The organism is Vibrio sp. HI00D65 (assembly GCF_001635455.1).
GTDB lineage: Bacteria > Pseudomonadota > Gammaproteobacteria > Enterobacterales > Vibrionaceae > Vibrio.
Genome location: NZ_LWEH01000214.1, coordinates 57,672 through 115,342, shown reverse-complemented (window position 1 = coordinate 115,342; position 57,671 = coordinate 57,672). Strand labels below are relative to the sequence as shown.

Genomic DNA, 57,671 nt, shown 5'->3' with positions numbered 1-57,671 from the left:
AGTCGCAATACCGAGCCCAAGTGCGTTGGTTACCGTTGAAGATACAGCCAATAGCGGACATAACCCAAGCAGTTGTACTAGGGCAGGGTTGTTGGCCCACATGCCATTTTTGATTAATGTTTTATGATCACTCATTATTCACCACCACAATTTAGAGGTTGAGCAAGCAATGCTTGGTTGTTTTGGTTGACGTATTGGACCGCTTGTTTGACAGATTTTACTACCGCTCTAGGGGTAATGGTCGCGCCAGTAAATTGGTCGAAGTCACCACCGTCTTTACGAACCTTCCAACGGTCAAGATTAGAGTCCGTTACTTGTTTACCGGCAAAAGAAAGAATCCAGTCACTCACACGTAGATCAATCTTATCACCCAAGCCCGGAGTTTCTTGATGAGAAAGTACACGAGTGCCTAAAATGGTACCGTCGATTTTCATACCGACGATCACCTTAATCGCACCGTTATAACCATCTGGTGCAATTGCCTCGATAGCAATCGCGCTTGGCTCACCATTGATTTTGGCGATGTAAGCGGGCATCGCTTTCTCTGTACCAAGCTCTTCTGCTTGAACCAATGTACAAGACGAAAACAGTTCGTTGTCGTGAAGATCGTGTGGGATCACTTGGTTAAGTACAGATAGCAGTTGAGCTTGTTCTTGCTGTTTGATCTGATCTTTTGTTAGGTAGTGGGTTACTGCCACTAAACCTGTCGATGCACAGGCAAAAATTGCGAGCACAAGGCCATTTTTCTTAATTGCATTTAGCATGATGTCCGCTCCTTTAGTGGCCGTATGTACGAGGCTTGGTGTAGTAGTCAATCAGTGGAACACACATGTTGGCTAACAATACAGCAAACGCAACGCCATCAGGGAAGCCACCCCAACTGCGGATAATAAACACTAACGCACCAATTAGGGCACCAAATACCAAGCGACCTTTAACTGTCGTTGAAGCCGAAACTGGGTCGGTTGCAATAAAGAACGCACCAAGCATAGTCGCGCCAGACAGAAGGTGAATGGTTGGAGAAGCCGTTTCACCAGGAGTGAGCACTAAGAACACTAAGCTAAACAGAGTCAGACTGCCGATGAAAGCCACTGGGATATACCATTGGATAACACGTTGCTTAATCAGCACTAAACCGCCGATTAAGTAAGCAAGGTTTACCCATTCCCAGCCTACGCCAGCTAACCAGCTGAATTGCGGTTGAGATAGTGCTTCTGAAGCAGTATTGCCTGCCGTTAATGCCGTTTTGAATGCATCAAGTGGCGTCGCCATTGTGGTGCCATCAATGCCAAGGCGTGCTTGTTGCAGAGACAAACCTTCGTTATTGAAGCCTGTGAATATCATCAAGAATGAGTCAATAAAACTTGTCGCTTCTGCTGTTAAGCTCGCGGGTGCATTCCAACTGGTCATTTGAACTGGGAATGAAATCAGCAAAACAACGTAAGCGACCATCGCAGGGTTAAATGGGTTCTGCCCTAGGCCGCCGTACAAGTGTTTCGCGATAATAATAGCGAAGAACATACCAATGACGAGGATCCACCACGGAGAGTGCGGGGGAATGGCGACACTCAGTAGCCAAGCGGTTACAACAGCACTGTAATCACGCAGCGCCATCACTGGCGGACGTTTTCTTAACAGCATTACCGCGGCTTCAAAGATAACAGCAAGTGCAATAGCAAGTACTAACTGGATGAGGGTACCCCATCCAAAGAAGTAGGTTTGAGCTAGTAGACCAGGCAATGCACAAATAGCGACCCATTTCATGAGATCTGGGGTGCTTCTACGACTGTGCGCGTGCGGTGAGCTGGCGATAAAGAAGGCCACTACTCTTTCTCCTCATTGTTCTTTTTATCTAGCTCTTGCTGTGCTTTTCTTGCTTTCGCACGAGCAATAGCGGCAGCAACGGCTGCTTTTTTAGGATCGACTGGCTGTGATTGAGTCTCAGATTCAATCACAGTCTCTTTTTCAATTAATGGTTCAGCCACGGCTTCAGGAGCGACTTCTTGCACTTCAACCTGTTTAGCTTGCTGTGCTTTCTTCGCTTTAGCGCGCGCAATAGCGGCAGCAACAGCGGCTTTTTTAGGATTAACCGGCTGTGATTGAGCCTTAGCTACCATTTCAGTCTCTTTTTCGGCTACAGGCTCAGGAGCGATTTCTGGTGCCTCAACTTGTTTAGCTTGTTGAGCTTTTTTCGCCTTAGCTCGCGCAATAGCGGCAGCTACAGCCGCTTTTTTAGGGTCGGCTGACTCCTGTTGAGCTTCAGCTTCAATTCCAATTACGGGTTCAGGCATTTCTTCTGTTTCAGCCTGTTTAGCTTGCTGTGCTTTTTTCGCTTTAGCGCGAGCAATAGCGGCAGCTACAGCGGCTTTTTTAGAGTCGACCTGCTCAGATTTAATTCCAGCTTCAACTTCTATCGCGGATTCATGCGTTTCTTCTGTCTCAGCCTGTTTCGTTTGCTGTGCTTTCTTCGCTTTAGCACGAGCGATAGCGGCAGCTACAGCATCTTTCTTAGCGTCACCTGAGCTTTCAATTGGAGCTTCAGCAGCGGATTCCGCTTGCTGAGCTTTCTTCGCTTTAGCGCGAGCAATAGCGGCAGCAACGGCGTCTTTCTTAGCGTCACCAGAGCTTTCAACTGGAGCGTCAGAAGCGGATTCCGCTTGTTGAGCTTTCTTCGCTTTAGCACGCGCAATAGCGGCAGCAACAGCGTCTTTCTTAGCGTCACTAGAGCTTTCAGCAGGGGCTTCAGAAGTTGGTTCCGCTTGCTGTGCCTTCTTCGCTTTAGCACGAGCGATAGCGGCAGCAACAGTATCTTTCTTAGCGTCACCAGAGCTTTCAGCAGGAGCACCAGAGCTTTCAGCAGGAGCACCAGAAGCTGATGCTGCTTGTTGTGCTTTCTTCGCTTTGGCGCGAGCAATTGCAGCTGCAACAGCGTCTTTCTTGCCTTCACCAGAGTTATCGGCTTGAGTTTCTGCAGAAGCTTGTTGAGCTTTGCGCTCTCTAGCTTGTCGTTTACGCTCTTCGCGTAGTTTCGACATTTCAGAGTTGTCAGGTTCAGCGCCGTTTTCCTTCAGAGCTGCAGCTTGTTTCGCTTTTGCCTTTGCGATAGCGGCAGCAACCGCAGGTTTCACTGCTGGCTCTTCATTCGGAGCCTGATCCGCAGCAGCTTTTTGTGCTTTAACACGAGCAATAGCAGCAGCAATAGCATCATCACCGCCAGATGTTTTCATATCTTTACGGCGGTTATCTGCGGCTTTTTTAAAGCGGTTTTCACGCTCTGCTTTATCACGCTCCATACGAGCGTTTTTCTCTTCAAAGCGAATCTTGGCACGCTCTGCAGCAGCGGCTTCATCTTTTCGGGTTTTGATTTCAGCTTTCGCTTGGCGATAGTACTGAACAAGAGGGATTTCGCTTGGGCAAACAAATGCACAAGCACCGCATTCAATACAGTCTTTAATATTTAGCTCTTCACACTTGTCCAGTTCATTGGCTTTCGCGTGCCATTGCAGTTGTTGAGGCAGTAGAGAGGCAGGACAAGCTTCGGCGCAAGCACTGCATCGAATGCACTCCATCTCGTAAGTGCTTGGTGCAATCTCACGACGTGTTGGCGCTAAAATACAGTTCGATGTTTTAGTGATCGGCACATTGGCATGTGGCAAGGTAAAGCCCATCATCGGGCCACCCAGAATCAAACGCGGTAGCTTTTTATCGGCTTTGTAGCCAAACTCTTCGAGCAACTCGTGTACAGGTGTGCCTAATAGTGCCCAAACGTTACGAGGTTGCTTAAAAGTCTTACCGGTTAAAGTCACGACGCGGTTAACTACGGGTTCACCGTTGATTACTGCTCTCTTAATAGAGTAGAGAGAGCCAACGTTCTGAACTAATACACCAATGTCAGCAGGGATGCCGCCAGCAGGAACCTCTTTATTAGTGAGGATCTTAATCAGCTGTTTCTCACCACCTGAAGGGTATTTAGTTGGGATCACGCGAATGACGATATCTTTGTCTTTCGCGGCAACCTCAAGTGCTTTTATTGCCGCTGGCTTGTTGTCTTCAATACCGATAACGGTCAGCTTTGGTTGAAGGATATGTTCAACTATCTCAATGCCTTTTAACACTTCTTCGGCGTGCTCTTGAAGCAACTTGTCATCTGATGTGATGTAAGGTTCACATTCAGCTGCATTGACGATCAGAATATCAGTGCGACCTAAGCCTGACTGGAGCTTTTTCGCAGTAGGGAATCCCGCACCACCCATACCTGAAATACCGGCTTGGCGAACAATATCAAGCAGCTCGTCTGAAGTTTTCTTTGAAAAGTCTTCAACGGGATTTCTTTCAATCCAAGCGTCTAAGCCATCAGGTTTAATGACCACACTGAGTTCACTCAAGCCTGACGGATGCGCGGTAGTTCTTGGTTCGATAGCAGTAATCACACCGGATGTAGGCGCATGTACCGGCAATGTAAAACCGGTATCTAGAGCCGTTAGTTGCTGGCCTTTCAGTACGGTGTCACCCGCGGCAACTAATAAGTTACCAGGTTTTCCAATGTGCTGTTTTACCGGAAGGACTATTTCTTCTGGCAGCCTTGCATGAACGATAGCAGTAGTATTGGACTGTTTCTTGTTTTCAGCAGGGTGCACGCCACCCGGGAAGCTCCAAATAGAGCCCGTGCGAATTTGTTCAATTAAAGAGAGCATACTAACCCTATGCCTTAGGCTCTGACGCGGTTGCATCAGTTGCTTGGTTAGTGATATCCGTAACAGGAATGATGTTCATCTGCCATTTCCAATTTTCAGTCGTTGTTGCCACTGGAATCATTTCAATACAGTCAGTAGGGCACGGCGCGACACAAAGATCACAACCAGTACATTCGTCTTTAATTACTGTGTGTAGTGCCTTAGTACCACCAACTATGGCGTCGACAGGGCAGGCTTGAATACATTTAGTACAGCCGATACACATATCTTCATGAATGAAGGCAACAGTTTTTACTTTGTTATCTAAGTCGTGAGCGGAGTCTTCAACTTCTACGCCCATTAAGTCTGCTAGTTTCTCAATGGTTGCTTGGCCGCCAGGAGGACATTTATTGATTTTGTCTCCGTTAGCAATCGCTTCTGCGTATGGGCGACAACCTGGGTAGCCACACTGACCACATTGAGTTTGCGGTAAAATTGTATCGATTTGATCGACGATAGGATCGGCTTCTACTTTGAAGCGAATAGAGGCGAAGCCCAAAATAGCGCCAAAAACAGCGGCTAAAACAGCTAACGCAATGATCGCAATTAAAATAGTACTCATGCTTATTTCACCAACCCAGTAAAGCCCATGAATGCCAGAGACATTAGGCCTGCTGTGATCATCGCTATCGATGCGCCTTTAAATGGCATTGGAACATCAGCAACCGCAATACGTTCACGCATTGCAGCAAATAGGATCAGAACAAGAGAGAAACCTACCGCCGCGCCAAAACCATAAACGATCGACTGGATGAAGTTATGGTTTTCATTGATGTTTAAGAGTGCCACACCTAATACCGCACAGTTGGTGGTGATAAGAGGCAGAAAGATACCCAATAGGCGATATAGCGTTGGGCTGGTTTTGTGAACGACCATTTCCGTGAATTGAACAACCACCGCGATAACCAAGATGAAACTCATGGTACGCAGGTATTCAATACCCAGAGGGGTAAGGATGTAGGTTTCTACTAGGTATGCAGAGACCGACGCTAACGTTAGAACGAAAGTCGTCGCGAGGCCCATGCCAATCGCAGTCTCCAGTTTCTTGGAGACTCCCATAAATGGACATAGTCCTAAAAACTTCACTAGCACAAAGTTATTGACCAGCACTGTGCCAACCAACAACAAAAGGTATTCGGTCATAATGGATTAATTCTTGAGATTCCGATCCAGATATTATCCTGCTTTGCTCACTTAATAACAACCAGTGAACGGTGTGGTTTTGTATGTCTGATGGAAATTTATACGCTTAATAGGAGGGTCGCAGATCTCATCGCAACAAATTAGTTGTTCTGGCGCGTAAAAGTGACACGCATGCCAAGGGTGGGGAGCAGGTCATTTTGGTGAGTGGAGAATTGACAATTTTAACGAGTTCACTGTCCAATCTTACTAGTGGCAGGCCTAAGAGGCTACCTCTTGTTGAACCAATTTGCCTATCAGTCTTAGAAAACTATTTCATCATTGAGGACTGTGGGGCAAAGTCACATCATTGGCCTCAAATGAGTCTCACGTAAGCAAAAACTTAATCTGCGGAAATTATTTTGTTGCAATTGAAATTTTAGCAAGCGTCTAGGCAAAGTTTTATCCAGTAAAGAAAAAACAAAAAAAGACATTTACTGTCATAATTGATAGTTTAATGATTTAAATTTCAATATCTATTAATAACAAAGTAAAATTCAGTCTATTTTTTATAAATAAGTTGTGAAAAGGTTGAATTTTTGTATTTTAGTTTTTTTTGTTTCATGGTACTGAGTTTTTTATATATAGTGATTTTTACTTAAAAGTTACTTATTTTTTCTTTTTAAATAATCATTTAATTAATCGTGTTAACGTTCGGTTAGTGATCAATGGTTGAATGAATCAAGTGACATATAAGAAATTGTTTCAAATGAATCCAGCATTTATCCACATGGATTATATTTGTATAAATATTATGGTTATTCGGTTTTCAAGGCTGATTTATGTACAAAGTAAATAAATGGTTAATACATTTAGACCACCCGTTGGTGACTGATTTACTCAAAAATGAAGAAAAACGCATCGGCTATCACGATCACCTTGTGATTCTAATGTTATGTGAAAACGCTGGAAAAATTATTACTAAAGAAGATTTGTTGAGCAGAGCTTGGCCAGGAAAACACGTTTCGGAAGGCTCACTGACACAATCGATCAGCGCGATACGTACTTTGATCCAAGATGATGGGAAGCAACAAAAGTATCTGAAAACGGTCGCTAAGGTTGGTTATAAACTAGAAAGTGAGACGGTGTCATGGCGGGAAGATGATGATAAATCAGATAACCAAGACAACTTATTCGCTGGGGAACCAAGCGGTAAGAGTGAGAGCTTTGAAGAGAGTTCTGAAAAAAAAACACGATTCACATTCGGACGTAATCGAATCTTTATTGTTCTAGGCTTTATATTCATAGCGATTGCAGCATTGTTTCCATTGGTGTTTACAGCAAAAGAGCCCAAATTAACGAGTTGGCTTCCACTGACTAAAATGTTTTCTAACGAGGCTTTAACTGTCTATTGTGATAATGAAGAAGAGGCCAAATTGGTTGCAAAAGGCGTTAACCCTTTGGTTTCTCGAGGAGTTAAACAAGGTAGGTTAAGCCGATTGATCTTAGCCCACTCTCAAGAAAGCTTATCTATTGTAATACTCAAGCCATTGGCACCGCCTGTCAATCTAGTGGTTTTGTTTGAATCTCCTCAATCAACGGATGATCTCGTAGGTGTAGTTAAAGCGGAGCTTAGTCACTATGTTTACTAAAAATAAAAGCGTTTACTTTCTTCTGTTTTGTCTTTGCTTAATGCTGGTTTCCATTGCATATAGTCTACGTTCGAAAAATAGTGCTTTGGTCAACTCTACAACCCTCTACATGACAATAGATGGTGACTATAAGGCCACAGAGCACATGGACGTCGTGATCAGTGATGGAAATTTTGAGGCGGTTACGGCTATAAAAGAAGCTGGACTCAATTACAGCTGGAATATTCACACAAAAGGAAAATTCATTCGCAAGAGTGATGGCCTATTTAATGTAAGCTTACGTGAAGAACGCGTTGATCATAGAGGTATTGATTTTGAACATGGTGACAACATGCTCGTTTATGATAAATATATTGAATCGCGAAAAAAGCTATCGTTTTTTAAATCGGTTCAAGTGGTTGAAGAGTTGCCGAATCAATATAAGCTGATCATTTCAAATAGTCCTGTAAAGAAAATGTTTGCTGTAAAAATGGAGCCTTTACCAATCGGAAGATTTTATTATGACTATTAACATTTTAACTATGTTTTAATTTTTTTTGACTTTTTCAATTATTATCAATTGTATCATTATGGGGCATCTCAGTTTAATAAGAGATGCTTTAACCATGGGCTTTGTTGCGTAATTAGATCTAAAAATATAGCGACCCCGTTTCGGGTGTTTCTTAGTCGATACGACAAGTTTCAGGCATACCTAACCCAGTAAGTTTGTTCAACGCTTTTATCATCGCGTAAGTTTCACCCACCTGTGCATTGTAATTTCTTAAGCTCAGTTGCCCTCCTAGCAACCGTTTAACTCGATACATCGCTGTTTCTGAGAGTGAACGTTTGTGATATCCATACCGCTCTTAACCCTTGCAGAGCTCTCAGTGGCATAGCAAAAACTCGTTTCACCATGAGCGCTGTCGTGATAGCTAAATCGCTGAACAGATGTGGCCTCCCGCGCTTTTTCTGTTTGCTTTGCGCCCAGCCACTTATCGCTTCTTCATCAATCCAAAAGGTCAGAGAACCACGGTTAATGAGTGATTGGTTGTATCGCTTCCAGTTGGTTGTTTTGTAACGAGGTTCAGGCATAGAGCTTCGAGAGGGAGTGGACGTAGCTGATCAGATCGTAGGTTCTGGATTGAGTTCAATTGAATTACGCAACAAAGCCACACCTATCCACGATTGTCGCACTTATTATCTGAAATCGGGCATAAAGAATGCCATTAACATCATATAACCTACCTACATAGCTTAGAAAAAATCACAAGACCAAAACCCTTGTTAAACTAAATAAATCATACAGTATGAGTGTATTTTCAATAAAATAGAGTAAGAATATTATATGAAATAATGCTTTAGACCTTTTTACATAGATTTCTCATTTTAATTATATTTTTTTTGTTATTTCAATTAAAAAAAACTCCATTATTTTAAGCCTAAGAGTTGTGATGAAAAATAATAAAATACAACTTTTGGGCGGTCAGACTTTAATAAAGTTTTCTAATTATACAAATGGAGTATTAAATGAAATTTAAGCTTAGTCCGTTAGCGCTTGTTCTACCCTGCGCTATTCTGTCTTCAGCCAGTAGTTATGCTGGCGATACACTGCCACAGTGGGTAGGCTCCCAAAAAGTATTTGAAAGTGTCTCTAGTACCGTTGATCCTGAGCGCCTTTGCCAGACTTTTAATAGCTTGACAGCACAAGCTAATCAATGGCTTCAAAAAAACGGCTACCCTGACTCAACGATGAGTAAAGACTTATGTACGGCTGTTGTGGTTCAAACAACACACAAATCTCTCTTTTTTTACGACATACAGTCTGCAGCAAGATGGGACACCGTTGGTTGGAGTGAATATTGGCTCGATGAACAAATAGATGTCACTGAGGAAGCTGGATTAATTCTATTGTCGGAAGTAGTTGGAAAAACTAAACGTGCTCGTTACATGCTATATAACTTAGCAGGTGGAGATCTCGTTCACCAACTTGGTCAATTTGATTACAAAGAAAATATAGGCAAAAGGCACGACCATTACCAGGAGTACTATGGTCTGCACTTTACTAAAGATGCTAATGTTTCAGATTCTGATGGGGTAGTAATGCCAACATTTTGGTGGCGAGATGATTCGTCGGCCAATATTCTATCAAGCACTTATCACAACAGTAGCTTTCAATCTTTTATGATCGATAGAAGTAACGAAGAACTTTATAATGATGTGAGAAGTGCAGCTATCAGTCACCTAAAAGCAACGGATCAAGCAATAACTGAAGAAGCGATAGAGTTTGCTCTACCACATTTCTACTACCAAACCTGTTCTGAAACTGGGCAAACAGATCCCCGTTGTTTGCCTGGTGGCGCAGAGAATGGAAACAATATTAAAATTCCATATATGTTCCCTCAATCGGATAGCAACGGTCGATATAGCCATGGTACCAGCAGTACCGTCGGCATTTCGATTGGCGCTGGTGCCGATATCTCAGGTGAAGGTCCAACTGCTGGATTCAATATTGGCGTATCACAAGACTGGACGCAAGAATTCTCTAGGGAGGGTCAGATGCTGTCCCTTGATAGAAATGCCCTAACTGGTAACTTTGGTGGATCATGGGTATATAAAATCGACCCAATTGGCGTGAAAGGGATCAAAGATTCAGCAGCGCTCGAAGAAGTTGGTTACATGGACGACCGATTTTTAAATGCAAATACAGTCATCGGAGAAGATGCATGGAAGACAATTGATCTATCAAACCAAATTGACTGGCAAGAAACAATGACTGCAGACAATTGCCGTAATGGTGAATCGAGAGAGATGTGGTTTATAAACACATACGACATAGCACGTTCAGCCCTAACTGTGTACGAGGGTGCAACAGAATTTCGTCCGAAAATCGAAACACATGAAGGCGGCTACTACGGTAACCCTGATCCTGCAACTGCGATTTCTCGAGGCACGATCATTAAAGTCGACACAATCTGTGAAGATGGTTTGCGTATCGCTAAACCTGGCTTGTTGCGTTAATAAGGAGACAAAAATGAAAAAAATACTTGCTACTCTGGCGATGTTTGCCACTTGTTCTGTAAATGCTTTAACACTCAGTGACTATGTACCAACAGACAGCGCTCTAGCTCAAGCAATTCACCTGACTTCAGAGCGTTTATCGAGAACAATGTCCTTAGATTTACCCGATAAAGACATATTAATTATCGATACATCAAAGACGGCCGAACATGACTATGAAGTCAACGAGCTCAAGCAGTATGATAGCTTACTCTTAGTTGGCGGTACCGAACATGTACAAAAAGCAATGATCACGCTATTTGGTTTTTCAGTCAGCGGCGATGCTTTGATAGTCGACAATATCAAGGGTCCAGAGCAAATTAAAGTCAAAAGATATGCACCAGATACGGAAGTACCTGTCCAGGAAAAAGCAATAGGACTTCTTAAAATGCTAAAATCTGAGAGTAAATAAAGCTCGACTACAATAAGTTATAACCAAGAAGCCGCTGAAGTCTAACCGAAGCGGCTTTATTATGTAATCAGAAGAACTATCAACCCCCTTTTTAGATGGAAATCCAACCTTTATAAAGTTGGTCGCATCTTAATTTAGTACTTGCCCATCCTTATAGTACTTGGGAGCGTGTAGCCAATGAGAATGCAAACGGGCTTTTAAGGCAATATGTTAAGAAAGGAACCGACTTAACAACGGTAGCAGACAGTGATATTGAATTCTCGGTATCACAGATAAATTATCGACCCAAAAAGTGTTTAGACTTCAATCAACAAGCGATTGTATTTAAAGAAATGGCATTGGCTACTTGATATTGGAGAGTATCGCACTTCGCAGTTGAATTCGGGTGACTGTTCTTAAGGAAGTTACGAAAAGAGGAATTAAGTGCACTCTATATAATTTTCAACTTATTCTTTAATTTCGAAATACCCGTGCTCATTGAAGATACTTGATTTTCAATGAAGTCAGGATCATGCTACTTACTATGAAAATGGTACTAACTCCTGAGCAAAAATAACAACTCGAACAGATACACAATACTGAGCGTGATCGTCGAGTATGCGACCGTATAAAAGCTGTCTTGCTAGCTTCCGAAGGATGGAGCCTAACCATGATATCTCAAGCCCTTTGTATCCATGAATCTACAGTTGCTCGTCATCTTAGTGATTATGCTCTATCTTAAAAAAACTTAAACCTGAGAATGGCGGGAGCCAGAGTCTACTTTTTGATACTCAGACGATGCAGCTCATCGGGCATTTGACTGAGAAAACCTACTTTCATACGCGTCAAATCATTACTTACGTCGAAGATGGTAAACCAGATAACCAAGACAACTTATTCGCTGGGAACCAAGCGGTAAGAGTGAGGCTTTGAAAAGAGATCCGAAAAAAACACGATTCACATTCGTACGTAATCGAATCTTTATTGTTCTTGGCTTCGTATTCATAGCGATTGTGGCATTGTTTCCATTGGTGTTCACTGCAAAAGCCCCTAAGTTAACGAGCTCGCTTCCATTGGCTAAAATGTTTTCTAGCGAAGTTTTAACTGTCTATTGTGATAATGATGAAGAGGCTAAATTAGTTGCAAAAGGCGTTAAGCTTTTGGTTTCTATGGAAGTTAAACAAGGTAGGTTAAGCCGATTGATCCTTGCTCACTCTCAGGAAAGCCTATCGATTGTAATACTCAAGCCATTGGCACCAACTGTCAATTTAGTGGTTTTGTTTGAATCTCCTCAATCAACGGATGATCTCGTAGGTGCAGTTAAAGCGGAGCTTAGTCGTTATGTTCACAAAAATAAAAGCATTTACTTTCTTCTTTTTTGTCTTTGTTTAATGTTTGCTTCTATTACACATAGCCTACGTTCGAAAACTAATGTTTTGGTCAATTCTACCACCCTTTATATGACAGTCGATGGCGGCTATAAGGCCACGAGCACATGGGCGTCGTGATCAGTGAGGATAATTTCGGGGCGGTTGCGGTTATAAAATAATCTGGACTCAATAACATCTTAGATATTTACACAAAGGGAAAATTCATTCGCAAGAGTGATGGCCTATTTAATGTAAGCTTAAGTGAAGAACGCGTTGATCATGGAGACATTGATTTTGAGCATGATGATGACATGCTTGTTTATGATAGATATGTAAAAGCACGAAAAAAGCTATCGTTTTTTAAATCGGTTTAAGTGGTTGAAGAGTTGCCGAACCGATATATGCTGATCATTTCAAATAGCCCTGTAAAGAAAATGGTCGCAGTGAAAATGGAACCACTGCCAATTGCAGGTTTTTATGATGACTATTAAGGTTTTAAACATGGTTTGATATTTTTTTTAGATTTATTTAATTATTATTAATTATATCAATATGGGAGGATGCATCTCAGTTTAATAGGAGATGTACTAACCATGACAAGATATTTAATATCAGTTTTTCTAATACTGTTCACATTTACTTTACGAGCTGAGGAGAACAGCTCCCCCCCCAAGATAATGAATTATAATGTTTATATGCTAGATCATCGTCTGGGCATCTTCGTTGGTGGTACGAATCCAAACAAACGAGCAGAGTTATTGGCGAACTCGTCGGTTTTTGATGATATCGACGTGGTTGTATTTAATGAAGTGTTCGATAACCAAGCGAGTCAGATACTTATCGATGCACTAGCTCAGAGATTTGGGTATCTCACGCCCGTTTTGGGCCGCACAAAGAATGGCTGGGATCATACTGAAGGTTGGCGTTCAACATCTCTTGATGATGGCGGCGTGATTGTATTCAGTAAATATCCAATTGAGTATAAGTCACAAGTGATTTTTAGAGATGGTTGCGGCGCAGATTGGGTATCCCAGAAAGGTTTTATACACACCGTCATTAATAAAGGTGGAGAGAGATATAATATTATCGGCACTCATGTTCAAGCTGACGATGATACCTGTAATATTCCTCCCTCTGTGGTTAGACAAGATCAGTTTGCACAAATAGAGAACTATATTTTCGGGGCAAACCGCTCAGCTGACGAAATGTTTTTTATTGCTGGTGACCTAAATGTAGCAAAGGACTCACAAGAGTTTTCCTCAATGCTCGAGACCTTAAACGTATCAGCGCCGACTAACTATGCTGGCGCGCCTTACTCATGGGACCCTGCTGTCAATGGTTTAGCTCACGCAAACTACCCAGATTCAAAAGGGCAGTTACTAGATTATGTTCTTGTTGAGCGTAGTCATAAGCAACCCAAGAACTGGCACAATCAAGTGTTAGATATCGTGTCGGATAGAGTTGCGTTGCCCGGCACACAGGAGTCGTATTACTTTTATGAGTATTCAGACCATTTCCCTGTCGCTGCATTTGAGTATGCAGATCAAAGCACGCCAACTCAGAGTGTGCGCCCAATCAATGAGCCGTATAACACAATCAGACTAAAGCATCGATTAACTGGCGAATATGTTTATGCAGATCCAAATGTGTCTAATGGCTGGCTTACCTACGGTCACGATGGAGAGCAATCCAACGCGAGGTTTAAGTTAGACAACTGGCATCCATATAGTAGTACTTGTATCCATGACCATGACTATGTGCAGATCTCAAGAACAGATGATTATAAAGATTACTACTGGACCTATAGTGGTAGTACGTATTACACAGAAGATCGCGATTCTTCTGACTTCATGAAGATTAGCCGCCTAACAGAATCCGATAGCTGCATCCAAAATGGTGATGTCGTATATATTTATGATCATGCTCATCGTCTCTGGTCATCCGCGAACAAATATCTTGAGCCTAGTAACCTGTATATCCAAGGGACTAAAGAGCTACCCGTTGGCGAAAATGGGCTGTTCATTATTGAGATGGACAACTTTGAATTCTCCGACTGGAAATCGAGTCTTACTTATAAATGAACATATCCTAAATGTTGATTTTTTATGAAATTACTTGATTGTCAGTACTATTTGACTCATTTGGTTTATTGTAAATAGTGAATCACTAGAGTGTGTTGGGTGATAGTCAGAGGTCAGGTTGGTTAGCCATCAATGCTGCCTCTAAGTTAACACCTTTTAAATAAAAGCCACTTTAGTGTGGCTTTTTACATTATAAAAAATTATCCAATTATCGGTTGGTTAGTAAATGGCTAGATTAATTTTTAAATTCATGATGTGTTGAAATTTAGTTTTTATAAATTTCCTTAATTAATAAAAACTGGTTGGAATAATTTTAGGCTTTAGTAAGATATTGAATTATGAACTTTGACGGATACTTTGAAAAAATACAAATTCAAATAGAGAAGGTCGATTCGCTAGAAGACCTGTTAGTATGGCGGAAGAGAATTAATATAGGGCATTCAGGTCTTTCTTTTCGTACTGAGCAAGGTCGTCTTATTTCACATTGTTATCGAAGGTTTAAGGAAGAAGACTCTAAAATTATCGATCTTCATTTTTCTTATGATATATGAATGAAATAGTGACTTCACTATTCTTCAGTTATTTTCAATAAAATAATATATTTTTTATTACTACTTTATTGTGATTATATTTTTTGGCTCGTTAATTTTGAAAGGCATCGATAATGATGTTAATGCAGTTAAAAGGAACGAGTGATGAAATTAAGAAGCTTCAGTCTAAGCTTGATAACAGTCTCTGTGTTATCAGGCTATGCTAATACATCTCCTATCCTTGGAATTGATGATACTTACTTTAAAGGCGCTGACGAGTACGTTTCGTACGACGACCCGGCGACAGCCTGCGATATATTTAATGCAAAAGTAGAATATATTAATAACCATCTAGAGCAGAAGTGTTTACCTGGGAAAATTGCGAACCTTTGTCAGCATGCAAGAATAGAAGATGGTCAAATTGAAGAACAGCTCATTATTACCTCTTAGAATGGTGCCTATGGCCCAGGTAAGGAAAAGTACAAGATCCATGGGCAGGTTGACGTCGCTCGTACTATCGATCTGTTGATGTTTTCTCAGTCAAACATGACTAATTATATTATGGCAGTTGACGGCAGCATGAATGTCTCACGTCAAACCCTTTCCGATGGAGGCCATTTTTTCGAGTGGGAAGATGCTTACAATCAGATGCACCGCAGAGCGGTTAATGAAGCCCCTAATGATCTAGAAGAGCAAATAAGGTTGACTTGGGAGTATTTAAGTGAGAGGTGCGAAAACAACGAACTAAACGATCACTGTCTTCCTCAACACCGTCATGGAAATCTGTTCGTGAACCAGCAAAGCTTTCTGAGCTCGAGTAATGTGAATAAAGAGATTTTGTTAGCTGAGAGTACGTCTTTTAGTTTTGATATTACGGGTTCTTTTGAAGCGAGCAAAGCAGATGGTCCGTCTGCTGGTCTCGCAGTAGGCTTTGGTTTTAACCAAACCAAAGAATCTAGTCAAACACACAGTATGTTGAATTACACCTCGGTTGATGAGGGCAATGATATCGGTCATTCCGTTATCCAGACTATTAATATAAAAGCAGTGGGGGAAGCCGGCTATTATGTAGATAACCCATCTTCAGAATTTTGGCATGTAAAGAAAGCTGCTGAAATCTGGGGTGAGGACCTTTATCGAGTTTATGATCTGAAGAGTTATGAGACTTGGCAGGAAAACGATAGTTGGCGACTCATTTAAAAATAAAGAGCTGATGATTAAGTTGGTTGGATTTGGTATCGAGAGAGAAGTAGTAGCCATCACCAATATCCATGATCCATCGCAGCGTCAGAACAATACTTACAGCAAAGGCGATAAAGCTGGCGATGATAAGGTAGCAGCTGTGCTAATGGATACGATTGCTCGTCAACTATAATACAACACAAATGGACTTTGCTGTGCACCGATTATTTTTCGAGTAGCCTGTAGTCTCAAAGGTTAAGCAAGCCACGGATTCGTTCGTGGCTTTTTTGATCCGCGCTAGACACATCCTACCTTTTCTAGAAATTTGGCTTCCCCTGCGGGACTAGAACGCGGGCGGCCAGCTCTGAGACATTGGTCTGGTACAAACCAGTCGCTTTAATACGCAAAAAGCCGCATCAGGTGATGCGGCTTCTTTAAATTTGGCTCCCCCTGCGGGACTCGAACCTGCGACATACGGATTAACAGTCCGCCGTTCTACCAACTGAACTAAGGGGGAATTGCTTGTTAGCGACGCGAATTTTAATAAGAGTCCTATTTTCTGTCAATAAAAAATAGTAGAAAAAAATTAGATAAATAACTTTACTTTCTCAAATGCCTTATTAAATCAGGCTTTGCTTTAGTTATCCACCAAAATTGTGGATAAGTGTGTGTGTGAAACTTTAACAACAATAGCTGGGGTAAATCTGAAAATGTAAAATTCGATCTAACTTAATGTACTTAAAGGGCTAATCGCAATTTATTACGATTGTATAACTTTTATTGATTACAAAGGGAACAGTAAAACAAGCGGTATTTTTAGATTTTTTGGGGAAAAGTAGTGGATTAAAATTCGAGTAATTTAGTTGAGGAAACTTTGCAGGGGCACGGATAATACCAAGTTCTAAAATTAAAAGCTATAACTGATCTCTAATCTTAAGATGCATTTCTCCAGATAATAGTTGCATCGACACTCCTCCTAGAGTGACAATGACCTGATTAAAAAAACAGTATGGAAATGGCGACCTATGAGTAAACTTTTTGATTTGGTATCGGACTACAGTCCGTCCGGTGACCAGCCGACTGCGATTACCCAATTACTAAATGGACTGGATTCTGGTCTTGCACATCAAACTCTATTAGGGGTAACGGGGTCGGGTAAAACCTTTACGCTTGCTAACGTCATTTCCCAATCTCAACGACCAGCAATCCTATTAGCGCCGAATAAGACGTTGGCTGCTCAACTGTATGGTGAGATGAAGTCTTTCTTCCCAAATAACGCTGTCGAGTATTTCGTTTCTTACTATGACTACTACCAACCAGAAGCCTATGTTCCAACCACGGATACATTTATTGAGAAAGATGCGTCTGTAAACGCTCATATCGAACAAATGAGGCTCTCGGCGACCAAGGCCCTATTAGAAAGAAAGGACGCCATTATCGTTGCGTCTGTGTCCGCTATCTATGGTTTGGGTGATCCTAAATCTTATTTGAAAATGATGCTTCATTTGAGCCGTGGAGAGATCATGGATCAGCGCGATATCTTACGTCGTTTGGCCGAACTTCAATATTCCAGAAACGATGTTGCTTTTGAGCGTGGTCAGTTCCGTGTTCGTGGTGAAGTGATTGATATCTTTCCGGCTGAATCGGACCAAGACGCAGTACGAATCGAGATGTTTGATGATGAAGTCGACTGTATCAGTATCTTCGACCCGCTAACTGGCACAATTAAACAAAGAGATTTGCCACGCTTTACGGTTTATCCAAAGACTCACTATGTGACACCGAGAGAAAAAATCCTTGAAGCGATCGAGAACATCAAAGATGAACTGCGAGATCGTGCCCAATACCTTAAGGATAATAACAAACTTCTCGAAGAGCAGCGCATATCACAAAGAACTCAATTTGACATCGAGATGATGACAGAACTTGGCTTCTGCTCGGGCATTGAAAACTACTCACGTTACTTGAGTGGTCGTGCTGAAGGTGAAGCGCCTCCTACATTATTTGACTATTTGCCTGATGATGGTCTGCTGATTATTGATGAGTCACACGTTACCGTGCCGCAAATCGGTGCGATGTATAAAGGTGACCGCTCTCGTAAGGAGACCTTGGTTGAATTTGGCTTCCGTCTACCGTCTGCGTTAGACAACCGACCAATGAAGTTCGATGAGTTTGAATCGATTGCTCCACAAACGATTTTCGTCTCAGCAACGCCTGGAAACTACGAGCTTGAAAAGTCTGATGGTGACGTCGCTGATCAGGTTGTCCGTCCAACGGGCCTGTTAGACCCGATTATTGAAGTAAGGCCAGTGGCGACTCAGGTGGATGATTTGTTGTCTGAAATCAGAATACGTTCAGAAAAAGATGAGCGTGTATTGGTGACGACGTTAACTAAGAGAATGGCAGAGGACTTAACTGAATATCTAACAGAACATGGTGTGAAAGTGCGTTACTTACACTCAGACATCGATACTGTTGAGCGTGTAGAGATTATTCGAGATCTCCGTTTGGGCGAGTTTGATGTGCTAGTGGGTATTAACTTACTTCGTGAGGGCTTGGATATGCCTGAGGTATCGCTGGTGGCGATTTTGGATGCTGACAAAGAAGGTTTCTTGCGTTCTGAACGCTCTCTGATCCAAACGATCGGTCGTGCAGCCCGTAACCTTGAAGGTAAGGCGATCTTATACGGTGATTCAATCACTAAATCGATGAAAAAGGCGATTGACGAAACAGAACGACGTCGAGAGAAGCAGCAGGCTTATAACGAAGAGCAAGGTATCACTCCACAAGCTCTGAAGCGCAACATTAAAGATATCATGGAGTTGGGTGATATCACTAAGTCGAAGCAACAGCGCCAATCTAAACAGGTGCCATTGGCTAAGGTGGCAGAGCCTTCTCAGAGCTATGCTGTGCTGACGCCACAACAACTCGATAAAGAGATCAGTAAGCTGGAAGCGGCGATGTACCAACATGCTCAAAACCTGGAGTTTGAGTTAGCGGCGCAGAAACGAGATGAAATCGAGCAGTTGAGGAAGCAGTTCATTACCAATAGCTAAATGTCGACTATATTGGTCAAACCTCCCTTTTGATTGTGCTCAGGACAAAAAAACAGCCAGTAGGAATTGTTCTACTGGCTTACGTTTGTGAACACTAAGTCCACTAACAACGTCAGTTGGCTAGGTGACCCGAAGGTCATCCTAACGACTGCATCCTTCATGCCATATAGATAAGATATTGATTGTTTGAAGTCGGTACAGAAATACAATACAAATATTGTGGCCAATTTGCATAATGCAAAGCGGAATGCGACTATAATAAGAAATGCAAATTATAAATGGCTGGGATATGCAATCAAAAACGCTAGATAACAAATCAAAGTATTTGTTGATGGTAGAGGATACCGCCTCGGTAGCAGCTTTGTACCGCTCGTATCTTACACCGCTCGAAATTGATATCAACATTGTAGGCACTGGCCGCGATGCAATTGAGAGTTTGAATCATCGAATCCCTGACCTGATTTTATTAGATCTACGTCTACCTGATATGACGGGGATGGACGTGCTATTTGCGGTTAAACAAAAGTACCCAGAGGTGCCTGTGATCTTCATGACAGCTCACGGTTCGATTGATACCGCAGTTGAAGCGATGCGTCATGGTTCTCAAGACTTCCTTATCAAACCGTGTGAAGCCGACCGTCTACGTATTACGGTCAACAACGCAATACGCAAAGCGACGAAATTAAAGAATAGTTCGGAACACCCTGGAAACCAAAACTATCAAGGTTTCATCGGCAGTAGCCAAACTATGCAGCAGGTGTACCGAACGATTGATTCTGCCGCATCAAGTAAAGCGAGTATTTTTATTACTGGTGAAAGTGGTACCGGTAAAGAGGTGTGTGCAGAAGCTATTCACGCCGCGAGTAAGCGTGGTGATAAGCCGTTTATCGCAATTAACTGTGCTGCGATTCCTAAGGACTTGATTGAAAGTGAACTGTTTGGTCACGTGAAAGGAGCATTTACAGGGGCGGCAACAGATCGTCAAGGCGCTGCTGAACTGGCTGATGGTGGCACCTTGTTCCTTGATGAGCTCTGTGAAATGGACCTTGATCTGCAAACTAAGCTTTTACGCTTTATCCAGACTGGTACCTTCCAAAAAGTGGGTTCGTCGAAGATGAAGAGCGTGGATGTTCGCTTTGTTTGTGCGACCAACCGTGACCCATGGAAAGAAGTACAAGAAGGGCGCTTTAGAGAGGATTTATACTATCGTTTGTATGTAATTCCTCTGCACTTGCCGCCATTGCGTGAGCGTGGTGAAGATGTTATCGAGATTGCATACTCACTGCTAGGTTACATGTCAGTGGAAGAGGGCAAAGCGTTTGTACGTTTTGCTCAGGAAGTCCTGGATCGTTTTAATCAATATGAGTGGCCGGGTAACGTTCGTCAGCTGCAAAACGTATTGCGAAATGTCGTGGTCTTGAACAACGGTAAAGAGATAACGCTTAATATGCTGCCACCACCGTTGAATCAACCGATTGAAAATAGCCTACGCTTGAAAGAGAAGCAGAGTGAAGACATTACGGTGAAAGATATTTTCCCACTGTGGATCACTGAAAAAACAGCAATCGAGCAAGCGATTAAAGCGTGTGACGGTAATATTCCGCGAGCGGCTGGTTTCTTGGATGTGAGTCCGTCGACTATCTACCGTAAGTTGCAAGCGTGGAACGCAAAACAGTAATCACCAAACGATAAGACATAACAATGACCAAAGTATTGAATCAGCAAAAAGTTGATGAGCTTGCCGGTGAAATAGGGCAAGAGAATGTTCCGGTGTTACTGGAGATCTTTTTAGGTGAGTTGAAAGGCTATTATGAGCACCTAGAGATCAATAAGGAGTCAGATACTTCAAAGTATTTAGCGGATATCAGCCATGCCCTAAAGAGCAGTGCTGCGAGCTTTGGTGCTGATTCTCTGTGTAGCTTCGCCATTGGTTTAGATAGCAAAGTAAAACAGTCACTTCCAATTACCGATGGTGATTTTGAAGATATGCAGTCACTGCTGCTTTCAACGTACACTGAGTACCAGCAATTGATGACGGATCTCTAACGTAGAGAACGACCACAGAAACTAAAAAAGGAGCATCGTGCTCCTTTTTTTGTTTGTCGCTTGAGCTGAGCTTATGCTTTAAGCCAGTTGAGCTTCGATTGCTTGCTGTAGTTTCACGCGATCATGACGCCAATCTCGATTCGCAGACGCAAGATCGGTGGTGACACAGTTCCATTGCCCTTCAAGTTCAGGGTGAGGCTCATTACCAAGAACAGTGTCTATTTTGCGGGCTTTGCAGGTACGTTCACACCACTCAAGTTGCTCCTCAAGTGTCATTTTACCCGCTGGGCCGTGTTCTGGTGATAAGTTTTCGACGAAGATTAGCTTAGCACGGGTATTTTCGGAAATCGCTTTCCCAATTTCTGGCAGCAGAAGTGGTGGCATCACACTGGTCAAAAAGCTGCCTGGCCCAAGCACGATGCAGTCGGCTTGTTCTACAGCAGCCACCGCTTCTTTTGTAGCAGGTACTTCTGGCGACAGATCCATCATGCGTAGTTTCTCAGTCATGTCATCGACATTGGTTTCGCCGGTTACCCAGTGGCCATCCATCGACAACGCGGTAAGGTCTGACGGGTGCTCAGTCATTGGGACGATATTGACATCGACCTTCAACATGTTGCGAATTAGGTTGATTGCTTCTAACGGGCGTACGGAAAGGTTGTCTAGCGCGGTTAGCATTAGATTGCCTAAGTTATGGCCATCGAGTTCGCCTTGTCCACGAAAACGATATTCAAACATCATAGAGCTGATTGACGGCTCTGTGATCAACTGATTAATACAGTTTCGGGTATCACCCCATGCAATGCCGCCTTGGCAATCTCGAATGCGTCCTGTGGAGCCACCGTTGTCAGTTGTAGCAACAATGCCGGTTGCGTTACCACCAAAATCTTTTAATGCCGCCAGCATACGACCTAAGCCATGGCCACCACCGATTGCGACCACTTTCTTTGAAGTGTAAATGTTCATTTTTTATTCGTGTTGTAGGATTACTAACTATAATTTAGGTTAAATGCTTCTCGCCAGATACTCAACAAGAGTTATTTTGAGCGTTTGACACGTTTTTTTTTGCCGGTGTGACTCGTTTTTTGTCATCAGAGCTAGATTCACGTACAAATATTAAGTATTTTATTACTCAGCTACTGCGCGTTCGAATATAACGTGTAGTTGCCATAACTCCGAGCTCTCGTATGCTAAGTCGCACAGTGGTATTTGCTGTAACGATACGCATCAAGAGCCAGTGACATGTTGTCACAAGGGCTTAATTGGAAATGATTATGCCTCCCGTGTTTGGAAAGGTGTTCCGTGGCGCAACAATTCGAAGATAGATTCCATCGCAAGTTTTATTACTTGCGCTTGTCGGTTACAGACGTTTGTAACTTTAAATGTACTTACTGCTTGCCGGATGGTTACAAACCGTCAGGGCAAAAAAACTCGTCTTTTTTGAGTGTTCCCGAGATCAAACGTGTCGTAAAAGCGTTTGCAGATTGTGGCACCTCAAAGATCCGCATTACAGGCGGAGAGCCGAGCCTGCGTAAAGACTTCCCCGAAATTATTCAAACCGTTGCCAACACTCCCGGTATCAAAAAAGTTGCTACGACAACTAACGGCTACCGCATGGCGAAACAAGTAGGAAAGTGGCGTGATGCTGGTTTAACTCACATTAACGTAAGCGTCGATAGCTTAGATCCGCGCATGTTCCATCAGATCACTGGTGAGAATAAGTTTACTGAGGTAATGCAAGGCATTGATAAAGCGTTTGAGGTTGGCTTTGAACAAGTCAAAGTAAACGTAGTATTGATGAAAGACCTCAATAGCCAAGAGTTACCTGCCTTCCTGAATTGGATCAAAGACAAACCTATTCAACTGCGTTTTATTGAGCTGATGAAAACTGGCGAGATGGATGAGTTGTTTGATAAACACCATGTGTCAGGTATCGCGATTCGTAACCAGCTTATTGCTAATGGTTGGTTACTGAAAGTGAGAGCCGTTAATGATGGCCCGGCGCAAGTGTTTGTTCATCCAGATTATAAGGGTGAAATTGGTTTGATCATGCCTTACGAGAAAGACTTTTGTGAGAGCTGTAACCGACTGCGCGTTTCTGCGACCGGTAAGCTGCACCTATGTCTGTTTGGCGATCACGGTGTTGAACTGAGAGATTTGATTCAAGAAGATCAACAAGAGCAAGAGCTCATCGATCGAATACAGTCTCAGCTACAAACCAAGTCCGTTAGCCATTTCTTACATGATGGCAACAGCGGTATGACTCCAAACTTGGCTTCAATCGGCGGTTAACCCGCACACACTCAAACGTATTTTATCGCTCAGCTTATTTAAGCTGAGCGAATCAGTCTAATCATTAAAAAATTTATAGGTGAACAAATGGGTCACGCAGAAAGCAAATTTCAAGCAGCAAACATTGCAGTACTAACGGTTTCAGATACACGTACAGAAGAAAACGATACGTCAGGTGGTTACTTAGCTGAGAGTGCTAAAGAAGCCGGCCACAACGTGGTTGATAAGCAAATCGTTATCGATGACATGTACAAGATCCGAGCGATCGTATCAAAGTGGATTGCTGATGAAAGCGTACAAGCGATCATGATTACTGGTGGTACTGGTTTCACTTCTCGTGACAGCACTCCTGAAGCGCTTAAGCCACTATTCGACAAAGAAGTAGAAGGCTTTGGTGAGCTATTCCGTCAAGTGTCTTACGAAGAAATCGGCACCTCAACAATTCAATCTCGCGCAATTGCGGGCTTTGCGAACCATACGGTTATCTTTGCAATGCCGGGCTCTACAGGCGCTTGTCGCACGGGTTGGACTAAGATCATCAAGCAACAGATGGATGCTAGCCACCGCCCTTGTAACTTTATGCCACACCTTTCTGTATAAGGCGGTTTTAGCATGAGCCAATTTACACACATTAACGCGTCTGGAGAAGCGAACATGGTCGATGTATCGGCTAAGGCTGAAACGGTACGTGAAGCAAGAGCTGAAGCCTTTGTTCAAATGTCGGCAGAAACGCTGCAACTTATCGTCTCTGGTAGCCACCATAAGGGTGATGTTTTCGCTACGGCTCGTATTGCGGGTATTCAAGCGGCTAAGAAGACATGGGATCTAATCCCACTTTGTCACCCTCTACTATTAACGAAAGTAGAAGTGCAGCTTGAGGCTATCGAGTCTGAAAACAAAGTTCGTATTGAATCTGTTTGTAAGCTTGCTGGGAAGACGGGCGTAGAGATGGAAGCGCTAACGGCTGCTTCTGTTGCTGCGCTGACCATTTACGATATGTGTAAAGCTGTTCAGAAAGACATTGTTATCGAGAATGTACGCCTGCTAGAGAAGACCGGTGGTAAATCAGGTCACTTTAAGGTGGAATCATGATTACAGTACTTTTCTTTGCTCAAACTCGTGAACTTGTTGGCGTGGATAGCGTTGAAGTGGATGCACATTTTAAGACGATTGAGGCGATTCGTGGCCACCTTGTCGCACAAGAAGGCAAATGGGATATCGCATTGGAAGAGGGCAAGCTTCTGGCTGCTCTTAACCAATCAATAGTACCTTTGACGACTGAAGTGAAAGACGGTGACGAAGTAGCATTCTTCCCACCTGTAACGGGAGGCTAGTCATGGATCCAAGAGTAGTTGTGACTTCTGAGGACTTCTCTGTTGCTGATGAATACGCGTTTCTCTCTGAAGGAACCTCTGCAGGTGCTGTAGTAACTTTTGTTGGTAAAGTTCGCGACATGAACCTTGGCGATAATGTGATTGGTTTGTCTTTGGAGCACTATCCAGGCATGACAGAAAAATCGCTGAGCGAGATCTGTGACCAAGCTGAAGCGCGTTGGCCTATCCAAAAGATGCGAGTTATCCATCGTGTCGGTGACCTAGATATTGGTGATCAGATTGTTCACGTTGGCGTCTCAAGTGCACACCGTGGTGCAGCATTTGAAGCGTGTGAGTTTGTGATGGATTTCTTAAAAACGAAAGCACCGTTTTGGAAAAAAGAACGCACCACTGAAGCAACTCGTTGGGTTGATTCCCGTGACTCTGATGCTAAAGCCGCGGAGCGCTGGGAGAAGTAATTTCTTTAAAGTGACGTTGCTTCAAAATTAACTCATTTGTTTATGAGACAGTCAAAAGCCGACCATTTAGGTCGGCTTTTTTGTACCCGTTAGAAATTGATTTATGAACAAGCACTGTTTTAATAAATCGTTAATCACTGCTGTTGCATATAAATTCAAATCTCATTTTTGTCTGAATTAGTGCATTGAATTTACCGTTTTGGTGCAGCGCATTATGGTGTTTTGTATAAAGTGATAATCCTCACAAATAGTGTAGTATGTTTAGGTGATATGTGATGTGCAGTTAGATTTTATGTGGCATTAATGTTAATTTGCGCTCGATGTTCTAGCATAAGATGCTAAAAAAAAGTATCAACATAGATACATCAACACTAAAGGCTGTTTTTTAATTAATCCCTCTATGTAAGTCACTACTGATTTGGGATTTGTTAGATATTTACACTGATACCTTAAGTATTTTGGAGAATTATCCGATTTTTTGCGACTTGTTTGTGGCAAATTACTTCAATGGTTGATAGTGTGTGCCTCAATCTTTGTAAGGCTTTAGGTTTTCATGCTTAAATTTTGAGCTAAATAAATCTAAATCACTGCCGTTCAGTGAACCAAGCAAAGAAGTCATGGATGCAATACATAAAACTTGGAGTTTATTAAATGTACAAGAATAAAATCACTCAGGCCCTTCTTCTAGGTGCTGGTTTGGCAGTGGCTGCCTCTTCTACTCTTTCTATCGCTGCTGAAGTTCCAGCAGGCACAGAACTGGCAAAAGTTCAGGAACTTGTTCGCGGTAACGGTACTGAAGTTGCAACTATCGACCCACACAAATCTCAAGGTGTACCAGAATCTCACGTAATTCGTGATCTTCTAGAAGGTCTAGTGAACCAAGACGGCGACGGCAATACTATCCCTGGTGTTGCGGAAAGCTGGGAAACGACAGACAACAAAACATTCACTTTCCACCTACGTAAAGACGCAAAATGGTCTAACGGCGATCCTGTAACAGCTCAAGACTTTGTATACAGCTGGCAACGTGCAGTAGATCCTGCAACAGCTTCTCCATACGCTTGGTACATGGAATACACCAAGATGGCAAATGCGAAGGATATCGTAGCGGGTAAGAAAGATAAGAGTGAACTGGGCGTTAAAGCAGTAGATGCAAACACTCTTGTTGTTGAACTAGACACTGCAATACCTTACTTTGTGATGATGACTGGGCATACAACAATGAAGCCAGTACATCAGGCCACTGTTGAAAAATACGGTGATCAGTGGACTAAACCAGAAAACTTTGTTGGTAACGGTGCATTCGTTGTTAACAACTGGGTTGTTAACGAGCGTTTAGAACTTAAGCGTAATGAGCAATACTGGGATAACGCTGATACAGTTCTTAATAAAGTAACGTTCCTTCCTATTGAAAACGCAGTTGCGGAAATGAACCGTTTCCTATCTGGCGAGATCGACTTCACGTCCACTTTGCCGACAGAGCACTTCAAGCGTTTGAAGAAAGAGCACCCTGAGTCAGTGTCTGTTGAAGGCAGCCTGTGTAGTTATTACTACTCTTTCAACACGAAGAAAAAACCATTTGATGATGTGCGTGTTCGTAAAGCAATTTCTTACGCTATCGACCGTAATATCGTAACAGATGCTATCCTAGCGCAAGGGCAAAAGCCTGCTTACTTCCTAACTCCGGAAATTACAGCTCACTTCGACCCAGAATTGCCTCAGTATGGCTCAATGTCTCAGAAAGAGCGTAACGCAGAAGCAGCACGTCTTCTTGAAGAAGCAGGTTACGGTAAAGACAATCCACTTAAATTCACTCTGCTTTACAATACGAACGAAAACCACAAGAAAATTGCGGTAGCACTTGGTTCTATGTGGAAGAAGACTCTCGGTCTAGAGGTTACTCTAGAAAACCAAGAGTGGAAAACTTACTTATCTACGAAAGATCAAGGTGACTTCGAAGTATCACGTGCTGGTTGGTGTGGTGATTACAACGAAGCGTCTTCATTCTTGACGCTAATGGTGAGCAAGAACACGACTGGTGGTCAGCATTGGGGTAACAAAGATTACGATGCGCTAATCGACAAAGCACTTAACTCAACTTCAGAAGAAGAGCGTACAGCACTTTACCTAGAAGCTGAGAAGTTAATGGCCAATGATATGCCTATCGCACCTATCTACCAATACGTTCGTTCTCGTCTACTAAACCCGCACGTTGGTGGTTTCCCATCAGCTAACGCGGAAGAGAAGATCTACTCAAAAGATCTCTACATCAAAGCTCAATAATTCTGAGCAAATAGAACTATAAAACTGGGCTCTGCATGTTAGAAATTGCATGCAGCGCCTCTCTTCAATCTGAAATTAAACAGATTGAAGATTTCTTTAATTTTAATGTCACAGACTGAAAGAGTGAGTTTATGCTTAAATTCATCGCTAAAAGGATATTTGAAGCAATCCCAACTATGTTGGTTTTGATCACAGTATCTTTCTTTCTAATGCGCTTTGCGCCGGGTAACCCTTTTTCAACTGAGAAACCGTTACCGCCTGAAGTAATGGCTAACATCGAAGCTAAATATGGCCTAGATAAGCCTGTTTTCGAACAATACACAACTTACCTGTTCAATGTAGTTCAAGGCGACTTTGGTCCATCCTTTAAGTACCTAGATTACTCGGTAAATGAATTAATTTCTGTCGCGCTACCTGTATCGGCTAAAGTTGGTTTTGTTGCGTTTATCTTCACCGTTATTTTGGGGGTAACTGTCGGAACTATTGCCGCCTTGAAGCACAATACTTGGGTCGACTACACCATTATGTCGACCGCGATGCTTGGGGTTGTAATGCCTTCATTCGTGCTCGCGCCTGCTCTTATCTACCTATTCTCACTGCACTGGGATATCTTCCCTGCTGGTGGCTGGCAAGGCGGTACATTTATGTACATCGTGCTGCCTGTTATTGCGATGTCTCTTTTATATGTAGCGACTTTCGCTCGTATTACTCGCGGTAGTATGATCGAGACTCTAAACAGTAACTTTATTCGAACTGCTCGTGCCAAAGGTCTAAGCTATCGCTATATCGTTGTGAAGCATGCTCTTAAACCTGCACTTCTACCTGTTGTTTCCTATATGGGGCCAGCCTTCGTAGGTATCATCACAGGTTCAGTTGTTGTTGAAACCATCTTCGGCCTACCGGGTATCGGCAAGCTTTTTGTTAACGCTGCGTTCAACCGTGACTACTCGCTAGTAATGGGTGTAACCATCTTGATTGGTTTCCTATTCATCTTGTTCAACGCAATTGTTGATATTTTGCTAGCGCTGATTGACCCGAAAATTCGCTACTAACAGGGACTGGTTATGTTGAAGAAAAAAGAAAATTTAGAAGCGATCGAAAAGTTCTCTGAGAGTCTAGAGATCGAAGGTCGTAGTTTATGGCAGGATGCTCGTATTCGTTTCATGCGAAATAAAGCCGCGATGGTCAGCCTGTTCATTCTAACCTTAATGGTACTGGCGGTTATCTTCCTACCGATGCTGGCCCAGTACACTTACGATGATACCGACTGGTATGCAATGCACGTAGGCCCTAATGCTGACCACTGGTTTGGTACCGATAGCTTAGGTCGTGATTTGTATGTACGTACTTTAATTGGTGGCCGCATCTCATTGATGGTTGGTGTGATGGGTGCCTTCGTAGCAGTATTGATTGGTACGCTTTACGGTGCAGCTTCAGGCTTCATCGGCGGCCGTACTGACCGAGTGATGATGCGTATCCTAGAAATATTGTACGCAGTACCATTCATGTTCCTAGTAATCGTTCTAGTGACATTCTTTGGTCGTAACATCATTCTAATCTTCGTTGCGATTGGTGCGATTGCTTGGCTAGATATGGCGCGTATCGTACGTGGCCAAACGCTGAGTTTACGTAGTAAAGAGTTCATTGAAGCTGCACACGTATGTGGTGTAAGCAAATGGAAGATCATTACACGTCATATCGTTCCAAACGTTCTAGGTATCGTAGCGGTTTACTCTACGCTGCTTATTCCGAGCATGATCCTTACTGAATCATTCTTATCTTTCCTTGGTCTTGGTGTTCAAGAGCCTATGACAAGCTGGGGCGCACTGCTTCAAGAAGGTTCGCAAACAATGGAAGTTGCAATTTGGCAACTGGCATTCCCTGCGGTATTCATGGTTGTCACGCTGTTCTGCTTTAACTACGTAGGCGATGGTCTGCGCGATGCGCTTGATCCAAAAGACAGATAAAAATTAATAGCAAATAAAACTACAAAAGCTATAAAAGATTAAGGAAGCAATGATGAGCTTATTAGATGTCAAAGACCTGCGCGTCGAATTTACCACGCAAGATGGTATCGTAACCGCAGTAAACGACTTGAACTTCTCACTTAACCAAGGCGAAACGCTGGGTATTGTTGGTGAGTCAGGTTCAGGTAAATCACAGACTGTATTCTCTATCATGGGGTTGCTGGCTAAAAACGGCATCATCTCAGGTAGTGCAAAATTCGAAGGTAAAGAGATTCTTAACCTTCCAGAAAAAGAACTAAACAAAGTTCGTGCTGAACAGATCGCGATGATCTTCCAAGATCCGATGACATCACTGAACCCTTACATGAAAGTAAGTGATCAGCTGATGGAAGTACTTATGCTGCACAAAGGCATGGGTAAGGCGGAAGCATTCGAAGAATCAGTACGCATGCTTGAAGCGGTTAAAATCCCGGAAGCACGTAAGCGTATCACCATGTACCCACACGAATTCTCTGGCGGTATGCGTCAGCGTGTGATGATTGCAATGGCGCTATTGTGCCGTCCAAAACTGCTAATTGCAGATGAACCAACTACCGCGCTGGATGTAACTATTCAAGCACAAATCATGGAACTGCTGAACGAACTGAAAGATGAGTTCAACACGGCAATCATCATGATTACCCACGATTTAGGTGTTGTTGCGGGTTCTTGTGACAAAGTACTCGTGATGTACGCAGGTCGTACAATGGAGTACGGTACGGTTGACGAAATCTTCTACGAGCCGAGCCACCCATATGCGGAAGGTCTACTGAAAGCGATCCCTCGTTTGGATACGGAAGGTGAGATCCTACCGACTATTCCAGGTAACCCACCAAACTTACTTCGCCTGCCGACAGGCTGTCCTTATCAAGACCGTTGTCACCGTGTAATGGACCGTTGTAAGCAGGAAGCACCGATTCTGACTCCATTTGGTCAAGGCGACCGTCAGCGTGCTTGTTTTTCTGATTGGGAGGCTTGGACAAAATGAGCGTAGTAGATAAGCAGTTATTATTAGATATTAAAGACCTGAAAGTTCACTTTAGCATTGCGGCTAAATCAGCGTGGCCTTGGGCAAAACCTTCAAACCTAAAAGCCGTTGATGGCGTTGATATCCACCTTTACGAAGGTGAAACGCTGGGTGTAGTAGGCGAGTCTGGTTGTGGTAAATCGACGTTTGCTCGTGCAATTATTGGTTTGGTTGAAGCAACTGACGGTGAAGTAATGTGGTTGGGTCAAGACCTAACTAAGATGCAAGAAATACAACGTCGTGAAACTCGTAAAGAGATTCAGATGATCTTCCAAGACCCACTAGCATCTCTTAACCCGCGTATGTCTGTTGGTGACATTATTGCTGAGCCACTAGAGACTTTTTACCCAGAACTTTCTAAGCAGGAAGTGAAGGACCGTGTTAAAGAGATGATGGCGAAGGTAGGTTTATTGCCAAACGTAATCAACCGTTACCCACACGAGTTCTCTGGTGGTCAATGTCAGCGTATTGGTATCGCACGTGCACTTATCTTGAAGCCTAAGATGATCATTTGTGATGAACCTGTTTCGGCACTTGATGTATCTATCCAAGCTCAAGTTGTTAACCTGCTGAAAGAACTGCAAAAAGAGCTAGGTCTTTCGTTGGTATTCATCGCGCACGACTTGTCAGTTGTGAAGCACATTTCTGATCGTGTATTGGTAATGTACTTGGGTAATGCGGTTGAGCTGGGTGAGTCAGATGCATTGTTTTCTGATCCTAAACACCCGTACACCAAGGCGTTGATGTCTGCGGTTCCAATTCCGGATCCTCGCTTAGAGCGTAGTAAAACAATCCAGATGCTGGAGGGCGACTTACCATCGCCAATCAATCCACCATCAGGTTGTGTTTTCCGTACTCGTTGCCCACAAGCGACAGAAGCGTGTGCGCAAACCAAGCCTACAATTCAAGGCGATGACGTTCACGCAGTATCTTGCTTGCACGTACAAGTCTAGAGCCAATTTAAAACGGTTCAGCCTGTGACAGGCTTAAGCGCGACTAGTTTTTAGAGTCGCGCTTTTTTTGTACTGCAGGCCTATTTCCTATATTTTGTTCAATAGCTTCATCAAATAATTCGAACAACTAAGCCAACTTCTTCTAGTTTTGAAAAAGTTGGCTTTTTTTATACTAGAGAAAAGTTAGCATGATAGAGGTTTGGATATGGGCAAATTAGTTGAAGGTGTTTGGCACGATGTATGGTACGACACCAAAGAGAATGGTGGTAAGTTTATCCGAGAGGATGCCGTTTTCCGCTATTGGGTTAAGAATAAAGCAGGCGCGCAGTTTGAAGCGGAAAGTGGTCGTTATCATCTGTATGTATCGTTAGCTTGCCCTTGGGCACACCGCACACTTATCTTCAGAGAACTCAAAGACCTAACAGAGCATATTGATGTGACCGTTGTATGCCCAGACATGATGAGAGAGGGGTGGCAAATGGGCTTACCTGAGCCGCTATTTGGTCATACCCGTATGCACCAAATCTACACTCAAGCTAAATCGGATTACTCAGGTCGAGTGACGGTGCCAGTATTGTGGGATAAGAAAACCAACACCATAGTCAGTAACGAATCTTCTGAAATTATTCGCATGTTTAACTCAGAGTTTAATCATATTACGGGCAATACTGATGATTATTACCCGTGGGAACTGGCGAGCAAAATTGATCAGTGGAACGACTATATCTACCCAAATATCAACAATGGCGTTTATCGTACTGGCTTTGCGACGACACAAGAAGCTTATGAAGAGGCGTATGACGCGCTTTTCAAGGCACTGGACAAAGTAGATGCACATCTTAGTGAGAACCGTTATTTAGCGGGAGAGCAGATTACTGAAGCGGATTGGCGGTTGTTCACGACCTTAGTTCGATTCGATGCTGTGTATGTGGGTCACTTCAAGTGTAACAAGCAACGAATTGCGGATTACAAACATATCCAAGGTTATTTAAAAGAGCTCTATCAAATCGAGGGCATTAAAGAGACGACGGACTTCTACCACATCAAGCGCCACTACTATTTCAGCCATACTGGTATCAACCCGACTCAAGTAGTGCCGAAAGGGCCGGAGCTGGATTTAGATTCGCCACATGGCCGAGGCTAGGGTTACCTGTTCCGATAAATCCAGACATAAAAAAACCCTAGATAAACATCTAGGGTTTTTGCTTTCTGAAAAAGAAAAATTAGTTAACTACTTTTTCTTCAGCTTGTGCAGCTTGGTCTGCTTGGATAGCCGTTAGAGCTACTGTGTACACGATATCGTCTACTAGAGCACCACGAGACAAGTCATTTACTGGCTTGCGCATACCTTGAAGCATTGGACCGATTGATACTAGATCTGCTGAACGTTGTACTGCTTTGTAAGTCGTGTTACCAGTGTTTAGGTCTGGGAATACGAATACAGTCGCTTTACCAGCTACTGGAGAGTTTGGCGCCTTAGAAGCAGCAACGTTTTCCATGATGGCAGCATCGTACTGTAGAGGACCGTCGATCACTAGATCAGGACGCTTCTCTTGAGCAATCTTAGTTGCTTCACGTACTTTATCTACGTCTGCACCCTTACCAGATTCACCAGTAGAGTAAGAGATCATAGCAACGCGTGGGTCGATACCAAATGCCGCAGCAGAATCTGCAGATTGGATAGCGATTTCAGCAAGCTGTTCCGCTGTTGGATCTGGGTTGATCGCACAGTCACCGTAAACCAGAACTTGGTCAGGCAGTAGCATGAAGAATACAGAAGATACGATAGACGCATCTGGTGCAGTCTTGATGATTTGGAACGGAGGAACGATAGTGTTTGCTGTGGTGTGAACCGCACCAGAAACTAGACCGTCTACTTCGTCGTTCTCAAGCATCATTGTGCCTAGGAATACTGAATCTTGTAGCTTCTCACGAGCAACAACTTCAGTCATGCCTTTCGCGCCACGTAGTTCAACTAGACGAGCCACGTAGTTTTCACGTACTTCATCAGAGTTGATGATTGTTACGCCAGCACCTAGCTCAACGCCTTGTTGTGCAGCAACGCGACGGATTTCGTCAGGGTTACCTAGAAGCACACATTCAGCGATGCCGCGCTCAGCACAGATAGCTGCAGCTTTAACTGTACGTGGCTCATCACCTTCAGGAAGAACGATACGTTTGCCAGCTTTACGAGCGAACTCAGTTAGTTGGTAACGGAATGCTGGTGGGCTTAGGCGACGAGACTTCTCAGTACCTTCCGTCATTGACTCAATCCAGTTGCCATCGATGTGACCCGCAACGTGTTCGTTGATGAACTCGATACGCTCTTTATCGTCGGCTGGTACTTCTAGGCTGAAGCTCTGTAGGTTTAGAGATGTCTGCCAAGTGTTACCTTGTGCTTTAAAGATTGGAAGACCAGCCTCTAGAGCAGGCTTGATTAAGTCTTGGATTTCCGCAGGGATATCGTAACCACCAGTTAGAAGAACAGCACCAATCTCAACGCCGTTCATTGCTGCAAGTGCTGCTGCAACGATAACGTCAGGGCGGTCAGCCGAAGTCACAAGTAGTGAACCTGGCTTGAAGTGTTCAATCATGTTCGGTAGAGAACGTGCACAGAAAGTGATGCTCTTAATACGACGAGTATTCAGTTCACCTTCGTTGATGATCTCAGCGTTTAGATGAGAAGCCATGTCTGCAGCACGAGTAGCGATTAGCTCGATGCTCCAAGGCACACAACCAAGAACACGGATTGGAGAAGTATTGAAGATCTCCATTACTTTTAGTTCACTTTGCTGAGCGCTGTCTGCATCGTCAAAGATTTCAGATAGGTCAGGGCGAGTACGGCCCGCTTCATCTACCGGAGCGTTAAGCTTGTTGATGATAACGCCAGAGATGTTTTTGTTCTTAGTGCCACCGAAGTTAGAACATGCTACTTCAATACGCTCTTTAAGTTGAGCTGGGTTGTCAGTACCTGGAGTTGCAACAAGTACAATCTCTGCACCTAGTGTTGCAGCAATTTCTGCGTTCACTTGGTTAGCGAATGGGTGCTTACGAGTTGGTACTAGACCTTCGATAAGTGTTACGTCAGCATCTTTGTTGATCTGGTTGTAACGCTCAACAACAGTTTCTAGTAGCTCGTCCATGTTGTCGTTACCGATTAGGCTTTCAGCAACAGACATCGCCAGAGGTTGACCGATCTTAACATCGCTGTTTGTGCCAACGATAGTTGAAGTTAGATCAGGTTGATCACCACCAGAACGTGGTTGAGAGATTGGTTTGTAGAAAGAAACCTTAACGCCCTTGCGCTCCATTGCGCGAAGAACACCCATGCTTGCGCTAGTTAGACCAACACCAGCACTAGTAGGGATAAGCATAATAGTACGAGACATTCGTATGAGTACCTTTAGCTATTGGATTAAAAAAGCTCAACTTCATATTCCTATTTAAGGGTAGGAATAGGAATAGAAGCTGAGCCCCATTTTCATCAAAAGACCGCCGGCTCGTTACAGCCAGCGGTACAAATTTTGATTAAAGACCTGCTAGCTTCGCAGTGTCTTCAGCAATTACTAGCTCTTCATTAGTAGAGATAACCATTGCAGGGATACGGCTGTTAGCTGTAGTGATAGTACCTTCGCCGCCGAAACGAGCTTTAAGGTTAGCTTCACCGTCAACTTCGATGCCGAAGATGCCTAGGCGGTTTAGAACCATTTCACGGATTGGGCCAGAGTTTTCGCCGATGCCGCCAGTGAAAGTGATTGCGTCTAGACGACCTTCTAGACTTGCAGTGTAACCAGCTACGTACTTAGCTAGACGGTGACAGAATACGTCCATTGCACGAGTTGCTTCTTCTTTCTCACCGTAGTTGTCTTCAACGAAACGACAGTCAGAAGTCACTTCAGTTAGACCAGCAAGACCAGACTCTTTGGTTAGCATGTTGTTGATTTCTTCAACAGAGTAACCAAGTGCGTCATGTAGGTGGAAGATGATTGCAGGGTCTAGGTCACCACAACGAGTACCCATTACAAGACCTTCAAGAGGAGTAAGACCCATAGAAGTGTCTACAGATTTACCGTTCTTGATTGCACATACAGAAGCGCCGTTACCTAGGTGACAGTTGATGATGTTAACTTCTTCAACTGGCTTGTTTAGTAGGCCTGCAACTTCACGAGTGATGAATAGGTGAGAAGTACCGTGCATGCCGTAACGACGGATGCCGTGCTCTTTGTACAGGTTGTACGGTAGAGCGTATAGGTAAGACTCAGAAGGCATTGTTTGGTGGAACGCAGTGTCAAATACAGCAACGTTTTTAAGGCCTGGGAAGTTCTGTTGAGCAGCTTCGATACCGATTAGGTGAGCTGGGTTGTGAAGAGGTGCGAAAGTCGCAGCGTCTTGAATACCCTTAAGAACATCATCTGTGATTAGTGCAGATTGAGTGAACTGCTCGCCGCCGTGTACGATACGGTGACCGATAGCGCCAAGGTTAGCTTTAAGCTCAGGCTTAGAAGCAAGAATAGTTTCTACCATGAAAGATAGTGCTTCTACGTGAGCTGCGCCCGCGCCTAGTTGAGCTTCGTGCTTGCCGTCAAGTTTCCACTTCATACGAGCTTCTGGAAGACCTAGACACTCAGCAAGACCAGTTAGGTGCTCTGCACCTGTTTCTGCATCAACAACAGCGAATTTAAGAGAAGAACTACCACAGTTTAAAACTAAAACTAGCTTAGACATTAATGACTACCTGTTAATTTTTCTGATCGAAATCAGTTAAGGATGAAAATTAATCTCAAGAATAGACGAAGCTCGGTAGCTTGCGTACTAACCTTGGTCAAAAAAACGTTAATTTCCGTATTAAAGTGAAAGCGCACTTTTATGCAAAAGCGGCTTGTGCATTCCTTGCAGAAGTCTTCTCAAAGTTGCTTAAATTGTAAATAAGGGCAACAATGAGATTGAGGTCTGCAAATAATAGCGATATTGTGCAAATATAACAAAAAAATTTGAAAGAATATTATTTTTCGTCAAATTTTTGTGTTTTTAGTTGATGATTTCAACTTTTTTTTAATGGGAGACTCATATGAGCAATAGAGTTGGTTTAGCTGGCAGTTTAAAAGATGGCCAAAAGTACATGGATCTCTGGCCTGTTCGAAAAGAGTTAAACGCTATTTTCCCAGAGCAACGCATCATTAAAGCGACGCGCTTTGGTGTTAAGGTGATGCCTGCGATCGCTGCTATCAGTGTTCTGACACAAATGGTTTTTAATAACTACCAAGCAATGCCACAAGCTGTGGTTATGGCTTTGTTCGCTATTAGCCTACCACTTCAAGGCATGTGGTGGTTAGGTAACCGCTCAAACACGCAACTTCCGCCGGCTTTGGTGTCTTGGTATCGTGAGCTGCACGAAAAGATCACCGAAACAGGTTTTGCATTAGAACCAATGAAGCCCCGCCCTCGTTATAAAGAACTCGCTATTATCCTTAATCGCGCTTTCCGCCAGCTAGATAAGTCGGCAATGGAGCGTTGGTTCTAAAAAAACACCTCAAATTCCCTATAGGCCTGAGAGTAACGATATTCCACACATTCGGTTGCTCTCAGCTATTATCCTTGTATATCCTATTCATCCAGTCTCTTATTTTATCCCAGAGCAAACCTAGCTTTTCTCACATAACTCGAGCTTTGTTGTGCTTTTGTTAAATATCACTTCAACTTATCAATCACTACTGCTAATACTATCAATAGTGATTTGGTGTTGTTCTCTTTGAACGAGCAATAACAATGGAAGCTTGATTCAGGGAGTGTTAATGGGTGCAGTAAATAAAGTATTAACGGCAGTGCTGAGTTGTTCACTGTTGCTTTGGGCTGGCTGCGCGATGGCAAATTTTGCGAAAGTGTCGGTTTCACAAGTTGTTGATCATCTCGATTTGAATGCGACACGTATGGGGCTACTCGAAGGGCTAAGAGCAAAAGGTTATGAGCCTGGGAAAAATCTCGAGTTTTCTTACGAAATGGCGGAAGGCAATCCAGCGCAGGCAGCGAAAATAGCCAGAGAGCTCGTCAGCGAAAATCCTCATGTGTTGGTCGGTATCGCGACGCCAAGCTCACAGGCGCTGGTTTCGGCAACTCGGTCTATTCCTATCGTATTCACGGCTGTCACAGATCCTATCGGTGCAAGGCTTGTCAAACAACTCGAAAAACCAGGGCGAAATGTAACCGGTCTTTCTGATCTATCCCCGATTGTTCAGCATGTCTCATTGATCAAAGAGTTGTTGCCAGAGGCTAACTCCATCGGTGTGGTTTATAACCCGGCTGAATCGAACGCTGTTGCCTTAATTGCGTTACTTAAGACAGCAAGCCGAGACTTTGGCTATGAGCTTCATACTGAAAAAGCGTTGACCATCGGAGATGTGGAATCAAAAGCAGAATTATTGGCAAAGCGATCTGATGTCATCTATGCGCTGACCGACAATACGGTGGCTAGTGGTGTGGAAGGCCTTATTAAAGCGGCAAACCAAGAGGGCATTCCGGTAGTGGCGGGTGCGACGTCTTATGTTAGCAAGGGAGCTATAGCAGGTTTGGGCCTTGATTATTACGACGTTGGTGTACAAACCGCCGATTATGTTGCCGCGATTTTGAATGGGCAAAAGCCTGGCAAGTTGAGTGTAAAGACAGCCCAGAGTTCGCAATTGGTGGTGAACTTAGAGGCTGCTCAAAAATTGGGTGTGACGATACCTGAATCTGTGGTGGAACGGGCGAAGCTACATCAGCAATGAGAAGCTTTACGTGGCTATAACGACCGGTAAAGATCGTATTGAATTCTAGCCACGTTGTTCAGTCGAAATGCTTAAATAGACAGTTCGAGAGGGGAGATCTATGCAGGCTGATTGTACAGCTCTTGGTAGCGTTTGATCTGCTCGACAATAGGCGCGGCTTTTTTGTAGGTTCTGATTTCTCGGAACAGTTCTTCCGCTTCTGGGTACTCTTTACGCAGGTACACAAACCACTGTTTTACACGGTTTGGATAGTAAAGACCTTTATCGCCCTCAATTTCGAACTCTGAATAGCGCAACAGCAGAGCAATAACCTCTATCCATGGCATTGGCTGATGGTTGTGCTTGACCACGTTACCAAGGTTTGGAACGTTGAATGCGCCTCGGCATACCATGAGTGAATCGACACCTGTCGTTTTAATGCAATCTTGACCGTCTTGATAATTCCATATTTCGCCATTCGCGATCAAAGGTAGCGATGTCTTCTGGCGGATCTGATTAATGTAATCCCACTTGATTTCACTTGCCTTGTAGCCACCGGTTTTGGTTCTTGCATGGACTGTTAGTTCGTCCGCTTTGGCTTGTTCAATCGCATCGACAATCTCAAAGCACTCATCTGGGTGTTCCCAGCCTAAACGAATTTTAGCGGAAACAGGGATGTGCTCAGGAACGGCTTCTCGGGTCGCTTTAACAACTTGGTAGATAAGCTCAGGTTCTTTCAGTAAAGATGCGCCACCGTTACTCTTATTTACCGCTTTTGCTGGGCAACCGAAGTTTAGATCGATACCTTTGGCACCAAGGTTCGCAGCTTGAATCGCATTTTCTGCCATCCATTTCGGGTGTTGACCGAGTAACTGTATATGGACAGGAACGCCCGCCATCGTTTGAGAGCCTTGATGAAGCTCAGGACACAAGCGATGGAATACATGCGGCGGCAATAGTTGATCAGTAACACGCACGAATTCGGTTACGCAGAGATCGTAATCATTGAGCTCAGTGAGAATTTCACGCATTAGGTGGTCTAGAACGCCCTCCATAGGGCCAAGTATTACTCGCATGCTGATCTACCGAAACATCTCTGTCCTGAAAATAAAGAGGCGTGATTGTACGGCTTGCCTACATGTTTGTCACTATGAGTGTGGCTTTGCCTATATGGTGAGCGGCTCTATGTGTTAAAGGCGACATATCGCACGTGATAGCGTTATAATATTGAAAATGCCCCAATATCCAGAGCTTTCATGACATATCAATTATTAAGCCTACCAGAATCAATTACAGACATTACCCCGCAGTTTTTTGAAGGGGCCATTCTTGCTTCTAACCTAGCCACTAAGCCGCTAGAGCCTGAAGCGTGGCTTGCGATCATTGCTCCAGAAGCAGGTGAAGCGCTTGTGGCAATCGTGACAGAACAGATCAATCGCCAACACAATCTTATTCAGCGTAGTGAATACTTACTTACAGATGTACTTTCTGAAGGCGATTTTACCGAGCTGTTCGCTGATTTCGCAGAAGGCTTCATGATGGTGTGGCCAACCGTTGAAGAGCAATGGCAAACTGTGAGTGTCGCTGATGGCACACTACGTATGCTACAAGCTTTACTGACGACATTGATGCTTGCGATTGATGAAGAGCAGACTCAGCAGCAAATGTTTACGGCTGGACTAGAGAACCCGCCAGCACTTGCTGATCTTGTTGGCCAAGTTGACTTAATGATTTCTGAGGTTGCATTGGCTGCTGATGAAGCGATGCTCGGTAATAAGTCGCAGAGCGTGAATCCATTTAAAGATATCGGTCGTAACGATGCTTGTCCGTGTGAAAGCGGTAAAAAGTTCAAGCAATGCTGTGGTAAGAACAGTTAATCGTTTACTGCGCTCTAAAGCGTAAGACAGACCCGATACTAAAAAGTCGACCCTAAGGTCGACTTTTTAGTTTTGTAAAGCGAGAGTGATTAGTCGTTCTTGGATTTAACGAATTGAGAAATTACCACGAAACCGAACGCTACTAAGTTGCCCGCAAAGATTATGACAAGCCATTGCGGCATAGAAAGCGACAAGAACTGCCATACGACCTTACTGCAGTCGCCGTAGGCTTCAAACATCCACGGAGCCCATTGGTTTAGAGGTGCCCAGCTAGGGAAGGTTACGAATAAGTCACAGGTCGCAAATGGAGACGGATTGAACTGATAATCAACGTGCTCCAAAGCCAACGTTAAACCTTTGTATGCGCCAAATCCCCAGCCAGCAAGTCCAAGCCAGCGCGATACAGGGTTATTAGGGGCAATGGCGCCTATGATTGCTGCGACACCAATAGCAAGCATTGCCACACGCTCATAGATACACATGACACAAGGGCCAAGCATCGTGACATGCTGGAAGAAAAGGGCACATGCCTCAAAAAATACAACAAAAGCCAGCAGTAAAAGCCAAGATAAACGTCCCTTAGAGAAGTCTTTGAGCATTACAAAAAAGTTCACGAATTAAATCCCGTCTAAAAAATAAAAAAGCCCTGAATACTCAGAGCTTTTTATCTTGGATAAGTTTCCTAATCAACTAATATTTTTGATTAGTGAGTTACACATTTTGTGCTTTGCGACACAGTGTGTAGCTTAGTGACCACCAGATATCACTGGAGTAACCGCTTCACCTGTACGCTGAATGATCCAGCCAGCGTCATAGAACCACGCTGTCATCGGTTCCACGAAGTATATCATGCCTGCAAGACCAACCAGTGCCAGTACGATAGTGTATGGCAGCGCCATGATTACCATACGGCCGTAAGACAGTCGAATTAACGGAGCAAGTGCTGACGTCAATAAGAATAGGAACGCAGCTTGGCCGTTTGGTGTTGCAACTGAAGGTAGGTTAGTACCTGTGTTGATAGCAACAGCTAGTAGGTCGAACTGGTCACGAGTGATAATGCCTTCAATCAATGCAGTTTTCACTTCGTTGATGTAAACCGTACCTACGAATACGTTATCTGAAACCATCGATAGAATACCGTTGGCTACATAGAAGAGGGCAAGTTGTGTGCCTTTATCTTCAACGTGAAGTACCGCATCTATTACTGGCTTAAATAGTGCTTGGTCGATAATTACTGCAACGACAGCGAAGAAAACAGCAAGAAGCGCGGTAAACGGTAGCGCTTCTTCAAACGCTTTACCCATAGAGTGTTCTTCGATTACACCAGTAAACGCAGTAGCTAAAATGATAACTGATAGACCAATCAAACCAACTTCAGCAACGTGAAGTGCCAAGCCAACAATTAGCCATACTGCGATAGCACTTTGAACCCAAAGTTTTGCTACGTCTTGTTTAGTACGGCTCGCTTTTTGTGTGTTATCGAACTCGACAAGGATTTGACGAACGTTGTTTGGCAGTTTTGCGCCGTAACCAAATACTTTGAATTTCTCTACAAGAGCACAGGTTAGAATGCCGCAGAAGAAAACAGGCAGTGTTACTGGAAGCATACGAATGATGAACTCACCGAATTCCCAGCCTGCTTGCTTAGCAATTACCAAGTTCTGTGGTTCACCTACCATGGTCATTACACCACCTAGCGCGGTACCTACACCAGCGTGCATCAGTAGTGAACGTAAGAAAGCACGGTAGTCCTCTAAGTCTTCACGAGTTAGCTCAGAGATTTCTTCATCGTGAGTGTGGTCGTGTGCAGAGTTAGAGCCTTTACCTGATGCTACTTTGTGGTAAATCGAGTAGAAACCCACTGCCACGCTGATCACAACTGCGATTACAGTCAGTGCATCTAGGAAAGCAGATAGGAATGCTGCTGCCACACAAAATGCAACAGAAAGCATTATTTTCGAACGAATGCCGAGCAGTATCTTCGTGAAAATGAACAGAAGAAGTTCTTTCATGAAGTAAATGCCAGCAACCATGAATACTAATAAGAGTAATACAGGAAGGTTTGCTTGGAGCTCATGATAAACCATTTCAGGCTTGGTCATGCCAATTGCAACGGCTTGAATTGCCAATAAACCACCCGGTTGAAGAGGGTAGCATTTGAGAGCCATAGCTAGGGTGAAAATAAACTCAACCACTAATAGCCAACCCGCTACAAATGGGTCAACTAGGAAGAAAACAAACGGGTTGATGATTAAAAAGGAAATGATGGCAAGTTTATACCAATCAGGAGCTTTACCAAGGAAATTCTTGATAAAAGCGTTTCCGAGAGACATCGGCATGTTAATACTCTTTTATGTTGATTATGAATAGACAAGCAATACAACATTTTGAGAATCGAGCTATAGAAAGTGTTAAAAACTATAACTAACAGTGACTTAGAAAAACTACATTCCATGTAACGTTCTGTGGTCTTGCCAAGTCACTCCCTTAGAGACTCAAGCACTGCTTATTTTGAGCGCAACTTTACTCTTAGATAACATTTAGTCAACAGGAAAAGCCCTGTAGCACCTAAAATACGTCTTTTTTGTGTGAGAAACGCGATCAAAGTAGCGGAAGCATACCACTTAAAATGTAATAAAAACCGACTAGAATCAATATTTCAGCGAAATGATTGAAATTTACAGAATAAAGACGGTTTATATATGATTATTACAACTTAATGTTGTAATTTGATAGCTTCGAAAATATGGCTAATGTCTATGATTTTAAAGTGAATTTATTGTGTTAAAACTTTGTTTAAATAGTGATTTATAGAGACTTGCTTGGCAAATCTTAGGTGAAAACATGAGGTCACCTTTAGAGTTTTAACTCTAGTGGTGTTTTGGGAGAGTAAAATTTTTGAGGGTGTTTCCGCTCGCCTTTACTAGTGGTATGATGAGTGAATTAGAAGAAAATAATTTAATTGGATTGAAGTGTAGATGGTCATTAAGGCGAAGAGCCCGGCAGGATTTGCAGAGAAGTATATCATTGAAAGTATTTGGAATGGTCGTTTCCCTCCAGGTTCTATCTTGCCAGCAGAGCGTGAGCTTTCTGAGCTAATTGGCGTAACACGTACTACGCTTCGTGAAGTACTACAGCGTCTTGCTCGTGATGGATGGTTAACTATCCAGCACGGTAAACCAACCAAAGTTAACCAGTTTATGGAAACTTCCGGTCTTCATATTCTTGATACGTTAATGACGTTGGACGTGGATAATGCAAGCAAAATGGTAGAAGACCTACTAGCTGCTCGTACTAACATAAGCCCTATTTTTATGCGTTATGCATTTAAAGCAAATAAAGAAGCTTCAGAACGCACAATCAGTAATGTGATTGAATCGTGTGAAGCGCTACTTGCGGCACCTACATGGGATGATTTCCTAGAATCGTCTCCGTATGCAGACAAGATCAAGCAAGCAGTTAAAGAAGATACAGAGAAAGACGAAGCAAAACGTCAGACGATCTTAATTGCAAAGACGTTTAACTTTTACGACTACATGCTGTTCCAACGCCTAGCGTTTCATTCAGGTAACCAAATTTACGGTCTGATCTTTAATGGCGTACGTAAGCTTTACGATCGTATCGGTAGCTACTACTTCTCAAATCCAGAAGCGCGTCGCCTAGCTATGGGGTTCTATGAAGAATTATTTGTTATCTGTGAGAGTGGTCAACGTGAAAACTTGCCTTTGGTTATTCGTAATTACGGTATCGCAAGTGCACAGATCTGGAACGAAATGAAAACGACGTTACCAACGAATTTTACGGAAGATGACAGCTAATCTTTTGGGTTAATTTCGTCAGTCTCTAAAGTAAGAACAAAGAAAAGCGGCGGGATAATTTAATTATCTCGCCGCTTTTTATTTATCAAGAGTTTGGCTAATTTGCTAGTCGCTCGTTGTTTAACCTGCGAACTCTTCTGAGTCTGGACGGTTAGTAAACTGAACACCATTTAGGAAATCACAAAGCAATTGGTCTTCACATACTTTGTAGTTTTTGTTTTCAGGTTTGCGGAAGTAGGCACCAATTTCATATTTGCTTAGGCTGATACCCACCACTTCTAATACATCGAGCACGTCTTCTGCTTTCATGTTCAATGCAATACGTACCTTCATGAAAATCATATTGTTGGTAAGTGCAACTTCAGGCTTTGGCTTAGCCCCTTCTTTTTTACCGCGTTTAAGGTTGATTAAACCATTTAGGAATACCGCTAACTCTTTGTCTTTCATCTTAGAGCATGACTTGTCGTTATCCGCTTTTAGCCAGTTAATCACTTGATCGTGGGCAACAGTCACATCCGCTTGTTCAATAGCTTTGATGATTTGTGCGTTCTTAAGGTTTAGTGCGTGTTGAATACGACGCAAAATTTCGTTGTTAGTCACAGAGGTGTCCTAAAAAGGTTTAGAGAGTAAAGTGGCTTCATACGGCGTATTGCTGCCGTTAACCTTATGATACTTTACTTAGCATAGTTGACGGCGACTCTAACAGAGAACGCCGGTTTTCGGTAGATATAAAAAATCCCCGACGCTTATTAACTCTTTCAAGTTAAGTTACATCAGGGATTTGTCAGTGAATGCTTTATCTGACAGAAGCCAGAATTACATTACACGCATACCCGGTTGAGCACCTTCGTGTGGTTCAAGGATCCATAGGTCGCTACCACCAGGGCCCGCAGCTAGGATCATGCCTTCAGACATACCAAACTTCATCTTACGAGGTTTTAGGTTTGCAACCATAACAGTTAGCTTGCCTTCGAGCTCTTCAGGTTTGTATGCTGACTTGATGCCAGAGAATACCTGGCGAGTCTCACCACCGATGTCCAGTTGGAACTTCAGTAGCTTGTTCGCTTTGGGCACTTCTTCGCAAGAGATGATACGAGCAATACGCATATCAACGGCTGCGAACGCGTCAAATTCAATCTCTTCCGCGACTGGTTCTTTATCTAGCTCAGTTTGACTTGCTTTTTCTTTTTCAGCTTCCGCTTTCTCTTTAGCTGCCATTTCTGCTGCTGCATCTTCTTTAGAAGACTCAATCATAGCTTCCACTTTCTTAGGATCAATACGGCTAAATAGCGCTTTGAACTTAGTGATCTCGTGATCAGTTAGCGGCGTTGCAACGCCTTCCCAGGTTAGCTCTTCGTTGAGGAAAGCTTCCGTACGAGCTGCAAGCTCTGGCATTACTGGTTTCAGGTAAGCCATTAGTACGCGGAATAGGTTGATACCAACAGAAGAAACTTCTTGAAGCTCTTTCTCTTTACCTTCTTCTTTTGCAAGAACCCAAGGTGCTTTTTCGTCGATGTACTGGTTCGCTTTATCTGCTAGTGCAGTGATCTCACGGATAGCACGGCTGAATTCACGCGTTTCGTATAGCTCACCGATACGCTCAGCAGCAGCAACGAATTCGTTGTAAAGCTCTGGCTCTGCAAATTCAGCAGATAGCTTGCTTTCGAAGCGCTTAGTGATGAAACCTGCGTTACGAGAAGCTAGGTTAACAATCTTGTTTACTACATCAGCGTTTACACGTTGAGTGAAGTCTTCAAGGTTAAGGTCAAGGTCGTCGATACGGCTGTTTAGTTTCGCAGCGTAGTAGTAACGTAGACACTCAGGGTCTAGGTGGTCTAGGTATGTGCTTGCTTTGATGAATGTGCCTTTAGACTTAGACATCTTAGCGCCGTTTACTGTTACGTAGCCGTGTACGAATACGTTGTTTGGCTTACGGAAACCAGAACCTTCTAGCATTGCTGGCCAGAATAGGCTGTGGAAGTAAACGATGTCTTTGCCGATGAAGTGATAAAGCTCAGCGGTGCTGTCTTTCTTCCAGTACTCGTTAAAGTCTAGATCGTCGCGCTTGTCACATAGGTTCTTGAAAGAGCCCATGTAGCCGATTGGTGCATCTAGCCATACGTAGAAGAACTTGTCTTTTTCGCCTGGGATCTCGAAGCCGAAGTATGGTGCATCACGAGAGATGTCCCACTGTTGTAGACCAGACTCGAACCACTCTTGCATTTTGTTTGCTGTTTCAGCTTGCAGTGAGCCAGAACGTGTCCACTCTTTTAGCATGCTTTCGAACTGAGGCAGGTCGAAGAAGAAGTGCTCAGAGTCTTTCATTACTGGAGTTGCGCCAGAAACCGCAGATTTAGGCTCGATTAGCTCAGTTGGACTGTATGTCTCACCACAGTTATCACAGTTGTCACCGTACTGGTCTTCTGACTTACACTTAGGGCAAGTACCTTTTACGAAACGGTCCGGTAGGAACATCTCTTTCTCAGGGTCGAAAAGCTGAGAAATAGTGCGGCTTGAAATGAAGCCGTTCTTTTTAAGTTCCAGGTAGATGTGAGAAGCCAGTTCACGGTTCTCTTCGCTGTGCGTGCTGTGGTAGTTATCAAAGCTGATATCAAAGCCAGCGAAGTCTTTTTGGTGCTCTTCACTAACAGCAGCGATCATCTCTTCTGGCGTGATACCCATCTGTTGAGCTTTAAGCATAATTGGCGTGCCGTGAGCATCGTCAGCACAGATGAAGTTTACAGTGTTGCCACGCAGACGCTGGTATCGAACCCAGATATCAGCTTGGATATGCTCAAGCATATGACCAAGGTGAATAGAGCCGTTAGCGTACGGAAGCGCACAAGTTACCAAAAGTTGTCTTGGATCAGTTGCCATACTTAATAATTCGCTTTTTTGATAGGTATAAATTTGATTGGTAATACTACTTTATAACGTGTGATACGCCAAGGTATCAGACAAAGGATTCCCCTAGTTTTTTAGGGGTTCAGTCTTCATCTCGTGGGTGATAGCATAAATAAAAAAGGAGCCCCAATGCGTAACTTTACTTCGAAGCAAGATTTCTGTTCATGGTTGAATGAGTTTGAGTCACCAATCCTCATCCCAGAGTGGGCGCTACACCAAAATATTGTCTCTGTTGATCCCCGTGGATCGTTTGTTATTACTTTGCCTTTCGCTGCGAATCAGCTTGCTGTTGATCTTGAAAATTGGATTGACGCTCAGATTGAACAAAAGCTTGTGAATGCTTTTCAATTTGAAGTGAAGGTCAAGCCGTCGGCACTTGAAACGACGGTATCAACGCCACTCAAAGGCGTGAAGAATATTATTGCCGTCACTTCTGCCAAGGGCGGAGTGGGTAAATCAACGACTTCAGTTAACCTTGCGCTGGCTTTATCTAAGTCAGGCTCAAAAGTCGGTTTATTGGATGCGGACATCTACGGCCCATCGGTTCCTATGATGCTAGGGCAGTTAGATGCGAAGCCAGATGTGCAAAACAATAAGTGGATGATGCCGATCGAAGCACACGGTATTTTCACTCATTCCATTGGTTACCTTGTATCGAAAGATGACGCCGCTATTTGGCGTGGTCCGATGGCGGCAAAAGCACTCGGTCAGCTTGTGAATGAAACGGTATGGCCAGAGCTGGATTACCTTGTGATTGATATGCCACCGGGCACAGGAGATATCCAATTAACTCTATCTCAACAAATTCCGGTAACCGGTGCGGTCGTTGTGACTACTCCTCAAGATCTAGCATTAGCAGACGCACGCAAAGGTGTCGCGATGTTCGATAAAGTGAGTGTGCCTGTAGCAGGCTTAGTTGAAAACATGAGCTACCATATATGTAGTCATTGTGGTGAGAAAGAGCATATCTTTGGTGCTGGTGGTGCGGAGGCTATGTCTGAAGAGTTCTACCTCGATATCTTAGCGCAAATCCCACTGCATATTGATGTTCGCGAAGACATCGATGCGGGCTGTCCAACGGTAGTGCGTCGCCCAGACAGCGAGCACACACACCATTACCTAGAGCTTGCTGAAAATGTTGCGGCGAAAATGTTTTGGACGGGTAAAGCGCGACCAGAAGCGATCAACTTTTCTATGGTCGAATAGTTAGGTTTGTTCTCACACTGTACAAATAATGATGGATTAGATAAATAGTTATTGGTTTTCGGCTTGCCGATCATTCAGTCTGAGCAAACAGTTGTAGGCAAGTTTTTTAAAAGCAAACGATTATCTCAAGTAAATGTATTGAGATCATCAATTTGACTGCAATTTGCTAAAATGGCGACTAGAATCTCAGTGCTTTAGCCCCTATAATCAGGCGGTTTATCTATTCCCACCACCAAACCATATCGGGTGCAAAATAATGTCTGATAATAATCAATGTGTCATCGTAGGTATCGCTGGCGCTTCAGCTTCAGGAAAAAGTCTGATTGCTAGTACGATTTATAATGAGCTGCGCGAAAAAGTAGGCGACCATCAAATTGGTGTTATCACGGAAGATTGCTATTACAGCGACCAAAGCCACTTGAGTATGGAAGAGCGTGTTAAAACTAACTATGATCACCCAAATGCACTGGACCATGACCTGTTATGTGAGCATTTACAGCAGCTGATGAGCGGCAACGCTGTAGAAGTACCTGAGTACAGTTACACAGAACATACACGTACTTCTGAAACGACTACACTTACTCCTAAGAAAGTGATCATTTTAGAAGGTATTCTGCTATTAACAGACCCACGTCTTCGTAACCTAATGCACGCAAGTGTGTTCATGGATACACCACTAGACATCTGTCTACTGCGCCGTGTTAAACGCGACGTTGAAGAGCGTGGTCGTACAATGGATACAGTACTAAAGCAATACCAAGAAACAGTACGTCCAATGTTCATGCAGTTTATCGAGCCTTCAAAACAACATGCAGACATCATCGTTCCTCGTGGTGGTAAAAACCGTATCGCGATTGATGTACTGAAAGCGCACATTGCGAAGTTGTTGAAGTCTTAATCGAATAAAAGTTTTGCCTAAGTGACTCACTTAGCTTTATTTTTTACCGAATCAGTGGCACTTTTATAGTGCCACTTTCTTTTGGAATCTAAGCAAGGAATATGCGGATGAAGAAACTACTCATTTTCATAGCTGTGCCAGTGTTTATTGTTGTTGCGGCAATTTTGGCACTAGTACTGTTAGTGAATCCCAACCAATTTAAGCCATTAATTGTCGAGCAAGCCCAGAAGTACACCGGCCTTGAGCTAGTGATCGAGGGTGATATCAGCTGGCAATTCTTCCCATCTATTGGCTTCGAGCTTGGTCAAACTGAATTACGAAACCCAGAAGGGTTTACCCAACCTAACCTATTCAAGGTTGATACGGTTGGCGTTGACGTTTCGGTTACTCCGTTATTTAGCAACCAACTAGAGATCGGCAACATCACTCTAGATGGCGCTGAATTCTACTTAGAAACGCTTCAAGATGGCCGTAAAAATATTGATGCGCTGATGCAAGCATCTGCATCTGATGCATCGGCGCCAGTTGCTGAGACAACGTCTGAACCAGCGCAGGCTCCACAAGAGCAAAGTGCATCTGAGGCGTCTGGCTGGACGATAAATCTAGCAGGCGTGACGATTTCAAACGCACTGTTTGAAATGGATGATAAGCAAGCGGGTTCTTTCACTAAGCTGTACGATGTGTCTTTGAACCTATCTGAGTTCGCAGTAGACACATGGACGACGGCAACTTTCGCTGCGTCTGGTGAGAACAACCAACAAAAATTCTCAGCTAGCGGTAGCGCAGAGTTTAAATTGGCTGAAGGCTTTGTAAGCTATGCGCTACGTAATATCGACCTAAACGCTAAGTTTAATGACCCAACGACGTCAATTGACTCCGTAAACGTTGGTTTAGATACGTTTGAGTTCGATAAGGTTAACCAACTGACCTACGCTGTGGTTGGTAAAGCGGCAGGTCTAGATTTAGACCTGAAAGGTGGCGGTGAGCTGACGGTTGATAAAGCAATTTCACAAGTGACATTGAATAAGTTAACGTTAGACTCTACGTTCAAGGGTGACAGGCTTCCTCAATCACCAATGAAAGTTGATATGTTGTCTGACCTTAGCTTTGATCTAACGAAGAGCCATTTGAGCTTTGTGTTAGAGAAACTACAAGCTAACTCTATTGCATTAGACGGTAAAGCCGACGTTACTCTGTCAGACATACCAAAGGTTCGTTTCTCGCTACATAGCCCGAACATTGATTTAGACGAGTTCCTAGGTTTAGGTAATTCAACAGAAACCGCGAGCACGGCGTCTTCTGGTTCTGCTGGTGGTTCAACGTCAAAGTCAGGTAGCTCTGCACCAGCGAAAGAAGTTGAACCTGACCTATCTGCGTTGAAAACGCTCGATGTGAAAGGTGATATCACGATCGATAAGTTCAAAGCAAACAATGCGAAAATGCAGAATGTTAAAACGGCATTCTCTGTTAATCGCGGTGTTGCTGAATTGACTTCATTCACATCAAACCTTTACCAAGGTTCTATCTCTGCAACAGCAAAGCTAGACGCTCGTAAAACACCAGCGACTTACACCGCTAAGAAGAGAATTAAAGGTGTGAAGGTTCAGCCATTAATGGTTGATGTTGCTGGTAACGATATGCTTGAAGGTACGGGTAATATCGATGTGAATGTGAAAGGCAAGAGCCTTACACCAACAGGAATCAAAAAGAACCTAGTTGGTACCATCGTGATTAACTTTGAAGATGGTGCGGTTAACGGGATCAACGTTGCACAACTGATTCGTGAGAATTACGCGAAGATCAAAGGCGAGAAAGTTGAAAGCACAAATGAAGCTAAAAAGACTGACTTTAGTGCGATGAAAGCGACAATTAAGGTTGATAAAGGTTGGGTTTCAACCAATGACCTGTCGGCACAATCACCACTACTACGCGTTACAGGGCAAGGTAAAGCTAACTTCATTAATGAAACGGTAGACTTCTTAGTAAGAACATCGATTGTTGGCACATTAGAAGGTCAGGGCGGCAAGGGGATTGATGACCTGAAAGATGTCACGATCCCAATCAAGGTGACTGGCCAATGGGCTGACCCGAAATTCGCTCTCGTTTTTGATGATGTGTTAAAGCAAAAAGCACAGAAAGAGATCGATCGTGGTGTTAACAAGCTAACGGACAAGATTAAAGATGAGAAGACTAAAGAGGCCGTAGACGGTTTATTGAAAGGTTTCTTTAACTAGCGAGTACTCGTCGCCTACAAATAAAGCGCCATTCCTATTGTAGGAATGGCGCTTTTTGTATAAGGGTAGTTTCAGCTTACTGAGGAGAGAGCTAACCGTTCTTACCAATCCACACCTTGTAGTGCTTTCACACCAGACTCGAAAGCGTGCTTCACGTTACGTACCTCTGATACGGTGTCTGCCATTTCAGTCAGTGTCCGGTGTGCCCCTCGGCCTGTAATGATCACTGATTGCATCTTCGGACGGTTGTTAAGCGCTTCAACGACTTCATCTAGCTCAATGTAGCCGTAGCTCACCATGTAAGTCAGCTCATCAAACAGAATCACATCAATCGACTCGTCAGCCAGCATGCGTTTACACTCTTTCCATACGCGTTGTGCTGCTTCAATATCTTGCGCTTTGTTCTGTGTTTCCCACGTAAAACCAGTCCCCATTACTTGGAACTCGACATCTAGCTTTTGCAGAACGTTTTTCTCGCCGTTATCCCAAGTGCCTTTAACAAACTGAGCAACCGCACATTTCTTACCGTGGCCTACTGCACGAGTTATGGTGCCAAATCCAGAGGTCGATTTGCCTTTGCCATTACCAGTGATGACCAGTAACAGGCCTTTTACTTCTTGTGCTGCAGCGACACGAGCATCGACTTGTTCTTTTACTTTCTGCTGTCTTGCTTTATGACGTTGTACTTTGTTGTCTTCAGTCGACATAACAAATCCTTTTAAGTTGTGATTGCGCTTATCATAGCCTAACTTAACGATAGCAAAAACCATCGGATGAACAGGTGATTACGGATGAAAAAGATACTCGTGGTTTGTATGGGGAATATTTGTCGCTCTCCAACAGGTGAAGCGGTATTACGAAAGAAGGCACAGCAGCTCAATATTGATGTTCTAGTCGACTCCGCGGGAACGATTGGCTTCCATCAAGGTAATCCGCCGGATTCACGCTCCAAAGAGGCAGGAGAGAAGCGGGGCTATAGCTTTAAAGGCATTAGTTCAAGAAAAGTCGTCGCAAATGATTTCGAAGAGTTTGACTTAATACTTGCAGCAGATAGAGCTAATTTGACTGACTTAATGAGCCAATGCCCAGCACACTTGCAGTACAAACTGGCGTTGTTTTTAAGTTTCGGTGACTCGCAGTATCAAGAGGTGCCTGATCCGTATTATGGAGAGGGTGATGGGTTCGAACTGGTTTTGGACTTAATCGAAGAATCTAGCGAAGCGATATTAAGGTCGATTTGATCTCGAGATTTTAAGAGCTGTAGAACGCTTGAACGCGAAGTATAAAAAAGGCCGACATTGAATGTCGGCCTTTCTATATCTGGCGTACAGTGATGTTTAAGATTATTTAGACATTACTTTGTAGATTGGGTCTTCTGCTACGTTTGCTTCTACTAAACTACCTGCTTTGTGCAGCATAGCAACACAGTCTTGGCTTAGGTGACGAAGGTGCAACGTTTTACCTTGTGCAGAGTAACGCTCAGCAATAGTATCAATTGCTTCAATAGCAGAGTGGTCGGTTACGCGAGAGTTCGCGAAATCGACGATAACATCTTGTGGATCTTCATGAGCGTCAAACAACTCAAGGAAGTTTGCTGTTGAACCGAAGAAGATTGGACCGTTTACTTTGTACTCTTTTGAACCAGCTTCGTTGATGCAAGTATCAGCGTAGATGTGCTTAGCGTGTTGCCATGCAAACATCAGTGCAGATGCAATTACACCTACAAATACGGCTACCGCTAGGTCAGTCATTACTGTTACAACCGTAACAAGAACGATAACGAAGAAGTCTTGCTTAGGTACACGACGTGCAAGCTTGAAAGTTGCCCACTCGAATGTACCAATTACAACCATGAACATCACACCAACTAGCGCCGCTAGCGGGATCATTTCGATAAGTGCTGAACCGAATAAGATGAACATTAGCAATGCAACAGCAGCAACGATGCCCGATAGACGACCACGACCACCAGAGTTTACGTTGATCATTGACTGACCAATCATCGCACAACCACCCATCGCACCAAATACTGAACACGTTACGTTAGCCATACCTTGACCAACGCATTCACGGTTAGATTGACCACGAGTATTTGTCATCTCGTCTAGTACTGTTAGTGTCAGTAGTGATTCGATTAGACCAATCGCTGCAAGGATCACTGCGTAAGGCAGAATGATGTATAGCGTTTCTAGGTTGAACGGTACTGCTGGAATAGAGAAAGTCGGTAGAGAACCCGCTAGCGTTGCCGCTTCGTCACCAGACATAGTGCGTAGGAAATCAACAACAGTGCGAGTTTCAAGATCAAGACCTACAACCAATGCCGTCACAGTTACGATAGCAACCAGTGAAGATGGTACTGCTGTCGTCAGTTTTGGTAGGAAGTAAATGATAGCCATAGTGAGTGCCACTAGGCCTAACATTAGAGTCATTTGGTCGCTTGGTAGCCAAGTTAATGCACCTGTTAGGTCTGGTGCTTTGAATTGACCAAGTTGAGCCAGGAAAATAACGATAGCCAAGCCGTTCACGAAACCAATCATTACTGGGTGTGGAACGATACGGATAAATTTACCTAGCTTGAAGACACCCGCTGCAATTTGCAAAAGGCCAGCTAGCATAATTGCCGCGAATAGGTATTGAACCCCTTGAGTTGCAACTAGGCTTACCATTACAACTGCCATCGCGCCAGTCGCACCAGAAATCATGCCTGGGCGGCCACCGAAGATTGAAGTTATAAGACCTACGATGAATGCTGCGTAGAGACCAACCATTGGGTCAACGCCAGCAACAAAGGCGAATGCTACAGCTTCAGGTACCAGAGCAAGTGCTACGGTAAGGCCTGACAGTACGTCATTCTTTACAGAGTGCTTAGAAAATTGTGGGAATTCGAACATGTGTGCTCAGCTATGCTTAAAATGGATTTACCGACACGAGTGTATTGCGTAGCTAAACAGTGATAAAAAAGAGCGGCAATAGCTAAGTGTCGAAAAGATAAGTGCGCGAATGCTACCCAAAATTGTGACTAAGTTCAAGGTAGAACCCAATTTTGAGTAATATATCTATTAATTTTTATTCGATTAGCAGATAAGAAAAAGGCTGCTTAAATAAGCAGCCTTTGATTCGATTTTCTAATGATTACTCAGTAGTAAACACTAGTAGTTTGGCTTAGTCATGCCTGCGCCAGCTTTGTTTGACGCTACCTGACTGCCTGCACCTTTTGGTACAAAACGTTCAGTGCGGAACGGTGCTGCAACCACTTCAATCTCTTTGATCTCTCGAGGACCTGGAGCTTTAGTCATTGGTGAGCCTGCTTGCTTCTTCGCAACCGTTGCCTTTGGCGTTTCTGCTTTTACAACAGGCGCTTCTTCAACTTTCACTTCAGCTTTCGGTGCTTCAACGACTTTTGCTGGTTCAACGACAGCCGTTTCAGCTTTAACTGCTGGTGCTTCAGCAACGGGTTCTTCAGCAACGGGTTCTTCAGTTTTCACAGTCTCGGCTGGTGCTTCAACTACTAGAGTTTCAACGACAGGAGCCTCAACTTTCGCTTCGACAACCACTGGAGTTTCTTCAACAACAGCAGGAGCTTCAGTGACTTGAGCTTCAGCAACTGGTGCCTGAGTTACAGCAGTCTCTTCACGACGGATAATCACTTTACCCATTGCCAGTTCAGGACATGCAAAACCGCCAGCCATTAAAACGCTGCTTTGTGGTGCTGCCTCTTGAGCGACACTTTGCTCTTGAGTATTAACCACTGTTTGCGTTTCAACTGCTATTTCAGCCACTTCAGGTTTTGCCTGTTTATGGTGAGGTTTCGGAATGAAGCGAGGCATCACTTTACCCATAGCCATCTCTGGAGAAGCTACACCACCTTTACGTAGGCGGAATGGGTTAGGGCGACGGTCACGACCGCGACGACGACGTTGACCACTTGCACGTAGGTGACGTGGAGAACGACGGTTACGACGTTGTTTCGGTTCTTCCTGTTCAGATTGCTCGCCATTTGCTTGAGTTGCTTCAACTTGCGCTGCAACTTTTTGCTCTTGTGCTACTGATTTGTTTTTCGCTGCTGCTTGCTCTTTAGAAACAGATGGTGCTTTTTGTTCCTTAGTAGAGTTTTCAGCCGCGTCTGCTTGAGCTTGCTGGTCTTTAACACGAACTTGCTTGTTCAGCTTACGACGTTGGCGACGCTCTTTAATCTTAGCTGCTTTCGCTTCAGGCTTAGCCTTGGGCGTATCTGACTTGCCAGCTTGCGCATCTGCCGCTAACTGTAGGCCTTCTTCTGCTAATTTAGATGGTGCTTGATCTTCGCGTTGCTTCTGCTCATCACGCTGCTTGTTGCGGCGATCTTGCTTAGGCTTGCGAGGTTGACGATTTTGCTGTGGAGCTGCATCTTTCTGCTCTTCAGACTTATCATCACGTGCAGGCTTGCGACGGCGTTTGTTGTCACGGTTATCGTTACGGTTGTCACCACGCTCACCACGTTGGTTACGGCGGCGGTTATCGTTACGGTCACGGCGTTGACGGTTGCCATTGCGGTTGTTTTTAGGCTTCTCTTCAGTTTGTTTCTCTTCTTGCTTCTCTTCTTGAGTTGAAGAGCCAAATAGGAAACTACCGATAGCCTTAAAGAAGCGACCAATTAGGCCAGACTCTTGTGCTACTGGTTCAGCTTTCTTCTCTTGTGCCGCTTTTGGTGCTGGCGCTGGAGTCGGTGCTGATTGAGCTGGAGCAGCGAAGCCTTTCAGAGCTGGCTCTTCGATCTTTTTAGGACGAATTGCTTGTTCTGCAGGTTCTTTGCTTTCTGCTTCTTTCAGAGCATCTAGCTTCTTAGGAAGTAGGTAAGAAAGTAGATCGAATTCTTCACCTTCACGAACACGGATAACCTCAAAGTGCGGTGTTTCCATGTCAGAGTTAGGAACAACAGTGATCTTAACTTCTTGGTTCTTCTCGATGTGATTTACTGAGCGACGTTTTTCGTTCAGAAGGTAAGAGGCGATAGGAACAGGCACAACAGCAAGTACTTGCGCTGTGTTGTCTTTTAGAGCTTCTTCTTCAATCAAACGTAGAACAGACAGTGCTAGAGATTCGTTATCACGAACAACACCAGTACCCGTACAACGAGGACAAATGTGGTGGCTTGCTTCTGCTAGTGATGGGCTCAAACGTTGACGAGACATCTCTAGAAGACCAAAGCGAGAAATACGGCCAATTTGTACACGAGCACGGTCTAGACGAACGGCATCACGTAGGCGGCTTTCAACTTCGCGTTGGTGGCGAACCGGAGTCATATCGATAAAGTCGATAACAACAAGACCACCTAGGTCACGCAGACGTAGTTGACGTGCAATTTCATCGGCTGCTTCTAGGTTAGTGTTCAGTGCTGTCTCTTCGATATCGCCGCCCTTTGTTGCACGAGCCGAGTTGATATCGATAGAAGTTAGCGCTTCTGTTGGATCGATTACGATAGAACCACCAGATGGAAGACGAACTTCACGTTGGAAAGCCGATTCGATCTGGCTTTCAATCTGGTAGTGACTGAATAGTGGCACTTCACCATCGTACTTCTTAACGCGATTCATGAAATCTGGGCGTATTAGTTGAATGTGCGCTTGAGCACGTTCAAAAATAGTATTGCTGTCGATTAGAATCTCGCCGATGTCACGACGTAGGTAATCACGAATTGCGCGAACAATAACGTTACTTTCTTGGTGAATTAGGAAAGGAGCTGCATTTGAATCAGAAGCTTGCTTGATAGCGCCCCAGTGATTCAGTAGAACGTTTAGGTCCCACTCTAGCTCTTCTGCACTTTTGCCAACGCCCGCTGTACGCACGATTAAGCCCATACCTTGAGGAAGCTCAAGAGTGCTCAATGCTGCTTTCAGTTGGGTGCGCTCATCACCTTCGATACGACGAGATATACCGCCTGCACGAGGGTTGTTTGGCATAAGAACTAAGTAACTACCTGCCAAAGAGATGAAAGTTGTCAGTGCAGCACCTTTGCTACCACGTTCTTCTTTCTCTACTTGTACGATTACTTCTTGGCCTTCTTTTAGCACTTCTTTAATGCTAGGACGGCCTTGGTATGTATAACCTTCAGGGAAGTATTCGCGGGCAATTTCTTTAAGAGGGAGGAAGCCGTGACGTTCTGCGCCGTAATCAACGAATGCCGCTTCTAGGCTTGGTTCAATACGGGTAATACGTCCTTTGTAGATATTCGCTTTCTTTGACTCGTGACCTGGACTTTCGATATCTAGATCGAATAGTCGCTGGCCGTCAACCAAAGCAACACGCAACTCTTCTTTTTGAGTTGCGTTAATTAACATTCTTTTCATTTAGAAATACTCGTTGTCTTTTCTTATTTTCATCATTGTTCTTATCGCTTTATTTCGTTTCTCATGGTGCCAGATCCCATGGCTTTATCGGTGCAGCCTCCCGGCTGGAGAGGGATGCT

Annotated in this window: 48 protein-coding genes, 1 tRNA gene, 3 pseudogenes and 1 riboswitch (1 of these 53 only partly in view); of the genes and pseudogenes, 33 read left to right on the top strand and 19 right to left on the bottom strand. The window is 43.7% G+C overall.

Features of this window, described 5'->3' with window-relative positions; all coding sequences use genetic code 11:
• The 6 genes in view from A3712_RS16120 to rsxA are tightly spaced (at most 13 nt apart) and all read right to left on the bottom strand, a layout consistent with a single transcriptional unit that may run on beyond the window.
• Window positions 1-135 carry the 5' portion of an electron transport complex subunit E gene (locus A3712_RS16120; protein WP_063524258.1) on the bottom strand. The gene continues 558 nt to the left of window position 1, outside the view, so the window shows 135 of its 693 coding nt (coding positions 1-135); its start codon is at window positions 133-135; the stop codon falls past the left edge of the window.
• Window positions 135-764 carry an electron transport complex subunit RsxG gene (gene rsxG, locus A3712_RS16115; protein WP_063524257.1) on the bottom strand — a complete coding sequence of 210 codons (630 nt, stop codon included), beginning with the start codon at window positions 762-764 and terminating at the stop codon, window positions 135-137. The genes A3712_RS16120 and rsxG overlap by 1 nt, the downstream gene beginning before the upstream one ends.
• Before the next feature lie 13 nt (window positions 765-777).
• Entirely contained in the window at window positions 778-1,824 is a 1,047-nt protein-coding gene (gene rsxD, locus A3712_RS16110) for an electron transport complex subunit RsxD (RefSeq protein ID WP_063524256.1), read from the bottom strand.
• Window positions 1,824-4,694, bottom strand: coding sequence for an electron transport complex subunit RsxC (rsxC, locus tag A3712_RS16105; RefSeq protein ID WP_063524255.1), 2,871 nt, complete (start codon window positions 4,692-4,694; stop codon window positions 1,824-1,826). Before rsxC ends, rsxD begins: the two co-directional genes overlap by 1 nt.
• 7 nt (window positions 4,695-4,701) lie before the next feature.
• Entirely contained in the window at window positions 4,702-5,295 is a 594-nt protein-coding gene (gene rsxB, locus A3712_RS16100; RefSeq protein ID WP_004734040.1) for an electron transport complex subunit RsxB, read from the bottom strand.
• Between the two features lie 2 nt (window positions 5,296-5,297).
• Window positions 5,298-5,876, bottom strand: a complete 579-nt coding sequence (gene rsxA / locus A3712_RS16095; protein ID WP_004737335.1) for an electron transport complex subunit RsxA — start codon at window positions 5,874-5,876, stop codon at window positions 5,298-5,300.
• An 818-nt stretch (window positions 5,877-6,694) separates the two neighbouring features.
• Between rsxA and A3712_RS16090 the strand changes: the two genes are divergently transcribed.
• Both A3712_RS16090 and A3712_RS16085 read left to right on the top strand, forming a co-directional pair.
• Window positions 6,695-7,504 (top strand): winged helix-turn-helix domain-containing protein, encoded by an 810-nt coding sequence (locus tag A3712_RS16090; RefSeq protein WP_063524254.1) that lies wholly within the window; start codon window positions 6,695-6,697, stop codon window positions 7,502-7,504.
• Window positions 7,494-8,015, top strand: coding sequence for a hypothetical protein (locus tag A3712_RS16085; protein WP_063524253.1), 522 nt, complete (start codon window positions 7,494-7,496; stop codon window positions 8,013-8,015). Before A3712_RS16090 ends, A3712_RS16085 begins: the two co-directional genes overlap by 11 nt.
• A 151-nt stretch (window positions 8,016-8,166) precedes the next feature.
• On the opposite strand, the pseudogene A3712_RS16080 reads toward A3712_RS16085, so the two are convergent.
• Window positions 8,167-8,575 (bottom strand): annotated as a pseudogene (locus A3712_RS16080) (transposase).
• A 435-nt stretch (window positions 8,576-9,010) separates the two neighbouring features.
• Between A3712_RS16080 and A3712_RS16075 the strand changes: the two are divergent.
• From A3712_RS16075 to A3712_RS16040, 9 genes and pseudogenes are all read left to right on the top strand, one after another.
• Window positions 9,011-10,501, top strand: a complete 1,491-nt coding sequence (locus A3712_RS16075) for a hypothetical protein (RefSeq protein WP_063524252.1) — start codon at window positions 9,011-9,013, stop codon at window positions 10,499-10,501.
• Between the two features lie 13 nt (window positions 10,502-10,514).
• Complete coding sequence (locus A3712_RS16070; protein WP_063524251.1) at window positions 10,515-10,952, top strand: hypothetical protein; 438 nt, start codon at window positions 10,515-10,517, stop codon at window positions 10,950-10,952.
• 143 nt (window positions 10,953-11,095) lie between these two features.
• A pseudogene (locus A3712_RS26865) lies at window positions 11,096-11,302 on the top strand (IS30 family transposase); the annotation flags it as partial.
• A gap of 218 nt (window positions 11,303-11,520) precedes the next feature.
• Window positions 11,521-11,798: pseudogene (locus A3712_RS27865) on the top strand (helix-turn-helix domain-containing protein); the annotation flags it as partial.
• 206 nt (window positions 11,799-12,004) lie between these two features.
• On the top strand, window positions 12,005-12,439 hold the full coding sequence (locus tag A3712_RS28385; RefSeq protein ID WP_231891831.1) for a hypothetical protein: 435 nt from the start codon (window positions 12,005-12,007) through the stop codon (window positions 12,437-12,439).
• A 455-nt stretch (window positions 12,440-12,894) separates the two neighbouring features.
• Entirely contained in the window at window positions 12,895-14,382 is a 1,488-nt protein-coding gene (gene sph, locus A3712_RS16055; RefSeq protein ID WP_269451427.1) for a sphingomyelin phosphodiesterase, read from the top strand.
• A gap of 695 nt (window positions 14,383-15,077) precedes the next feature.
• Entirely contained in the window at window positions 15,078-15,362 is a 285-nt protein-coding gene (locus tag A3712_RS28380) for a hypothetical protein (RefSeq protein ID WP_231891829.1), read from the top strand.
• 78 nt (window positions 15,363-15,440) lie between these two features.
• Entirely contained in the window at window positions 15,441-16,112 is a 672-nt protein-coding gene (locus tag A3712_RS28375; RefSeq protein WP_231891828.1) for a hypothetical protein, read from the top strand.
• 13 nt (window positions 16,113-16,125) lie between these two features.
• Complete coding sequence (locus tag A3712_RS16040) at window positions 16,126-16,287, top strand: hypothetical protein (RefSeq protein WP_231891827.1); 162 nt, start codon at window positions 16,126-16,128, stop codon at window positions 16,285-16,287.
• 248 nt (window positions 16,288-16,535) lie between these two features.
• Here A3712_RS16040 and A3712_RS16035 read toward each other — a convergent pair.
• Window positions 16,536-16,611: transfer RNA gene (locus A3712_RS16035), tRNA-Asn, on the bottom strand.
• 508 nt (window positions 16,612-17,119) lie between these two features.
• Here A3712_RS16035 and uvrB point away from each other — a divergent pair.
• The 3 genes from uvrB (at window position 17,120) to luxU (ending at window position 21,196) form a co-directional block, all read left to right on the top strand.
• Window positions 17,120-19,150: an excinuclease ABC subunit UvrB gene (gene uvrB, locus A3712_RS16030; protein WP_063524248.1), complete on the top strand. Its 2,031-nt coding sequence runs from the start codon at window positions 17,120-17,122 to the stop codon at window positions 19,148-19,150.
• A gap of 289 nt (window positions 19,151-19,439) precedes the next feature.
• Complete coding sequence (gene luxO / locus A3712_RS16025) at window positions 19,440-20,828, top strand: quorum-sensing sigma-54 dependent transcriptional regulator LuxO (RefSeq protein ID WP_063524247.1); 1,389 nt, start codon at window positions 19,440-19,442, stop codon at window positions 20,826-20,828.
• Between the two features lie 23 nt (window positions 20,829-20,851).
• Window positions 20,852-21,196, top strand: a complete 345-nt coding sequence (gene luxU / locus A3712_RS16020; RefSeq protein WP_004737341.1) for a quorum-sensing phosphorelay protein LuxU — start codon at window positions 20,852-20,854, stop codon at window positions 21,194-21,196.
• Window positions 21,197-21,274: 78 nt separating this feature from the next.
• On the opposite strand, the gene A3712_RS16015 is transcribed toward luxU, so the two are convergent.
• On the bottom strand, window positions 21,275-22,162 hold the full coding sequence (locus A3712_RS16015) for a YvcK family protein (RefSeq protein ID WP_063524246.1): 888 nt from the start codon (window positions 22,160-22,162) through the stop codon (window positions 21,275-21,277).
• Between the two features lie 195 nt (window positions 22,163-22,357).
• Window positions 22,358-22,510, top strand: a riboswitch (molybdenum cofactor riboswitch).
• On the opposite strand from A3712_RS16015, the gene moaA reads away from it, so the two are divergent.
• The 11 genes from moaA (at window position 22,499) to A3712_RS15960 (ending at window position 32,693) form a co-directional block, all read left to right on the top strand.
• Entirely contained in the window at window positions 22,499-23,488 is a 990-nt protein-coding gene (moaA, locus tag A3712_RS16010; protein WP_063524245.1) for a GTP 3',8-cyclase MoaA, read from the top strand. (Overlaps the previous riboswitch by 12 nt.)
• 87 nt (window positions 23,489-23,575) lie before the next feature.
• Window positions 23,576-24,088 (top strand): molybdenum cofactor biosynthesis protein B, encoded by a 513-nt coding sequence (gene moaB / locus A3712_RS16005; protein WP_063524244.1) that lies wholly within the window; start codon window positions 23,576-23,578, stop codon window positions 24,086-24,088.
• Window positions 24,089-24,100: 12 nt separating this feature from the next.
• The gene (gene moaC / locus A3712_RS16000) at window positions 24,101-24,580 is read left to right on the top strand and encodes a cyclic pyranopterin monophosphate synthase MoaC (protein WP_004737345.1); all 480 of its coding nucleotides are present in this window, start codon (window positions 24,101-24,103) and stop codon (window positions 24,578-24,580) included.
• Window positions 24,577-24,822: a molybdopterin synthase sulfur carrier subunit gene (gene moaD, locus A3712_RS15995; RefSeq protein WP_063524243.1), complete on the top strand. Its 246-nt coding sequence runs from the start codon at window positions 24,577-24,579 to the stop codon at window positions 24,820-24,822. Before moaC ends, moaD begins: the two co-directional genes overlap by 4 nt.
• 2 nt (window positions 24,823-24,824) lie before the next feature.
• Window positions 24,825-25,280 carry a molybdopterin synthase catalytic subunit MoaE gene (gene moaE / locus A3712_RS15990; RefSeq protein WP_063524242.1) on the top strand — a complete coding sequence of 152 codons (456 nt, stop codon included), beginning with the start codon at window positions 24,825-24,827 and terminating at the stop codon, window positions 25,278-25,280.
• 651 nt (window positions 25,281-25,931) lie between these two features.
• The gene (locus A3712_RS15985) at window positions 25,932-27,563 is read left to right on the top strand and encodes an ABC transporter substrate-binding protein (RefSeq protein ID WP_063524241.1); all 1,632 of its coding nucleotides are present in this window, start codon (window positions 25,932-25,934) and stop codon (window positions 27,561-27,563) included.
• Between the two features lie 131 nt (window positions 27,564-27,694).
• Window positions 27,695-28,615 (top strand): oligopeptide ABC transporter permease OppB, encoded by a 921-nt coding sequence (gene oppB, locus A3712_RS15980; RefSeq protein WP_063524240.1) that lies wholly within the window; start codon window positions 27,695-27,697, stop codon window positions 28,613-28,615.
• Between the two features lie 12 nt (window positions 28,616-28,627).
• Window positions 28,628-29,530 carry an oligopeptide ABC transporter permease OppC gene (oppC, locus tag A3712_RS15975; RefSeq protein WP_004737351.1) on the top strand — a complete coding sequence of 301 codons (903 nt, stop codon included), beginning with the start codon at window positions 28,628-28,630 and terminating at the stop codon, window positions 29,528-29,530.
• Between the two features lie 52 nt (window positions 29,531-29,582).
• Window positions 29,583-30,557, top strand: coding sequence for an ABC transporter ATP-binding protein (locus A3712_RS15970; protein WP_061033798.1), 975 nt, complete (start codon window positions 29,583-29,585; stop codon window positions 30,555-30,557).
• On the top strand, window positions 30,554-31,549 hold the full coding sequence (gene oppF / locus A3712_RS15965; RefSeq protein WP_004737353.1) for a murein tripeptide/oligopeptide ABC transporter ATP binding protein OppF: 996 nt from the start codon (window positions 30,554-30,556) through the stop codon (window positions 31,547-31,549). Before A3712_RS15970 ends, oppF begins: the two co-directional genes overlap by 4 nt.
• A 205-nt stretch (window positions 31,550-31,754) precedes the next feature.
• Window positions 31,755-32,693, top strand: coding sequence for a glutathione S-transferase family protein (locus A3712_RS15960; protein WP_063524239.1), 939 nt, complete (start codon window positions 31,755-31,757; stop codon window positions 32,691-32,693).
• 79 nt (window positions 32,694-32,772) lie between these two features.
• Here A3712_RS15960 and pta read toward each other — a convergent pair whose 3' ends face one another.
• Window positions 32,773-34,938 carry a phosphate acetyltransferase gene (gene pta / locus A3712_RS15955; RefSeq protein WP_063524238.1) on the bottom strand — a complete coding sequence of 722 codons (2,166 nt, stop codon included), beginning with the start codon at window positions 34,936-34,938 and terminating at the stop codon, window positions 32,773-32,775.
• 139 nt (window positions 34,939-35,077) lie between these two features.
• Complete coding sequence (locus A3712_RS15950) at window positions 35,078-36,274, bottom strand: acetate kinase (protein WP_063524237.1); 1,197 nt, start codon at window positions 36,272-36,274, stop codon at window positions 35,078-35,080.
• A 343-nt stretch (window positions 36,275-36,617) separates the two neighbouring features.
• On the opposite strand from A3712_RS15950, the gene yfbV reads away from it, so the two are divergent.
• Together yfbV and A3712_RS15940 are read left to right on the top strand one after the other, a co-directional pair.
• Complete coding sequence (gene yfbV / locus A3712_RS15945; protein ID WP_004737357.1) at window positions 36,618-37,070, top strand: terminus macrodomain insulation protein YfbV; 453 nt, start codon at window positions 36,618-36,620, stop codon at window positions 37,068-37,070.
• 271 nt (window positions 37,071-37,341) lie between these two features.
• The gene (locus A3712_RS15940) at window positions 37,342-38,310 is read left to right on the top strand and encodes an ABC transporter substrate-binding protein (protein WP_063524236.1); all 969 of its coding nucleotides are present in this window, start codon (window positions 37,342-37,344) and stop codon (window positions 38,308-38,310) included.
• 98 nt (window positions 38,311-38,408) lie between these two features.
• On the opposite strand, the gene dusC is transcribed toward A3712_RS15940, so the two are convergent.
• Entirely contained in the window at window positions 38,409-39,365 is a 957-nt protein-coding gene (gene dusC, locus A3712_RS15935; protein WP_082856250.1) for a tRNA dihydrouridine(16) synthase DusC, read from the bottom strand.
• Window positions 39,366-39,545: 180 nt separating this feature from the next.
• On the opposite strand from dusC, the gene A3712_RS15930 reads away from it, so the two are divergent.
• Complete coding sequence (locus A3712_RS15930) at window positions 39,546-40,166, top strand: SEC-C metal-binding domain-containing protein (protein ID WP_063524234.1); 621 nt, start codon at window positions 39,546-39,548, stop codon at window positions 40,164-40,166.
• A gap of 89 nt (window positions 40,167-40,255) precedes the next feature.
• On the opposite strand, the gene dsbB is transcribed toward A3712_RS15930, so the two are convergent.
• Window positions 40,256-40,765 (bottom strand): disulfide bond formation protein DsbB, encoded by a 510-nt coding sequence (gene dsbB / locus A3712_RS15925; RefSeq protein ID WP_063524270.1) that lies wholly within the window; start codon window positions 40,763-40,765, stop codon window positions 40,256-40,258.
• A 147-nt stretch (window positions 40,766-40,912) separates the two neighbouring features.
• Window positions 40,913-42,505, bottom strand: a complete 1,593-nt coding sequence (gene nhaB, locus A3712_RS15920) for a Na(+)/H(+) antiporter NhaB (protein ID WP_063524233.1) — start codon at window positions 42,503-42,505, stop codon at window positions 40,913-40,915.
• Between the two features lie 639 nt (window positions 42,506-43,144).
• Here nhaB and fadR point away from each other — a divergent pair.
• Window positions 43,145-43,984 (top strand): fatty acid metabolism transcriptional regulator FadR, encoded by an 840-nt coding sequence (gene fadR / locus A3712_RS15915; protein WP_063524232.1) that lies wholly within the window; start codon window positions 43,145-43,147, stop codon window positions 43,982-43,984.
• 120 nt (window positions 43,985-44,104) lie between these two features.
• Here the strand turns inward: fadR and A3712_RS15910 are convergent, their stop codons facing one another.
• Window positions 44,105-44,584, bottom strand: coding sequence for a DUF1456 family protein (locus A3712_RS15910; protein ID WP_063524231.1), 480 nt, complete (start codon window positions 44,582-44,584; stop codon window positions 44,105-44,107).
• Window positions 44,585-44,800: 216 nt separating this feature from the next.
• Entirely contained in the window at window positions 44,801-46,861 is a 2,061-nt protein-coding gene (gene metG, locus A3712_RS15905) for a methionine--tRNA ligase (protein WP_063524230.1), read from the bottom strand.
• A 156-nt stretch (window positions 46,862-47,017) separates the two neighbouring features.
• Here metG and apbC point away from each other — a divergent pair, with 156 nt between their 5' ends.
• From apbC to A3712_RS15890, 3 genes are all read left to right on the top strand, one after another.
• The gene (gene apbC / locus A3712_RS15900) at window positions 47,018-48,094 is read left to right on the top strand and encodes an iron-sulfur cluster carrier protein ApbC (RefSeq protein ID WP_063524229.1); all 1,077 of its coding nucleotides are present in this window, start codon (window positions 47,018-47,020) and stop codon (window positions 48,092-48,094) included.
• A 256-nt stretch (window positions 48,095-48,350) separates the two neighbouring features.
• Window positions 48,351-48,992 carry a uridine kinase gene (gene udk / locus A3712_RS15895; RefSeq protein ID WP_004737367.1) on the top strand — a complete coding sequence of 214 codons (642 nt, stop codon included), beginning with the start codon at window positions 48,351-48,353 and terminating at the stop codon, window positions 48,990-48,992.
• Window positions 48,993-49,099: 107 nt separating this feature from the next.
• The gene (locus tag A3712_RS15890) at window positions 49,100-51,226 is read left to right on the top strand and encodes an AsmA family protein (protein ID WP_063524228.1); all 2,127 of its coding nucleotides are present in this window, start codon (window positions 49,100-49,102) and stop codon (window positions 51,224-51,226) included.
• 101 nt (window positions 51,227-51,327) lie between these two features.
• Here A3712_RS15890 and cobO read toward each other — a convergent pair whose 3' ends face one another.
• The gene (gene cobO / locus A3712_RS15885; RefSeq protein WP_063524269.1) at window positions 51,328-51,933 is read right to left on the bottom strand and encodes a cob(I)yrinic acid a,c-diamide adenosyltransferase; all 606 of its coding nucleotides are present in this window, start codon (window positions 51,931-51,933) and stop codon (window positions 51,328-51,330) included.
• Window positions 51,934-52,017: 84 nt separating this feature from the next.
• Between cobO and A3712_RS15880 the strand changes: the two genes are divergently transcribed.
• Window positions 52,018-52,467: a low molecular weight protein-tyrosine-phosphatase gene (locus tag A3712_RS15880; protein ID WP_063524227.1), complete on the top strand. Its 450-nt coding sequence runs from the start codon at window positions 52,018-52,020 to the stop codon at window positions 52,465-52,467.
• 102 nt (window positions 52,468-52,569) lie between these two features.
• Here A3712_RS15880 and A3712_RS15875 read toward each other — a convergent pair whose 3' ends face one another.
• Window positions 52,570-54,117 (bottom strand): SulP family inorganic anion transporter, encoded by a 1,548-nt coding sequence (locus tag A3712_RS15875; RefSeq protein WP_063524226.1) that lies wholly within the window; start codon window positions 54,115-54,117, stop codon window positions 52,570-52,572.
• A gap of 258 nt (window positions 54,118-54,375) precedes the next feature.
• Window positions 54,376-57,552 (bottom strand): ribonuclease E, encoded by a 3,177-nt coding sequence (gene rne, locus A3712_RS15870; protein ID WP_063524225.1) that lies wholly within the window; start codon window positions 57,550-57,552, stop codon window positions 54,376-54,378.
• Between the last annotated feature and the right edge of the window lie 119 nt (window positions 57,553-57,671).

Excerpts from the sequence above, each read along its gene's own strand:
- A3712_RS15875 (WP_063524226.1), bottom strand. The coding sequence starts at position 54,117 with ATGTTCGAATTCCCACAATTTTCTAAGCACTCTGTAAAGAATGACGTA.
- dusC (WP_082856250.1), bottom strand. The coding sequence starts at position 39,365 with ATGCGAGTAATACTTGGCCCTATGGAGGGCGTTCTAGACCACCTAATG.
- sph (WP_269451427.1), top strand. The coding sequence starts at position 12,895 with ATGACAAGATATTTAATATCAGTTTTTCTAATACTGTTCACATTTACT.
- luxO (WP_063524247.1), top strand. The coding sequence starts at position 19,440 with ATGCAATCAAAAACGCTAGATAACAAATCAAAGTATTTGTTGATGGTA.
- A3712_RS16070 (WP_063524251.1), top strand. The coding sequence starts at position 10,515 with ATGAAAAAAATACTTGCTACTCTGGCGATGTTTGCCACTTGTTCTGTA.
- cobO (WP_063524269.1), bottom strand. The coding sequence starts at position 51,933 with ATGTCGACTGAAGACAACAAAGTACAACGTCATAAAGCAAGACAGCAG.
- apbC (WP_063524229.1), top strand. The coding sequence starts at position 47,018 with ATGCGTAACTTTACTTCGAAGCAAGATTTCTGTTCATGGTTGAATGAG.
- oppC (WP_004737351.1), top strand. The coding sequence starts at position 28,628 with ATGTTGAAGAAAAAAGAAAATTTAGAAGCGATCGAAAAGTTCTCTGAG.
- moaB (WP_063524244.1), top strand. The coding sequence starts at position 23,576 with ATGGGTCACGCAGAAAGCAAATTTCAAGCAGCAAACATTGCAGTACTA.
- A3712_RS15985 (WP_063524241.1), top strand. The coding sequence starts at position 25,932 with ATGTACAAGAATAAAATCACTCAGGCCCTTCTTCTAGGTGCTGGTTTG.
- nhaB (WP_063524233.1), bottom strand. The coding sequence starts at position 42,505 with ATGCCGATGTCTCTCGGAAACGCTTTTATCAAGAATTTCCTTGGTAAA.
- yfbV (WP_004737357.1), top strand. The coding sequence starts at position 36,618 with ATGAGCAATAGAGTTGGTTTAGCTGGCAGTTTAAAAGATGGCCAAAAG.
- A3712_RS28380 (WP_231891829.1), top strand. The coding sequence starts at position 15,078 with ATGAAATTAAGAAGCTTCAGTCTAAGCTTGATAACAGTCTCTGTGTTA.
- A3712_RS15950 (WP_063524237.1), bottom strand. The coding sequence starts at position 36,274 with ATGTCTAAGCTAGTTTTAGTTTTAAACTGTGGTAGTTCTTCTCTTAAA.
- metG (WP_063524230.1), bottom strand. The coding sequence starts at position 46,861 with ATGGCAACTGATCCAAGACAACTTTTGGTAACTTGTGCGCTTCCGTAC.
- A3712_RS16040 (WP_231891827.1), top strand. The coding sequence starts at position 16,126 with ATGATTAAGTTGGTTGGATTTGGTATCGAGAGAGAAGTAGTAGCCATC.
- A3712_RS28375 (WP_231891828.1), top strand. The coding sequence starts at position 15,441 with ATGTTTTCTCAGTCAAACATGACTAATTATATTATGGCAGTTGACGGC.
- rsxB (WP_004734040.1), bottom strand. The coding sequence starts at position 5,295 with ATGAGTACTATTTTAATTGCGATCATTGCGTTAGCTGTTTTAGCCGCT.
- uvrB (WP_063524248.1), top strand. The coding sequence starts at position 17,120 with ATGAGTAAACTTTTTGATTTGGTATCGGACTACAGTCCGTCCGGTGAC.
- A3712_RS16090 (WP_063524254.1), top strand. The coding sequence starts at position 6,695 with ATGTACAAAGTAAATAAATGGTTAATACATTTAGACCACCCGTTGGTG.
- luxU (WP_004737341.1), top strand. The coding sequence starts at position 20,852 with ATGACCAAAGTATTGAATCAGCAAAAAGTTGATGAGCTTGCCGGTGAA.
- moaC (WP_004737345.1), top strand. The coding sequence starts at position 24,101 with ATGAGCCAATTTACACACATTAACGCGTCTGGAGAAGCGAACATGGTC.
- A3712_RS16085 (WP_063524253.1), top strand. The coding sequence starts at position 7,494 with ATGTTTACTAAAAATAAAAGCGTTTACTTTCTTCTGTTTTGTCTTTGC.
- oppB (WP_063524240.1), top strand. The coding sequence starts at position 27,695 with ATGCTTAAATTCATCGCTAAAAGGATATTTGAAGCAATCCCAACTATG.
- udk (WP_004737367.1), top strand. The coding sequence starts at position 48,351 with ATGTCTGATAATAATCAATGTGTCATCGTAGGTATCGCTGGCGCTTCA.
- A3712_RS15970 (WP_061033798.1), top strand. The coding sequence starts at position 29,583 with ATGAGCTTATTAGATGTCAAAGACCTGCGCGTCGAATTTACCACGCAA.
- A3712_RS16075 (WP_063524252.1), top strand. The coding sequence starts at position 9,011 with ATGAAATTTAAGCTTAGTCCGTTAGCGCTTGTTCTACCCTGCGCTATT.
- fadR (WP_063524232.1), top strand. The coding sequence starts at position 43,145 with ATGGTCATTAAGGCGAAGAGCCCGGCAGGATTTGCAGAGAAGTATATC.
- A3712_RS15890 (WP_063524228.1), top strand. The coding sequence starts at position 49,100 with ATGAAGAAACTACTCATTTTCATAGCTGTGCCAGTGTTTATTGTTGTT.
- dsbB (WP_063524270.1), bottom strand. The coding sequence starts at position 40,765 with ATGCTCAAAGACTTCTCTAAGGGACGTTTATCTTGGCTTTTACTGCTG.
- rsxA (WP_004737335.1), bottom strand. The coding sequence starts at position 5,876 with ATGACCGAATACCTTTTGTTGTTGGTTGGCACAGTGCTGGTCAATAAC.
- moaE (WP_063524242.1), top strand. The coding sequence starts at position 24,825 with ATGGATCCAAGAGTAGTTGTGACTTCTGAGGACTTCTCTGTTGCTGAT.
- pta (WP_063524238.1), bottom strand. The coding sequence starts at position 34,938 with ATGTCTCGTACTATTATGCTTATCCCTACTAGTGCTGGTGTTGGTCTA.
- A3712_RS15880 (WP_063524227.1), top strand. The coding sequence starts at position 52,018 with ATGAAAAAGATACTCGTGGTTTGTATGGGGAATATTTGTCGCTCTCCA.
- oppF (WP_004737353.1), top strand. The coding sequence starts at position 30,554 with ATGAGCGTAGTAGATAAGCAGTTATTATTAGATATTAAAGACCTGAAA.
- rsxC (WP_063524255.1), bottom strand. The coding sequence starts at position 4,694 with ATGCTCTCTTTAATTGAACAAATTCGCACGGGCTCTATTTGGAGCTTC.
- moaD (WP_063524243.1), top strand. The coding sequence starts at position 24,577 with ATGATTACAGTACTTTTCTTTGCTCAAACTCGTGAACTTGTTGGCGTG.
- A3712_RS15940 (WP_063524236.1), top strand. The coding sequence starts at position 37,342 with ATGGGTGCAGTAAATAAAGTATTAACGGCAGTGCTGAGTTGTTCACTG.
- A3712_RS15960 (WP_063524239.1), top strand. The coding sequence starts at position 31,755 with ATGGGCAAATTAGTTGAAGGTGTTTGGCACGATGTATGGTACGACACC.
- rne (WP_063524225.1), bottom strand. The coding sequence starts at position 57,552 with ATGAAAAGAATGTTAATTAACGCAACTCAAAAAGAAGAGTTGCGTGTT.
- A3712_RS15930 (WP_063524234.1), top strand. The coding sequence starts at position 39,546 with ATGACATATCAATTATTAAGCCTACCAGAATCAATTACAGACATTACC.
- A3712_RS16015 (WP_063524246.1), bottom strand. The coding sequence starts at position 22,162 with ATGAACATTTACACTTCAAAGAAAGTGGTCGCAATCGGTGGTGGCCAT.
- rsxG (WP_063524257.1), bottom strand. The coding sequence starts at position 764 with ATGCTAAATGCAATTAAGAAAAATGGCCTTGTGCTCGCAATTTTTGCC.